Source organism: Bacillus sp. BHET2, assembly GCF_005938125.1.
Taxonomy (GTDB): domain Bacteria; phylum Bacillota; class Bacilli; order Bacillales; family Bacillaceae_B; genus Rossellomorea.
In genome coordinates this window covers 1-57,671 of sequence record NZ_VCQN01000005.1, presented here as the reverse complement: position 1 = coordinate 57,671, position 57,671 = coordinate 1, and the positions used below count along the sequence as shown (strand labels likewise).

The 57,671-nt window shown below is 40.4% G+C and carries 51 protein-coding genes, 4 tRNA genes and 2 pseudogenes (1 of these 57 running past the window's edge); 13 read left to right on the top strand and 44 right to left on the bottom strand.

Annotated elements, in window-relative coordinates; genetic code table 11:
- Both FGG79_RS17350 and FGG79_RS17345 read left to right on the top strand, forming a co-directional pair.
- Positions 1-655, top strand: partial view of a DUF2075 domain-containing protein gene (locus FGG79_RS17350; protein WP_138780664.1) — the 3' portion only. The gene continues 995 nt to the left of window position 1, outside the view; only the last 655 of its 1,650 coding nucleotides appear in the window; the start codon falls outside the window, past its left edge; its stop codon occupies positions 653-655.
- Positions 648-953, top strand: coding sequence for a nucleotide pyrophosphohydrolase (locus tag FGG79_RS17345; RefSeq protein WP_138780662.1), 306 nt, complete (start codon positions 648-650; stop codon positions 951-953). The genes FGG79_RS17350 and FGG79_RS17345 overlap by 8 nt, the downstream gene beginning before the upstream one ends.
- 116 nt (positions 954-1,069) lie before the next feature.
- Here the strand turns inward: FGG79_RS17345 and FGG79_RS22195 are convergent.
- From FGG79_RS22195 to FGG79_RS17245, 20 genes and pseudogenes are all read right to left on the bottom strand, one after another.
- Positions 1,070-1,225: pseudogene (locus FGG79_RS22195) on the bottom strand (DUF4385 family protein); the annotation flags it as partial.
- A 125-nt stretch (positions 1,226-1,350) separates the two neighbouring features.
- Positions 1,351-3,414 (bottom strand): AAA family ATPase, encoded by a 2,064-nt coding sequence (locus FGG79_RS17335; RefSeq protein ID WP_171050989.1) that lies wholly within the window; start codon positions 3,412-3,414, stop codon positions 1,351-1,353.
- Positions 3,415-3,504: 90 nt separating this feature from the next.
- Positions 3,505-3,984 (bottom strand): 23S rRNA (pseudouridine(1915)-N(3))-methyltransferase RlmH, encoded by a 480-nt coding sequence (rlmH, locus tag FGG79_RS17330; protein ID WP_138780659.1) that lies wholly within the window; start codon positions 3,982-3,984, stop codon positions 3,505-3,507.
- A 94-nt stretch (positions 3,985-4,078) separates the two neighbouring features.
- Positions 4,079-4,237 carry a CxxH/CxxC protein gene (locus tag FGG79_RS17325; RefSeq protein WP_138780657.1) on the bottom strand — a complete coding sequence of 53 codons (159 nt, stop codon included), beginning with the start codon at positions 4,235-4,237 and terminating at the stop codon, positions 4,079-4,081.
- Positions 4,238-4,357: 120 nt separating this feature from the next.
- A complete protein-coding gene (locus FGG79_RS17320; protein ID WP_138780655.1) occupies positions 4,358-5,599 on the bottom strand; it encodes a S1C family serine protease in 1,242 nt (413 codons plus the stop codon).
- Positions 5,600-6,223: 624 nt separating this feature from the next.
- Positions 6,224-7,018 carry an MBL fold metallo-hydrolase gene (locus tag FGG79_RS17315; RefSeq protein WP_138780653.1) on the bottom strand — a complete coding sequence of 265 codons (795 nt, stop codon included), beginning with the start codon at positions 7,016-7,018 and terminating at the stop codon, positions 6,224-6,226.
- A gap of 5 nt (positions 7,019-7,023) precedes the next feature.
- Entirely contained in the window at positions 7,024-7,827 is an 804-nt protein-coding gene (locus FGG79_RS17310; protein ID WP_138780651.1) for a two-component system regulatory protein YycI, read from the bottom strand.
- Positions 7,828-9,162, bottom strand: coding sequence for a YycH family regulatory protein (locus tag FGG79_RS17305; RefSeq protein WP_138780649.1), 1,335 nt, complete (start codon positions 9,160-9,162; stop codon positions 7,828-7,830). It lies immediately after the preceding gene.
- Positions 9,159-10,985, bottom strand: a complete 1,827-nt coding sequence (gene walK, locus FGG79_RS17300) for a cell wall metabolism sensor histidine kinase WalK (RefSeq protein ID WP_138780647.1) — start codon at positions 10,983-10,985, stop codon at positions 9,159-9,161. Before walK ends, FGG79_RS17305 begins: the two co-directional genes overlap by 4 nt.
- Positions 10,986-10,991: 6 nt before the next feature.
- Positions 10,992-11,699: a response regulator YycF gene (yycF, locus tag FGG79_RS17295; protein WP_138780645.1), complete on the bottom strand. Its 708-nt coding sequence runs from the start codon at positions 11,697-11,699 to the stop codon at positions 10,992-10,994.
- A 215-nt stretch (positions 11,700-11,914) separates the two neighbouring features.
- Complete coding sequence (locus FGG79_RS17290) at positions 11,915-13,402, bottom strand: M23 family metallopeptidase (protein WP_138780643.1); 1,488 nt, start codon at positions 13,400-13,402, stop codon at positions 11,915-11,917.
- 355 nt (positions 13,403-13,757) lie between these two features.
- Positions 13,758-13,830: transfer RNA gene (locus tag FGG79_RS17285), tRNA-Phe, on the bottom strand.
- Positions 13,831-13,989: 159 nt separating this feature from the next.
- Positions 13,990-14,066, bottom strand: a tRNA-Asp gene (locus FGG79_RS17280).
- A 124-nt stretch (positions 14,067-14,190) separates the two neighbouring features.
- Positions 14,191-14,262: transfer RNA gene (locus tag FGG79_RS17275), tRNA-Glu, on the bottom strand.
- Between the two features lie 9 nt (positions 14,263-14,271).
- Positions 14,272-14,347: transfer RNA gene (locus tag FGG79_RS17270), tRNA-Lys, on the bottom strand.
- Between the two features lie 164 nt (positions 14,348-14,511).
- A complete protein-coding gene (locus tag FGG79_RS17265; RefSeq protein WP_138780641.1) occupies positions 14,512-15,489 on the bottom strand; it encodes a nuclease-related domain-containing protein in 978 nt (325 codons plus the stop codon).
- A gap of 311 nt (positions 15,490-15,800) precedes the next feature.
- Positions 15,801-16,214 carry a DUF350 domain-containing protein gene (locus FGG79_RS17260; protein ID WP_138780639.1) on the bottom strand — a complete coding sequence of 138 codons (414 nt, stop codon included), beginning with the start codon at positions 16,212-16,214 and terminating at the stop codon, positions 15,801-15,803.
- A gap of 15 nt (positions 16,215-16,229) precedes the next feature.
- Positions 16,230-17,471, bottom strand: a complete 1,242-nt coding sequence (locus tag FGG79_RS17255) for a glutathionylspermidine synthase family protein (protein WP_138780638.1) — start codon at positions 17,469-17,471, stop codon at positions 16,230-16,232.
- A 1-nt stretch (position 17,472) separates the two neighbouring features.
- The gene (locus FGG79_RS17250) at positions 17,473-17,781 is read right to left on the bottom strand and encodes a hypothetical protein (RefSeq protein WP_138780635.1); all 309 of its coding nucleotides are present in this window, start codon (positions 17,779-17,781) and stop codon (positions 17,473-17,475) included.
- Positions 17,778-18,242 carry a hypothetical protein gene (locus FGG79_RS17245; RefSeq protein ID WP_138780633.1) on the bottom strand — a complete coding sequence of 155 codons (465 nt, stop codon included), beginning with the start codon at positions 18,240-18,242 and terminating at the stop codon, positions 17,778-17,780. Before FGG79_RS17245 ends, FGG79_RS17250 begins: the two co-directional genes overlap by 4 nt.
- 122 nt (positions 18,243-18,364) lie before the next feature.
- Between FGG79_RS17245 and FGG79_RS17240 the strand changes: the two genes are divergently transcribed.
- Positions 18,365-19,387 (top strand): potassium channel family protein, encoded by a 1,023-nt coding sequence (locus FGG79_RS17240; RefSeq protein ID WP_138780631.1) that lies wholly within the window; start codon positions 18,365-18,367, stop codon positions 19,385-19,387.
- 47 nt (positions 19,388-19,434) lie between these two features.
- Here the strand turns inward: FGG79_RS17240 and FGG79_RS17235 are convergent, their stop codons facing one another.
- Positions 19,435-20,727, bottom strand: coding sequence for an adenylosuccinate synthase (locus tag FGG79_RS17235; protein WP_138780629.1), 1,293 nt, complete (start codon positions 20,725-20,727; stop codon positions 19,435-19,437).
- Between the two features lie 341 nt (positions 20,728-21,068).
- Between FGG79_RS17235 and FGG79_RS17230 the strand changes: the two genes are divergently transcribed.
- The gene (locus FGG79_RS17230) at positions 21,069-22,793 is read left to right on the top strand and encodes an ABC transporter ATP-binding protein (RefSeq protein ID WP_138780628.1); all 1,725 of its coding nucleotides are present in this window, start codon (positions 21,069-21,071) and stop codon (positions 22,791-22,793) included.
- A gap of 42 nt (positions 22,794-22,835) precedes the next feature.
- Here FGG79_RS17230 and dnaB read toward each other — a convergent pair whose 3' ends face one another.
- The 12 genes and pseudogenes from dnaB to FGG79_RS17175 form a co-directional block, all read right to left on the bottom strand.
- Positions 22,836-24,188 (bottom strand): replicative DNA helicase, encoded by a 1,353-nt coding sequence (gene dnaB / locus FGG79_RS17225; RefSeq protein WP_138780626.1) that lies wholly within the window; start codon positions 24,186-24,188, stop codon positions 22,836-22,838.
- A gap of 209 nt (positions 24,189-24,397) precedes the next feature.
- Entirely contained in the window at positions 24,398-24,844 is a 447-nt protein-coding gene (gene rplI / locus FGG79_RS17220; RefSeq protein ID WP_138780624.1) for a 50S ribosomal protein L9, read from the bottom strand.
- Positions 24,841-26,814 carry a DHH family phosphoesterase gene (locus FGG79_RS17215; protein WP_138780622.1) on the bottom strand — a complete coding sequence of 658 codons (1,974 nt, stop codon included), beginning with the start codon at positions 26,812-26,814 and terminating at the stop codon, positions 24,841-24,843. The genes rplI and FGG79_RS17215 overlap by 4 nt, the downstream gene beginning before the upstream one ends.
- 26 nt (positions 26,815-26,840) lie before the next feature.
- On the bottom strand, positions 26,841-27,764 hold the full coding sequence (locus tag FGG79_RS17210) for a YybS family protein (RefSeq protein WP_138780620.1): 924 nt from the start codon (positions 27,762-27,764) through the stop codon (positions 26,841-26,843).
- Positions 27,765-28,523: 759 nt separating this feature from the next.
- Complete coding sequence (locus tag FGG79_RS22460; protein ID WP_481747293.1) at positions 28,524-29,357, bottom strand: methyl-accepting chemotaxis protein; 834 nt, start codon at positions 29,355-29,357, stop codon at positions 28,524-28,526.
- A 111-nt stretch (positions 29,358-29,468) separates the two neighbouring features.
- Positions 29,469-30,443, bottom strand: a pseudogene (locus FGG79_RS22455) (HAMP domain-containing protein); the annotation flags it as partial.
- A 314-nt stretch (positions 30,444-30,757) separates the two neighbouring features.
- Complete coding sequence (gene rpsR / locus FGG79_RS17200) at positions 30,758-30,994, bottom strand: 30S ribosomal protein S18 (protein WP_138780616.1); 237 nt, start codon at positions 30,992-30,994, stop codon at positions 30,758-30,760.
- 42 nt (positions 30,995-31,036) lie between these two features.
- On the bottom strand, positions 31,037-31,552 hold the full coding sequence (ssb, locus tag FGG79_RS17195; RefSeq protein ID WP_138780614.1) for a single-stranded DNA-binding protein: 516 nt from the start codon (positions 31,550-31,552) through the stop codon (positions 31,037-31,039).
- Between the two features lie 79 nt (positions 31,553-31,631).
- Positions 31,632-31,919, bottom strand: a complete 288-nt coding sequence (gene rpsF, locus FGG79_RS17190) for a 30S ribosomal protein S6 (protein ID WP_113969404.1) — start codon at positions 31,917-31,919, stop codon at positions 31,632-31,634.
- A 163-nt stretch (positions 31,920-32,082) separates the two neighbouring features.
- Positions 32,083-33,183 (bottom strand): redox-regulated ATPase YchF, encoded by a 1,101-nt coding sequence (gene ychF, locus FGG79_RS17185; protein WP_138780613.1) that lies wholly within the window; start codon positions 33,181-33,183, stop codon positions 32,083-32,085.
- Between the two features lie 273 nt (positions 33,184-33,456).
- Positions 33,457-33,654: a DUF951 domain-containing protein gene (locus FGG79_RS17180; protein WP_138780611.1), complete on the bottom strand. Its 198-nt coding sequence runs from the start codon at positions 33,652-33,654 to the stop codon at positions 33,457-33,459.
- A 12-nt stretch (positions 33,655-33,666) separates the two neighbouring features.
- Positions 33,667-34,596, bottom strand: a complete 930-nt coding sequence (locus tag FGG79_RS17175) for a mechanosensitive ion channel family protein (protein WP_138780609.1) — start codon at positions 34,594-34,596, stop codon at positions 33,667-33,669.
- Positions 34,597-34,825: 229 nt separating this feature from the next.
- Here FGG79_RS17175 and yyaC point away from each other — a divergent pair, with 229 nt between their 5' ends.
- Positions 34,826-35,446: a spore protease YyaC gene (yyaC, locus tag FGG79_RS17170; protein ID WP_138780607.1), complete on the top strand. Its 621-nt coding sequence runs from the start codon at positions 34,826-34,828 to the stop codon at positions 35,444-35,446.
- Positions 35,447-35,493: 47 nt separating this feature from the next.
- Here yyaC and FGG79_RS17165 read toward each other — a convergent pair whose 3' ends face one another.
- The 11 genes from FGG79_RS17165 to rpmH form a co-directional block, all read right to left on the bottom strand.
- On the bottom strand, positions 35,494-36,207 hold the full coding sequence (locus tag FGG79_RS17165; RefSeq protein ID WP_138780605.1) for a DUF554 domain-containing protein: 714 nt from the start codon (positions 36,205-36,207) through the stop codon (positions 35,494-35,496).
- A gap of 147 nt (positions 36,208-36,354) precedes the next feature.
- On the bottom strand, positions 36,355-37,194 hold the full coding sequence (locus FGG79_RS17160; RefSeq protein ID WP_138780603.1) for a ParB/RepB/Spo0J family partition protein: 840 nt from the start codon (positions 37,192-37,194) through the stop codon (positions 36,355-36,357).
- Complete coding sequence (locus tag FGG79_RS17155; protein ID WP_138780601.1) at positions 37,187-37,948, bottom strand: ParA family protein; 762 nt, start codon at positions 37,946-37,948, stop codon at positions 37,187-37,189. The genes FGG79_RS17160 and FGG79_RS17155 overlap by 8 nt, the downstream gene beginning before the upstream one ends.
- Positions 37,949-38,170: 222 nt before the next feature.
- The gene (gene noc, locus FGG79_RS17150; protein WP_138780599.1) at positions 38,171-39,040 is read right to left on the bottom strand and encodes a nucleoid occlusion protein; all 870 of its coding nucleotides are present in this window, start codon (positions 39,038-39,040) and stop codon (positions 38,171-38,173) included.
- Positions 39,041-39,156: 116 nt separating this feature from the next.
- The gene (gene rsmG / locus FGG79_RS17145; protein WP_138780597.1) at positions 39,157-39,873 is read right to left on the bottom strand and encodes a 16S rRNA (guanine(527)-N(7))-methyltransferase RsmG; all 717 of its coding nucleotides are present in this window, start codon (positions 39,871-39,873) and stop codon (positions 39,157-39,159) included.
- Between the two features lie 21 nt (positions 39,874-39,894).
- Positions 39,895-41,787 (bottom strand): tRNA uridine-5-carboxymethylaminomethyl(34) synthesis enzyme MnmG, encoded by a 1,893-nt coding sequence (mnmG, locus tag FGG79_RS17140; protein ID WP_138780595.1) that lies wholly within the window; start codon positions 41,785-41,787, stop codon positions 39,895-39,897.
- 57 nt (positions 41,788-41,844) lie between these two features.
- Complete coding sequence (gene mnmE, locus FGG79_RS17135) at positions 41,845-43,230, bottom strand: tRNA uridine-5-carboxymethylaminomethyl(34) synthesis GTPase MnmE (protein ID WP_138780593.1); 1,386 nt, start codon at positions 43,228-43,230, stop codon at positions 41,845-41,847.
- Between the two features lie 443 nt (positions 43,231-43,673).
- Positions 43,674-44,291, bottom strand: coding sequence for an RNA-binding cell elongation regulator Jag/EloR (gene jag, locus FGG79_RS17130; protein ID WP_138780591.1), 618 nt, complete (start codon positions 44,289-44,291; stop codon positions 43,674-43,676).
- Positions 44,288-45,076, bottom strand: a complete 789-nt coding sequence (gene spoIIIJ, locus FGG79_RS17125) for a YidC family membrane integrase SpoIIIJ (protein ID WP_138780589.1) — start codon at positions 45,074-45,076, stop codon at positions 44,288-44,290. The genes jag and spoIIIJ overlap by 4 nt, the downstream gene beginning before the upstream one ends.
- Before the next feature lie 227 nt (positions 45,077-45,303).
- A complete protein-coding gene (gene rnpA / locus FGG79_RS17120; protein ID WP_138780587.1) occupies positions 45,304-45,678 on the bottom strand; it encodes a ribonuclease P protein component in 375 nt (124 codons plus the stop codon).
- A gap of 158 nt (positions 45,679-45,836) precedes the next feature.
- Positions 45,837-45,971, bottom strand: coding sequence for a 50S ribosomal protein L34 (rpmH, locus tag FGG79_RS17115; protein ID WP_034764748.1), 135 nt, complete (start codon positions 45,969-45,971; stop codon positions 45,837-45,839).
- Positions 45,972-46,888: 917 nt separating this feature from the next.
- Between rpmH and dnaA the strand changes: the two genes are divergently transcribed.
- The 8 genes from dnaA (at position 46,889) to FGG79_RS17075 (ending at position 57,290) form a co-directional block, all read left to right on the top strand.
- Entirely contained in the window at positions 46,889-48,235 is a 1,347-nt protein-coding gene (gene dnaA, locus FGG79_RS17110; protein WP_138780585.1) for a chromosomal replication initiator protein DnaA, read from the top strand.
- A 205-nt stretch (positions 48,236-48,440) separates the two neighbouring features.
- Entirely contained in the window at positions 48,441-49,577 is a 1,137-nt protein-coding gene (dnaN, locus tag FGG79_RS17105; RefSeq protein WP_138780583.1) for a DNA polymerase III subunit beta, read from the top strand.
- Between the two features lie 252 nt (positions 49,578-49,829).
- A complete protein-coding gene (yaaA, locus tag FGG79_RS17100) occupies positions 49,830-50,048 on the top strand; it encodes a S4 domain-containing protein YaaA (protein ID WP_138781068.1) in 219 nt (72 codons plus the stop codon).
- A 17-nt stretch (positions 50,049-50,065) separates the two neighbouring features.
- Positions 50,066-51,184: a DNA replication/repair protein RecF gene (recF, locus tag FGG79_RS17095; protein WP_138780581.1), complete on the top strand. Its 1,119-nt coding sequence runs from the start codon at positions 50,066-50,068 to the stop codon at positions 51,182-51,184.
- A 9-nt stretch (positions 51,185-51,193) separates the two neighbouring features.
- A complete protein-coding gene (gene remB, locus FGG79_RS17090) occupies positions 51,194-51,448 on the top strand; it encodes an extracellular matrix regulator RemB (protein ID WP_138780579.1) in 255 nt (84 codons plus the stop codon).
- 50 nt (positions 51,449-51,498) lie between these two features.
- Positions 51,499-53,424, top strand: coding sequence for a DNA topoisomerase (ATP-hydrolyzing) subunit B (gyrB, locus tag FGG79_RS17085; RefSeq protein ID WP_138781066.1), 1,926 nt, complete (start codon positions 51,499-51,501; stop codon positions 53,422-53,424).
- Positions 53,425-53,532: 108 nt separating this feature from the next.
- A complete protein-coding gene (gyrA, locus tag FGG79_RS17080; RefSeq protein ID WP_138780577.1) occupies positions 53,533-56,067 on the top strand; it encodes a DNA gyrase subunit A in 2,535 nt (844 codons plus the stop codon).
- 134 nt (positions 56,068-56,201) lie between these two features.
- A complete protein-coding gene (locus FGG79_RS17075) occupies positions 56,202-57,290 on the top strand; it encodes an HD-GYP domain-containing protein (RefSeq protein ID WP_138780575.1) in 1,089 nt (362 codons plus the stop codon).
- Positions 57,291-57,671 lie beyond the last annotated feature (381 nt).

Here is a 57,671-nt window from a genome sequence, read left to right as displayed (position 1 = left end):
TCAGTATAGCGCTAAAACGGTAAGGTTGACCGACCAAATGAGAATGAACGCAAATCTAGAAACAATCAAATGGATCGATCACTTTGTCGCAAAAAGAGTTCTTCCTTTTCCCGCAGAAAAGGACCCTTCATTTCAGCTTAAAATATTCGAGGATGCAGTAACCTTTAAAGCAGCAATTGAAAATAAAAACGATGAAGTCGGACTATCTCGCATCGTCTCGACATTTGATTATTTACATAAAAAAGACAAACAGACTTACATTGTCGATGAAGAAGGAATCAATATGCCCTGGAATTCAACACATTCCAACCTCACGTGGGCAGAAAATCCAGGTTCCATCAAAGAAGTTGGATCGATCTATACTGTTCAAGGATTTGACCTAAACTACGTTGGCGTCGTTCTCGGCCCGTGCGTTAGTTATGATGAAGAAAAGGAAGAACTGGTCATTGATCCTTCTAAATACAAAGACACAGGTGCTTTTATTTCACGAACCGACTTATCACCTGAAAAGAACCAACAAGTAAAAAAAGATATCATATTAAACTCCATCAACGTTCTAATGAAAAGGGGCATCCATGGCCTATATATCTATGCCACCGATCTTAAACTAAGAGCAAAGCTAATCGAAATGGAAAGGGGAAAAAATAATGAGTGAAATTCAAGGCTTAATCAATGCAATAAACAAATTCAGGGATGATCGCAACTGGGGGAAGCATCATAATCCAAAGGACCTGGCCATCTCCATCTCCATCGAAGCAGCTGAACTCCTAGAAGACTTTCAATGGGTCAGTAGCGAAGAAGCCGTCAAAGCAAATCATGAAAACATCAAGGAAGAAATCGCCGATGTGTTGATCTATTCATTTATGTTCTGTTCGGAGCTTGGGTTGGATGTGAAAGAGATTGTTGAGGAGAAGATGGTGAAGAATGGGCGGAAGTATCCGGTTGGCCAGTAGTTACTATGATTCTTCTTAATGTACTTTCATGAACCTATATCTACTATGATTTCAACTTTAATCAATATTGCAACCTGCATGAATTAAGCAGGTTGCAAACGTTGAGGCATGCGTATTTAGCCATATTCTCTCTGATGCTCTTTTTTCCGCTTAAGATAATCATTATCATCGCGAGCAAGCTTCCACTTTTCCATAAAGATGGCCGCTGATTCTACCATGAGCGGATTTTTCTGTCTTTCGTTTGTGTTGTCATTCTCATCATATTTCTTCCAGCCTTTGTAGTTCGTCTAGCGGCTGGTCCCTTTATAGCTAGATTACTTAGAGAACCTAATTTAATAACTATTAACACTGACTATAAGGTTTGTTCTTACATTTTATGAATAAACGCTTATAAGATTCATCGTGTTAAAGCTAAATCAGGTATTTTTATCTCTTTTAATACATTATGCAATCTTTTAATTGAAGCCATTTTGCCTTTAGTTGATTGATAATCGATTAACACATTTTCTTTAAAAAATTCATTCAGCAAGCTAAAAATAGGTGGTACCTCTTTTAACTCACCTATTGAAATTTTTCCGTTAAAACACTTAATATATTGTTTCGACATTTTTCCTTTATGAGACTCAAGTAATTTTATTAATTCCTCTTTATTCTCACTCGCATCTGGGGTTTCTGCGAATAATATACTTTTATCCCCCCTTAATTTACTGAATTTTCTATTTTCAAGTAAACGATAACCATTAAATTCAATATTCTCATCCTCTAGAATTTCTTCAATTACTTCTATCCATGTTTCAACGTGTAGAACATCTTCAATTCTAGTTATTGAATGTTCTACTTCTGTTCTATTATCAGTAAAATTTATTAAGTTCAATTCGTCTTTTGAGTTGTTAATTTGAAGCCTTCTTAGTTGTATTTTACCGGAAGGATCTTTAATTAAGCTTGTGTTATCTCTGGCGTTATTATCTGTATCCGTCAAGCATAAAACTTTCTTTTTATTCTCACCATTATTTTCATATTTTTGACCCATCACAAGAAGATTATATACATCTCTTACATTATCAATACCACCAACTGAAATTATTCTAACTTTACTTGAGTCAATTAAAGTTTCTAAATATCTTTTATCTGTCCCACCCTCACAAATTATCAAGTGTTTATTTTGTTCAACTCTTAAATAATTCCTTAAACTAATAACCAACTCGTATATACTTTTCATTTGTATTTCTTCAGGAAAGTGTTTTGCCTTATCTAGGTAATCAAAAAAATCAAAGCTATCAAACTTACTATTAGCAGAGATATGAACGAGTGTGCCTGCCTCAATTACTGGTAAAATCCCATACCAATGTGTGGTAAGAATAACTTGGTTCCCTAAGTCATTTGCTATTTTTTCTAACCTTTCAAATTGTTCATAGCAATGTTTAATATCTTGAGATACTTCTGGTTCATCAATTGCTAATATTATATTTCTTCCATAAATCTTCTCTTCTATTCCTCTATTAATTAAAAAAAAATAGATCACATCGATCATTGCCCTTCTTTGTTCACCTGAACTTAAATGTTCCACTTCTTTTTGAGCAATTTTTAAAGGTCTTTTAGTGAAATAAGCATTTAAAATATTATCTACTATATCTGATGGCCTAATATTTTGCTTTTGATTAGGCCTTGCTTTAAATTCGTAGGAATCATCTACTTTTCTAATAATACCGTTTATATCAGCGACAAACTCCTTTAACTCATCATTGATATGATCAAGAAAGGATTTCGTTTTCTTTTCTATTTTAAGTCTCTTATTTAAAAATTCCTCAATTTTATTTACTACATTTCTATTCATTATCTTTTGCATTTGAATACTCTCAATTTTAAGTGTTTCATGAGCAACCTGATCAGTTGGAATATATATGTAATTGTAGAACTCTTCCAAAATTGAGTTGATTCTGTCAACATTTACTTCCTTAAATGCAGCTGCAAAAGGATTTGTAACTGTTTTAAACTCACTATTTTTTCCAATAGTTAACAAGTAGTGTGAATCTTTATAAGCAATTAACCTATTCTTGTACCTAATAAAATCCTCTGTATGTTCTTTTCTAGCTCCACCTTTAAAATATTCGTCTGATTTCTCCCATAAAAAACTATTTATTTCTTTCAAGTCACTAATAATTTCTCTTGCTTTTCTTTTAAAGTCTGGATTTGTTTCTAACCAGCGATTAATAGATTTTTTTTCAACTAAAAATACAGGAGTAATAAACTTATCATCTTTACTTTTACCTGCTTTCTCACCCTTGTTTTCATTCCAAGGGGATTGTCTAAAATAAAAATTTAACGCCTCTAAAATTGCACTTTTCCCTACACCATTTTGCCCAATTATTGTTGTGAAATTGTTCTTATCATGGTCACAAATAGGGACGTATGTCGCTTGTGAATATGATTTAAATCCATTAATAAATACACCTATGATCACTTGCTCACCACCCTCGATTAGTAAAATAATTCCATGTCAATACTATACTAATTTATATTAACAACTACAATGTAGAATGAATTATCTATTTTACTTATGATACGGTTCCCCCCGATTAATCCGAAACGCCCGATAAATCTGCTCCACCAAAATCAATCTCATCAACTGATGGGGAAATGTCATTTTCGAAAACGAAAGCGTCTCATCCGACCGTTTGATCACATCATCACTCAAACCGAGTGATCCACCTATCACAAACGCCACTTTACTCTTTCCGTATGTTGCAAGCTTGTCCAGGTTATCAGCGAGCTCCTCAGAAGAACGCATTTTTCCTTGAATGGCCAGTGCAATGACATGTTGATCAGGGGATAGCTTCGCAAGGATTCGTTCCCCTTCTTTGTTCTTCACTTGTTCCATTTCAGAATCGCTCAGTACTTCAGGTGCTTTTTCATCAGCAAGCTCAATAATATCCAGTTTTGCATAGGCACCGAGACGCTTTACATATTCACCGATTCCCTGCTTTAAATATTTTTCTTTTAATTTACCAACCGTTACAATGGTAATGTTCACTATCCACACTCACTTTACAAACTATTTACAAACATGTTATCCACAGAAATTATCCACATATCCACAAACCACTTCCGCATATGGTATGGGAATATTAGTTCGCCACTATATATATTGCATTATTCCCACAATATTCACAGGTTGTGGATAACTTCTTATCTTCAGAAAGCTCTGTTAGTTGAGGCGCTACCTCATGCTCATCTACGACAATATCCATAGCTAATTCCACATGCTCTAAGCAGCAAAAAATCATGTCGTTTCCTCCTAACCATTCTTCAAAATGTTGTTTATATACTTATCCACAATTATCATATCATGTAAAGAAAAAGCAAGAAAGGGCACATGGCCTTCCTGCTTTTCGTTTATCCACATTCTATATTCGAGATTCATCTGTTAACTTCATGGTAACTTCCTTCTTTTTACCATTTCGATAGATCGTGACTTTCATTTGATCGTTTACTTCTTTGGTATTATAAAGATGCTTTCTTAAATCGATGACATTCTCAATCTTCTCTCCATCGAGCTCTGTGATAACATCAAGCTCTTGCAAGCCAGCTTGTGCTGCAGGAGAATTTGGAACGGTTTGTCTGATCATGACACCATAATTGATTTCTTTCGGAAGCTTTAAGGTTTCCTGTTGGTGATAGGCAGAAATCTGATTCACATCTTCTAACGTCACACCCATTGCAGGACGTTTGACTTCACCATATTGCTCAAGGTCCTCAATAATCGGTTGAGCATAGTTAATCGGGATGGCAAGTCCAATCCCTTCTACAGCTTCCTGAGCGATTTTCATGGAATTGATACCAATCAGCTGTCCAGAAATATTGATGAGAGCTCCACCGCTATTACCCGGGTTTATAGCTGCATCAGTTTGCAGTACTTCCGCATTCCAATCTTCCATACCATCCTGATTAATATCAACAGGAATCGTCCGCTCTACTCCAGAAACGACCCCTTGTGTAACCGAACCGGAAAATTGCATCCCAAGTGGGTTACCGATGGCAATGACCGGTTCTCCCGCCTTTAGCTTATCCGAATTCCCGAACTCGGCAAGATCATCACTCTTGACTTTACTGCCGTCGATCTCGATTACAGCCAAGTCTGTCCAAACGTCAGTACCTTTTAGCTTAGCAGGCACCTTCGTACCATCTGCAAGGGTGACTTCCAGTTGATCAGCATTTTCGACCACGTGATTATTCGTCACGATATAGACTGTTTTACCTTCTTTTTTATACATGACACCTGACCCTGTTCCTGCTTGTTGGTCCTGAGTTTGTCCTCCGCCTTGTCCCCAGAAGCTTTGGGACTGGATATTTGTAATCCCGACAACAGAATCACCTGTTTTCTCAACAGCTTTCGTCACATCCGTCGTCACATCCACAGAAACATTCTGAGTGGTTCCATTGTGATATGCCTGATCCGTTTCTTTCAGGTTTTCATCCGGTTGATTGGAGTAAGGTAATATATCAAAGTTCGTCAGCTGAGGAACGGCGACGATGACAAGAATAGCCCCAAGAACTACTCCTAATAGCCCTGCCAGAAACATTCCTCCCCGATTTCCCTTCTGCCTGCTTCTGCCTTCAGAATTATGATCATCATCATAATATCCCATATAACTTCATCCTTTCTACAAGCTATTCCTTTTGTTATTTTATCTTTACAAGCCTGATTATAATCAGCCTAAATTAAAAAACGATGAAAAAAAGGTAAGAAATTCATAATGTGACACCAAATGCGCAGGCGGCTTGACCAGAGGCGACAAGCATAAGGCGAACATACCGGAAAGGCGTTCTTTGCCTTTTTGGTATGTTTGACTTATGACCTCGAGCCTCTAGCCGCCGGAGCTAGACGACACCAAATGCGCAGGCGGCTCGCCCAGAGGCGACAAGCATAAGGCAAACATACCGGAAAGGCGCTTTTTGCCTTTTTGGTATGTTTGCCTTATGACCTCGAGCCTCTAGCCGCCGGAGCTAGACGACACCAAATGCGCAGGCGGCTCGCCCAGAGGCGACAAGCATAAGGCGAGAACACCGGAAAGGCGTCCTTTGCCTTTTTGGGGTTCTTGACTTATGACCTCGAGCCTCTAGCCGCCGGAGCTAGACGACACCAAATGCGCAGGCGGCGACCAACAAAAGACAAGCACAAGCCAACCTATGGATATGTAAAAAGATATACAAAAAGGTGAAGACAACAGCCTCCACCTTTTCCATACCATCAAAAACAAAATCATAAACAATTAAATCGCAACTAAAGATGTCGGCACTTTAGGATCGGTATCAAATAAATCGATTTGTTCTCCTACTAGAATTCCTTTTGATTCGAGCGTTTGCGTCACACTCATTCTTGCCAGGTCTTTCATATTGTTATCAAGGCTTAGATGGGCAAGATAAATCCCTTTAGTGTTATCTCCCATCACTTCACTCATGGCAACGGCAGCATCCTCGTTGGATACATGACCATAATCACTCAGGATACGACGTTTGATATTCCAAGGATAGCGACACATCCGGAGCATCCCGACATCATGATTACTTTCAAATACATACGCATTCGCATTGGAGATGATCCCTTTCATCCGATCGCTTACATACCCTGTATCTGTTACTAGAACGAGCTTTTTCTCTCCTTGGTGGAAGACATAAAACATCGGCTCTGCCGCATCATGAGACACACCAAACGATTCGATGCTCAACCCTCCGAAGTGCTTGGCCGTTTCCATATCAAACGAAAATTTCTGCTCCGTATCAATTTTCCCTACTAAACCGTCCATGGCATTCCACGTTTTATCGTTGGCATAGATTGGCAACTTGTATTTCCTCGCAAGAACGCCAATCCCCTTTATATGATCGCTATGCTCATGGGTGACGAGGATTCCCGACAAATCCTCTATCTTCCGGTCAATTTGACTGAACAATCCTTCCATCTGTTTTCCGCTCAATCCGGCATCTACCAGGAAGGAATGTTCTTCCGACTCTACAAATATTGCATTTCCTGTACTGCCACTCGCAAGTACACTAAAATGCATCGTCATATCTCTCACTCCAATGTTTCTTTTTCTGGTTTGGTGACTTCAACAATATTTCCTTCTACCGCATTGATAAACAAATCTTCTTCTTTATCCCCTGATTTCACGACAAAATGCCACGTGGGTGCCAGGACCTGAGACTCTTCAGCTAAGAAAGTCCAATAACCCAGTTTCGGCTTTTTCACTTCGCTACCAGGGCTGATTTTCTGGCTCGTATAGAGGGCTTGCATTGCTTCGAATGACGGAATGATCGGTTTATTTTCCCCGAACTCATTCAGATCTTCAAGCATGGATTGCTTGTAGGAAACAATTTCATTTTCATTATTCATATTAAGGATGATTTTCCCGTTCGTGTTATTAAATAGCTGTCTACCGCGATAGGTCTGATAATAAATAATCGATTGTTCGTCCTGATTATATTGCCAGTAGCTATACTTGTCCCCACCTATAAGCTCTGTTTTCATGAAATCGTTCAGATCGTCTTCTGAAAAATCCTTCTCTAAGGCATAGGGTTCATTTAACGTAGCATGAATGGTATTTTCATTTATAATGTTCGCTTCCTGATTCTTTAAAGCCTTCAAATCATCATCGGTGAATTTCCTCGATTTAGCTACAATATACTTTTCTTCCATTCGATCCTTGGACAACGTCTTAGGATAATCGATCTTATCAGCCTTTAATTTATCCTCAAATGTAGCCTGACTGAGCGTCTCCGGATTACTTTCAGAAACTTTATTGATCAAAAGGGACATCAAAAAGATATCTAATATGAGAAAAACAATAATAAAGATGCTCTTTGTTTTACTCCAATCCATCTACATCCCCTCCTTGCCTTCAACCGATAGACGCAGCCAATTGCCATCATATTTGTAATACCAAGAGGGTACAAAGATAAGCTTTCTGCTTTCATTAGGGTCTCTTGTCATTTTATACCCTATGGTGATATCTTCTATATTTTCGAGGAGACCTTCTTGATCCAATGCATAAACAACGGAAGAACCTGATGGCAATCGAACCTCTGTTAAATCATCGTCAAATGAGAAATCCAGCGAAAAATAAGGGCGACTATATTTGTTAACGCCATTCTCACCCCATGTTTGTGAGATTTCAGCCATCCCATTATCATTAAAAACAGGATGATTCTGAAGGAAAAGACGATAAACAATTTTATTTTCGTATGGACTGATGGAAAAGAATTGATAATCATCCGTCCAACCACCGTGATCATTGACGAACTCCATACTTTTTTGCAGGAGAGTAGATGGTGTGGAACCATCCTGTTTTTCCTCCGATGGGTTCACAAACGAAAATGTATTATGCTCCTTATTCACAGTCAACAATGAAGAGACATCCATATAGGTTAACATATCATTGCTCGCATTCATGTTTACACTATTAGGATCAATAAAGAGGGCTTGTTTGTACTCTTCCAGAGAGTTTAGATCGGTGTAGTACTGATAACTGAAATACTCCTGTGAAGTCTTTGGAAGAAGAATCGTTCTATTATTACTGATAGGCTGTTCTACATATTGATCATAGAGATTGTTATAGAGGGCCCTTTGGACAAAGTCTCCTGCAAATGAGTCTAAAGTGATTCTGTTGACCCTGCTTTCAAAGACAACCTTCTCATCTTTATCATCAACATATGCAATAAAGTAAATCGTACCTGTATCTGAATTGTCTTTAGTTAAATCAATGACGATTCGATTAAAGGAAGCTGCTGAAACACTTTTCTCTTCCAGATTCAATACTTGATTGTACACTGAGAACGGAACTAAATCAGGAAACACAAGTTCCACTTTGTTTTCCCCGTGTATAAGATTGTTGATAGCCTGCTGACTATATTTATTTGAAACATTCTTTATATCAAACAGAGACCATTTTCCCAGGTTCTCGACTACTTTATTGATTTCAGTTTGATTCGTGGTTCCAACTGTTTTGTCTCTTCCGTGATAAAATAGCTTAAATGGTTTGACGAGGTGATTATTCAGCTCATTATCCAATAACTTGTCTCCAACTGACACATCGTAGGCACCATCGCTATTAATCGTGTCATACCCAGGTGAATAGGTCCAAAGATTAAAGGTAAGGAACACGCTTATACAAACGAGAAGGGTTAAGACTATCGATTTTATTTTTTCATAACTCATGACCACTCATCCTCTTGTGTGGAGTCATATGGGAGGGTAAATACGATTGTCGTTCCTTTACCTTCTTTACTTTTCGCCCACACATCGCCACCATGTGCTGATATCATTTCTTTCGCAATGGCTAGTCCTAATCCAGTACCACCCATTTGCCTCGTTCGGGCTTTGTCCACCCGGTAGAAACGCTCAAAAATCTTCTCCAGATTATCTTTCGGAATCCCTAACCCTTGATCAGATACGCTTATCTCAATGAATCCTTCTTTTTCTTTCACTGTAAAGGTAATGGTGCCACCCTCTGGTGAATACTTCAGTGCATTGGAAATAATATTATCCAACACCTGAGTGATCTTATCCTGATCAATCTCTACAAACATGGCTTTCTTAGGCAAGAAACGGTTAAACGTCACATTTATATCCTTTGTCATTTCAAAACGATCAATGATTTTATCGAAAAATAAGATGAAGTCCACCCAATCTTTATTAAAACGATAGTCTTTGCTGTCCATTTTTGATAATTGCAGGAGATCGTTAACCAACCGGATCATTCTCTCGGTCTCGTTTTGGGTAACGTCAAGGAATTGAGGCGCAATTTCCCTATCCTGCCATGCACCCTCTGCCAGAGCCTCCAGATAGCTTCTCATCGTCGTCAGAGGCGTACGAAGTTCATGTGAAACGTTCGCGACAAATTCCCGTCTCTCTAAATCGATCTTCTCTTGCTCAGTAATATCATGTAAAACTGCTATAAGACCATTTACAAAACCAGTCTCTTTTTGAATAATAGAGAAATTTGCACGTAATATATAAGGTTTATCCTTTGTACTATAATCCAATATGATTGAGTCCTGTTCATTGGATAAGTCATCAAATGTATATTCTTCATCGAGTCCAAGCAGCGATACGATAGGTTGGGAAACGACTGTTTCACGTGAAACATCCAGCATGTCCGCAGCAGGATCATTGATGAGGATGACACGACCTTTTCGATCTGTGGCAATGACACCATCAGTCATATAGGACAAAACGGAAGAAAGCTTCCTCCGCTCACCCTCTGTTGTTGCCTGGGCCTCTTGAAGACGCTTCGTCAAATTATTAAAGGTAATGGCCAGTTGACCAATTTCATCATACCCATATACCTTTACTTTCCTCGAGAAATTACCTTTCGCCATCGCTAAGGCCTGTTTTCTCATATCAGATATGGGTCTTGTGACGGTTTGGGCTAATAAAACTCCCAGAATGGCGGTTATGGCTAGCGCAATCATGGTCCCGTTCGTAAAGATTTTATTGATTTCATTCATCTGATCATACACCGTTTCAATTTCCCCGGCGATGTAGATGGTCCCAATGACTTCGTTGTTCGACTCAATCGGTTTGGTGTATACCCATATTCGATCCTTGGTTTTCTCATCAAGGTAGATATCATCGTCACCAAATCCAAGGGCCAGAGCTTTCTTAACTTCTTTCTCTGAACTGATTTGACCGACCAAGCCTTGATTATTGGGATCAGAGGTTCCGTCGATCCTACTTCTGTTATTAATGACCCTAATTTCCGCAATATCCGATGTCTTACTGCTATCATCCAATATCCGATAAATGTCTTCCTGAAGAGTGGGGTCATCTTCACTCCGATTTTTCAGCATCGCTTCCTTTACGGTGTACTCCAATAAATTCACTCTGTTAGTAATAGAGGTTTTAAAGTTCTCCACTAACTTCTGCTCAAGCTCCCTCACGAAATAAACCCCGATGATTTGCATCGCAAGGAGGATGAGCAGCACATAAATCAAAACGAATTTCAAATGAATCGAACGGGTTAAGCCAACTTTCTTCATTGCATATTACTCCTGTTCAGGATTTCGTAGGTAATAACCGACTCCTCTACGTGTTACGATCCATGTAGGGTGACTAGGGTTATCTTCAATTTTCTCGCGAAGGCGCCTTACGGTAACATCGACTGTGCGCACATCACCGTAGTAATCATAACCCCAAACAGTTTGGAGTAAGTGCTCACGGGTCATTACTTGTCCAATATGTTTTGCTAAATAATGAAGCAGTTCGAATTCACGGTGTGTCAGTTCGATGGTTTCTCCTCGTTTTGACACAACGTACGCATCAGGGTGAATCGTTAAGGACCCAACCGTAATTTCATTGTTTTCATCTTCGGCATTTTGCTGTGCACCGTGCTGGTGTCTTCGTAAATTCGCTTTCACACGTGCAATCAATTCCCGTGTACTGAAGGGTTTTGTCACATAATCATCGGCTCCAAGCTCTAACCCCAGAACCTTATCAATTTCAGAGTCTTTCGCTGTCAACATAATGATCGGCATTTCATACTTCTTACGAATCTCACGGCAAACTTCCATTCCGTCCCGATTCGGAAGCATGATATCAAGTAGCACAAGATCAGGCTTGATCTCCTCCGCCATCTTAACGGCTTCATCTCCATCATACGCGCAGTGAACTTCATAGCCCTCTTTCTTTAAATTAAACTGTAGTATATCTGCAATCGGCTTTTCATCGTCAACGACTAATATTTTCTTTTCCATATCCTTTGATCTCCTTTAGAAAAAAGTAATGTATCATCATAATTTGTGATTCGTATAAGGTTCTTCCCTTAAATTTATCACTTTCCCTATATTAATTCATCTTTTACTCTATCATACCCTTTATTTCATTGCTTGTTGGCTACAATCTAAATATAACAAAGGGGACTGACAAATAAAATGCTTGTGTCAGTCCCATGTTGATTACCTATATTGAATTACAGTACATCCAATGGATTAATGAGAGATCCATTTTTGTATACTTCGATATGCAGGTGTACTCCAGTAGCTTCACCCGTTTCACCCATAATTCCGAGCTTTTGTCCTCTTTCCACCGTTTGACCGGCAGAGACAGAAATCGAGTTTAAATGAGCATAAATGGTTTTATATCCATTACCATGATCGATCACTACTTTATTTCCATAACCGCCATCGTCCCAACCGGCTGAAACGACTCTTCCGTTATCAACAGATTTAATTGTGCGATCACTAGGACGGGCGATGTCGATTCCTTTATGCATTTTCCCCCAACGAGGTCCTTGTTTAGAGGAAATATAACCGCCATTCGTCGGCCATCCAAAATCACCTGATCCCCTTGCCGGAGTCGCCTTTGTTCCTTTGATGACGATGTATTTTACTGGATCCTTTATCTTCTTTTCTTGTTTTACATCTTTATCGATTTGAGAACCATTTACTTCTGTCGTTTCAAACGTAACGGATTTCTCACCATCTTGACCTTCTTGCTTCACTTTCGTATCGCCTTTATTCATGGAAGAGTCTTCTTCTACTTCTTTTTCATAAGCGATTTTTTCGATCTTGTTCGCTTCTTTCTTTACAAGAACATGAACAAGTGGCTCGTAAACATTTACATTTAATTCTGAACCTACTTTTAAGGCAGCGTCTTCTTTCAGATTGGCATTTAATTCAAGTAATTTACCGGTCGTCAACTGATGATCTTCTGCAATCGCACTCAAGACATCACCGTCTTGAACCTTGTACTTTTTCTCTTCTAACGTACCCTTCTTAAGCAGACCCGCCGCTTCATTCGACGTCATCATCTCTTCCGGCTTCACTTGAGCTTTTTTCATCTCCACTTCTTCTTTAAACGAAACTTCTAATAAACGGGTTTCATTTTCCTTTAATGCGGGTAAAGGAGTGGATGAAGAATCATTTGATCTCGCTTCTAATTCGCTTAGCTCTTCTTTGGAAACATAGTTAAGCTTGAAGGACTTTAACGCTTCTTCAGCAGCCTTCTCGTCTTGCACATACGCAACCGGTTTGTCGTTAACCACCAAAGCATACGCATCGGCTTCAACAGACACTGATTTATTTAAACGTTCAATCACGTTTTGATTATTTGTTTTCGTAGCTGTAAACACATTTTCAGGTATGTACGTTACTTCATTATTAAAATCAACCTGATAATCCGAGTAATCCTTTTGCGCTTTCTCAAGCTTCTCATCTAAAACAGCCTCTACTTCATCCTGATTTGTAACGGCCCCAACATACTCACTACCCATGTACACATGATAGATTGTTTGTAACTCTTCTTCGGATCCTGTATTTGCTGCCGCAGATGAAAACGTTAAAGTGGTAAGAGCAAGGGTTGTAATTCCTACTCTCTTCACAAATTGATTCGATCTATGACGAATATTAAGTTTTTTATATTTTTCTAAAATGGGTGATAACTTCTCTCCAACACTCATCGAGTTGCCTCCTATAAAATAAAGCAAAAATCCCAATTAAAGGTAGTTCATTAAGCCTAATTTAGTAAAATTCTATAAAATTCGTACTTTACTAATTTACCATAATTCGACGAAAACCGGGACATAGAAGCAGGATTGTAATATAACTGTATAATTTGTCGGAAAATCATCACCAATCAAATGTATAATAATCATCGAAAGAACAGGGCTCGCATAGGTCTAAAGGTGGACTTGCGAGTGAAATATTGTTGGTAGAAATTAGAGGGTCAAGTGGCTGGAATATTACACGCATGTTACAGAAGCATAGAAAAAAAGTACTACGAGAGTCAAAGTCGTCGCAGTACTTTTTGTAAGATGGCTCAGGACGGAATCGAACCGCCGACACATGGATTTTCAGTCCATTTCTCTACCAACTGAGCTACTGAGCCGTATAGTTTTCGGCTTCCGCTAAGCTTCGAATCTCTTCGTCAACTCTTTCGTTCACATCCTCACGTATGTAAAATACGCTCCGGTGTTCACTCCATCGTTTCCTCGACCTTCTCGCTTATCGAAACCCTTTTCCATTTCATGTAAATCACATAAATAAATGGCGGTCCGGACGGGACTCGAACCCGCGACCTCCTGCGTGACAGGCAGGCATTCTAACCAACTGAACTACCGGACCAGAGTTTTTTTGCGCTAGCAAAAATAACTTTCATTAACTTGCGCTAGCAAAATCTAAAACTAATAATCTACTTCCATGAAGCGACATCTCGTAAACTACCAAAATCTCTTCAAGAAAATAAAAATGACCCATACGGGATTCGAACCCGTGTTACCGCCGTGAAAGGGCGGTGTCTTAACCGCTTGACCAATGGGCCGTAAAAAAATGGTGAGCCATGAAGGATTCGAACCTTCGACCCTCTGATTAAAAGTCAGATGCTCTACCAACTGAGCTAATGGCTCTCTAAGTATATATAAACACGAATCAAAAGCTTGATCAAAGCCTCTTTCGTGACAACGAAATTAATATTATCACAGTATGAATGTCGAGGGCAATAGTTTTTTTGGTTTTTTTGTCGAAAGTTATTTCTTGGGGAATAATTAGTGGAGATTCTCACGATATTGGATTAAAGGGGAAGCCCATCAAATGAAAGAGAATAAATTCGTCCTTTGTTATCACCAATTGGCTTTGCATAAGGATAGCTACTTTTCATCAACCTCGTTGCAAGGGAAGGGGAAGTAATTAACAGGAAATCTCTTAGTTGATTGCTTGTTATTTTATTTCCGAATATTAAATAGTAATCTTTAAGCGCCTCTAAATGAGCATTCTTCGACTTTCTACTGCACTTTGGACAACGCCAATAGCCGTATTCCCTCACTGATGGCAAGTAAGTACACTCTTTACATATAACTCCAGGCAAAATATCTTTTTCATTTATTTTATAGGAATGCAGTATAGAAATATTAAGAGGGGTATTTCTTTTATTCATTATCCTAATGATTTTTTTGAGTTCTTTATCTGAAGTCACCCTGTTTGGATAATAATTATGGAGTTGAGCGATTTTATTGGGGAGTGAAGCAGCGTGGATAACCTTTTTGTTTAATGCTTCGTTGTTCGCACTAATAATTGTTTGAGGGTTACTTATTACGACCAATCCATGAACGGGGATAGTAGAAAAATGATTTTTCTTCAGCCATTCTCTAAATTGGTTTTCTTGTCTATTAAGCTGAAGGATTGGATCAGGATAAGCATACTCTACACCGTTTTTGGTCTGAACAAATTGATTGAAAATAGTATCAAAGTTTACAGCACCTGCCACATTTTTCACTTCTACTATTAAAATGAAAGACTTAGTCAATATAAGGGTATCTAATTGAAAGTAACGGCCGTTCACTTCGAGCCTAACATCGTAGTAGATATAATAGTCTTTTTGGGGAAGGTAACCCAATTGATAGTCAATTGCCTTTTCACCATTATAACCTGCTTTCATCTTTGCGAGGTTTTCTTTGATTAAGGAAATTTGGGAATAATCTTGTGGTAAACGACCCACTATTGCAACTAATTTCAATAGGGTAAGCGGGATTTGCCGTTCATTCACGTTCATTTCAACACTCCAATCATAAATTTATACCTATTTACTTCTTCTTTTATTGAAAAAATCCTGCTTTATCGATGAAATTCACCCCTTTTTTCGTAGAGGGAAAATATATTATCGACTTTGCTTTATATATTATCGACTTCTCTGCATTTATTATCGACTTTCATGATATATTATCGACTTCTATACTTTTATTATCGACCTTCACTTACCAAGCAAAAACAAGTGCAATCCGGACGCCACGCATCCGCACACACTCCAAAAAAAGACCCGCCACCAGAGCCCAAACCCACTCCAGCAACGAATCTCAACCACTATCAATAAGTCAAACTAGCGGCCACAATCAATCCCACTACAATCGCAGCGGAAAATAGGCTGAATCCAACGGCGATGTTACCTTCTTCCACTTTCTTTGCTAAGTTCGTTCGAGGCGTCAACACGTATTCGATGATCCAATAGGCGATGACTTGAGTCGCAATTCCGATCAGTCCCCACAGGAAGGCGTCCAGTAAATTAAGGCTGTTTGCCCAGACGGTGTAGATGACGATAGCGAGTCCGATGGCTTTTCCCCAAAGTTTCAGGGCTACGGCCATGTTTCCTTCTTTGATTAAGGCAGCTTCTGAGAATTTCGTTGTAAAGGCGAATACGGTGATTCCAAGGATCATGAGTCCAAGGCCAGTGCCGACGTGGGCTAGAAAGCTTAGTAGGGCTTCACTTGTTATGATTTGCATTTGTTTCTCTCCTTTTTATTTCTCCTGCAATCCTACAGGTAGAAAAAATGATTCGTTATCCGTGATGGCGTTACCGGCTCTGATGCCGATTGCACCGGGGTGGCCGTTGATGATAAAGCTTCCTAGCATCAGGCTTGCATCCTTCTGACCATCATCGGTTATAATCGATGAAGCAGGAAGGGGAGTGAACTGTTGATAGACGGGAAGGGTCTGTTTATAGGTTTCTTTTTTATCCTCTAAAAGGATTTTTCCTGTCGCTTCAAAGATCTTGACCGTATCTCCTTCACGTCCGAATGCAGGCTTCTGCACGTAGGTTATCCCTCTCTCCTCGAAGTGTTCAGGATCTAAGTAGGTTGGCAGGAAGTACCGGCTGATCCATTCGTGTTCTTCATCGGTATAGAATGTGCTTCCCTCTTCATGAAGCCCCCATATGAGTGCTTGAACCCCTTTGGATTGCAGTAAAAAGGCGGAGGGAGGGTTTAAGACTGCTACTTTTTTATCCACGACCATTTGCATCAGTTCCCGGCCGACGTACTCTTCAGTTAGTGGATCCATGTCATCCACCAGGTGCTCGACGGGGTAGGTTTGCCGGTATAATATATCGATTCGTTCCCCATTGGGCGTGTAGAGTCCATTATGTCTGATTTGCAGTTTATCCAGACTTACATACTCTGAAGGAACCCCGGCGAGCTTTTGAATATACTTTGTAGTCTGGTAATCTTCTTCATGATCAGCATGAGACGTAAAGACAATCTTTGCTTCACCTTCCCTTTGAAGAGACTTCCAGGAGGATAAGAGACCCCGTTTTAATTCCTTTGCCAATAGACCTTCAAATCCCTCGTTAGGATCCGGACATTCGAAATACTGACAAACCTTTTCATTCACGTGATAAAGCTCTTTGATAAAGGTGGGAGTATCGCTATTAAACTCTAGTAGCTTGATTTCGCCTTCCCGAACAACAAAGTCGAATCGTCCGATCATACACTCTTGAGGGATGGATTTAAACCTAATATAGGCAAGGGATTCCTTAGGAAACCCAAGCTCGATAAGAGTGTCATCCCCCAACTCGCGAAGGAGCTCAGCCGTCTTGTGATAGATGGTATATACACGTCGGGATGCTTCCCGAATGGAAGCGATCGTGTCCCGGGATTCCATTTTTATATCCAGTAATGCGTATTCCATGTCATATAAGTCATGCCAAAAATCGGGGATACTCTGGTAGAAATGCTTCCTGTTTTCACGGTGAGAGGTTGTCATGTTATCCTCCGAATCCACCTTTAGAGCCGCTTCCGATCCCTGATTTATAGCTCTTGGAGTAGGATTTATAGCTTGAGAAATTCTTCAACTTCGATTTGTTTTTAAACATTCTTCCGGCAAAATAATAGTAGCCGAAATTGGATGATCGATCGTCATCGCAGTAATAGGTGCCGCTTTCGTCATCCCAATCCCAGTCATCGCAGTCTACGTCGGTCGGTTCCGGGGGAAGGTCCTGATTCCCGCAGCCGGTGACAGATATCGCCATGACGGATGCGGCCACTCCCGCCATCATTTTTTTCGTTTTGTTCATCTTCTTTCCTCCTCTAGCTTATATCCCGTTGCCTTCACATATACGATATATACATAGCGATCTTCATCGATTTCAGCAGAATCCCGCTCCCATTCCTCTCCGTCTATATAATAATAAATAGAACCGATGACGCTTAGAATATCAAGGTGATGATCATGGTGCTCTATTTTTAAAACAGGATTATTGTTTCTAAGGTTTAATTCACGAATTTCAAGGATCAGCCCTTCTGGCGGAAACAATGGATCCTTTACCGGTTCTTCCTCGTACACTTCTACATAAAGAATGAATTGATTCCCTTCTATGGCTGAAGAAAGCTGACGGTATGTAACACCTTCTTTCACGAAAAACTCACATTCTCTTCTCGCAAGAATCTGTTCCAATTCAATGTTGGGATAGTGGTAAATCGCTTCAAAGGTGTCGTTTCCTTTTCTCAGTCGATATTCTAAAATCGGTTCCTTCATATTAAGAATCCAGCCTCCTACTATGATTTCTCTTAACTATACGGACCAATAAGGAAAAGGTTTCATTTCCTAGAAGTTCATTGGTATGATTGAACTATCATTTTGATACAAGGAGGGTATGTATGATTATTTTCAACAGGCTTTGGAAACAAATTACGAAGATGGACTTCGGTTTCATTCTTCTATTATCTCTGATTATTATCCTGTTTGGAACCATTGGCAGCCATTTATTGGAACCAGAGACGTTCCCTTCCCTTTTTGATGGGTTCTGGTGGACAATGACGACCTTGACCACCGTTGGGTATGGAGATTATTTTCCCGTATCGGTTGGGGGGAGATTGCTTGGGATCTTCCTATTTATCTTCGGAATCGGCATTATCGGGGTGTTGATTAGTAAAACCGTTGATTCGATTACCACGTTTCAAAAGTTCAAGAGGGAGGGAAAGCTAGTGTATACATATGAAGATCATTATATTTACATCAACTGGTCAAAGAAAACGGCAAGAGCCATTGAAGAAATTCTCGCTCATAAGCCTGATGCTGAAATTGTCCTCATCGATATGCTGCCCATCACACCGATGGAACATGAGCAGGTCCATTTCATCCAAGGGGATCCTTCCGATGAAAGTGTTTTACTGAAAGCCAATATCTTCGAGGCGAAACGGGTAGCCATCTTCTCTGATTCAAAAATTGATGATCCTTCTCTTGTTGATGGAAAAACCCTGTTGATTGCCTCTGCTGTCGAGGGGTTATCCAATACGCATCAGAGGGAAGTGCATACCATCGTGGAAGTGTCAGAAGACCGTCATATCCCTAAATTCCAGCATATTTCCGTTGAGGACTTTATTTTATCCAATGATTCTGTTTCACTTCTCATGGCCAAAGCGACCCTTCATCCTGGAACGACGAACTTATTCCGACAGTTACTCAGTAAACGGTACGGAAACAATATTCACGAATTTAAGGTGAAGGAAAATTGGAAGACGATCAAGCAAGCATCTGAAGAGCTTCTTGAACAGGGCGCCATACTACTTGCTGTGAACGATAACATGGATTTTACCGATGCAATGAACCGGATGCTTCATCAAGATGATATTCTCTATGTCGTTTGCCATGATCGGGTGTTCGAACAGTTAACTCAATAAAAAAATGCTTAGCCTCGATTAGAAGGCTAAGCATTTTTTTTCATTTATTAATTCGGGCTCCATACGCTGCGAACAACATTTGTTTGAGAGCGATCTGGACCGACAGAGAAGATGGAAAGAGGGATACCTGTTAATTGTGATACGCGCTCTAAGTAGTGACGAGCGTTTTCAGGTAGATCCGTTAACGTCTTACATCCTGTAATGTCTTCTGTCCAGCCTGGAAGCTCTTCATACACTGGCTCACATTCAGCAAGTATGTTCAGGTTAGCCGGGAATTCTTCCATCACTTCACCTTTGTACTTGTAGGCTACACAGATCTTCAAGTTTTCAATGCCAGTTAATACGTCGATTGAGTTCAATGAAAGATCTGTTAATCCACTTACACGACGAGCGTGGCGTACAACTACACTATCGAACCAACCGACACGACGAGGACGTCCAGTTGTTGTACCGTACTCTCGACCTACTTCGCGGATTTTATCTCCGATTTCGTTTGTCAGTTCAGTTGGGAAAGGTCCGTCCCCTACGCGGGTTGTGTATGCTTTTGATACGCCAACCACGTGGTTGATTTTCGTCGGGCCAACTCCAGATCCGATTGTTACTCCGCCAGCAACTGGGTTAGAAGAAGTAACAAATGGATATGTACCTTGATCGATATCAAGCATAACCCCTTGGGCTCCTTCGAATAAAACGCGGCGACCATTATCGATTGCATCGTTTAAGACAACGGATGTATCGACAACGTAGTGTTTAATTTGTTGACCGTACTCATAGTATTCATCAAGGATATCGTCAATATTGAATCCTTCTGTTTCATAGAATTTTTCAAAAAGGCGGTTTTTCTCTTCCAGGTTACGTGAAAGCTTCTCTTCGAACGATTGACGATCCAGAAGATCTGCGATACGGATTCCGACACGTGCTGCTTTATCCATATAAGCAGGACCGATTCCTTTTTTCGTTGTACCGATTTTGTTGGCACCTTTACGTTCTTCATCAATTTCATCCAGCTTTAAATGATAAGGAAGAATGACGTGTGCACGGTTGCTGATTTTTAGGTTTTCTGTTGTCACGTCACGATCGTGAAGATACTTCAACTCTTTAACAAGCGCTTTAGGATCGACAACCATACCGTTTCCGATAACGGATGTTTTTTCATTATAGAATATACCTGATGGAATTAAGTGTAATTTATATGTTTCACCGTCAAACTTAATCGTATGACCCGCGTTGTTCCCACCTTGGTAACGCGCGATAACCTCTGCATGTTCAGAAAGGAAATCAGTGATCTTTCCTTTTCCTTCGTCTCCCCATTGGGTTCCTACTACTACTACTGAAGACATATCAAGCACCTCCGACGGGAATTAGTATTCCCTCTTTTATCAAACAAACTCATTCTATCAACACTAAAAAGGAAAGTCAATGAAAACACGAACGTTTATATAGGTAATTATATTTATGTTCGTATAAATGCGGACTTTTCCTTAAGGAAAGTATTACTTTATGAATTTTATGACAAATAAATACGACTACTGAGTTTATGTTCAAGCTTAGTTCAATGAATAGATTTGCTCCCCTTCCTCAGATGATCTGTCAGAAAATATAGCGCAATGTAGAAACTTTTGCTAATCTAAAATAAGCATTTTGAATTTTATAGACAATTGAATATCGAGGGGACGATTTGATGATTAAACGATTCTTCAGTTATTACCGGCCTCACCGACGGCTTTTTTACCTTGATTTTGCCTGTGCCGTGTTGGTCGGACTATTAGAATTAGGATTTCCGTTAGCAGTATCGTGGTTTATTGACTCCCTATTGCCTGAAGGGAATTGGAGTACCATTTTGGCCGTTTCAGCGGGACTTCTTGTCCTGTATCTACTAAGTTCCAGTATGCAGTTCGTGGTGAACTATTGGGGGCATAAGCTCGGGATCAATATTGAAACGGATATGAGACGGGAACTGTTTCACCATGTTCAAAGGCAATCCTTCCGCTTCTTTGATAATACGAAAACAGGTCATATCATGAGTCGAGTGACAAATGACCTGATGGACATAGGTGAACTTGCCCACCATGGACCGGAAGATTTGTTTATCGCTGTCATGACCTTTATCGGTGCGTTTTGGATCATGCTTACGATTAATATGGAGCTCGCCTTAGTTGCCATTATCATTGTTCCATTTCTTGTCTGGTTGATTTCGTATTCGAATATTAAAATGAACGCCGCATGGACAAAAATGTATGGAAATATCGCCGATGTCAACAGCCGCGTCGAGGACAGTGTTTCCGGTGCGAGAGTAGTTCAATCGTTCACGAATGAGTCCTACGAAATGGATCGATTCAATGAAAACAACCAATTCTTTCGCAAGACCAAACTAAAAGCCTATAACGTGATGAGCGTGAATTTATCTGGTATCTATATCACCACACGCTTAATGACGTTGATCATTCTCGTATATGGAGCTTGGTTAAGCTTTTCAGGCGCCCTTTCTTATGGAGAGCTTGTTGCCTTTATCCTTTATATCAACGTCCTGTTTAAGCCAATCGACAAAATTTCAGCCCTCCTCGAGCTGTATCCAAAAGGGATGGCTGGCTTCAAACGGTTCACTGAGCTCATGGACATTGAACCTGATATCGAAAATCGGCCACACGCAATAGAAGTTCCCACCTTAAGAGGAGCGATTGCATTTAATGACGTGACCTTTGGTTATGAACCAGACCGGCCTATTCTAACGGATTTATCCTTTACCATTCAATCAGGGCAGACCGTGGCATTCGTAGGACCTTCTGGAGCTGGCAAAACCACAATATGTTCTTTGATTCCACGCTTCTATGATATAGAAGAAGGAGCGATCACCATTGATGGAATCGATATTCGGGAGATGACGAAGGAATCCTTGCGTTCCCACATTGGAATTGTTCAGCAGGATGTGTTCCTGTTTACTGGTACCCTCCGTGAAAATATTGCTTATGGAAAACTCAATGCCTCACAGGAAGAAATCGAGGAAGCGACAAGACGTGCCCACCTGACCGATCTCATCGCATCCCTTCCAGACGGATATGATACCCAAATCGGGGAAAGGGGTCTGAAGCTATCCGGTGGTCAAAAGCAGCGCTTATCCATTGCCCGCATGTTTCTTAAGAACCCACGAATCTTGATTCTGGATGAAGCCACTTCGGCCCTCGATACGGAAACAGAATCCATCATTCAAGAAGCCTTAAATGAACTTGCGAAAGATAGAACCACCCTTGTCATTGCTCACCGTCTTGCGACAATCCGCAAAGCGGACCGTATTCTCGTCGTCACCGAAAACGGAATCGCCGAGGATGGTACGCACGAAGAACTGCTTTCTAAAGAAGACGGAATATTTACAAGGCTTCATGCTCATCAGCACGCGACGATTCTATAACAACAAGAAAATCCAAGCCAAATTGAGCTTGGATTTTCTCTATTAAGCCGGTGCGTCATCAAATCGTCGCTCCAGATTCACGAATTTATTGTATTCCTTCACAAATGCAAGCGACACGTTCCCAACCGGACCGTTACGCTGCTTAGCGATGATGATTTCGATAATGTTCTTGTTCTCTGCTTCTTTGTCATAATAATCTTCACGGTATAAGAAGGCTACGATATCTGCATCCTGCTCGATACTTCCAGATTCACGGATATCGGACATCATTGGACGCTTATCTTGTCTTTGCTCCACTCCACGGGAGAGCTGGGATAAGGCGATGACTGGAACCTCTAGCTCACGGGCCAGTCCTTTTAATGAACGGGAGATTTCAGAAACTTCCTGCTGACGGTTTTCACCGGATCGACCGTTTCCTTGAATAAGCTGCAAGTAATCAATAAGAATCATTCCAAGACCATGTTCCTGGGCGAGGCGTCGGCATTTCGAACGGATTTCACCTACTTTAACACCCGGTGTATCATCTATAAAGATCCCTGCATTGGAGAGACTTCCCATCGCCATCGTAAGCTTTCTCCAGTCTTCATCCGTTAAATCCCCTGTTCTAAGATTCTGCGCATTAATGTTCCCCTCTGCGCAAAGCATACGCATAACAAGCTGTTCCGCTCCCATCTCCAGGGAAAAGATGGCTACATTTTCTTTCGCTTTAATGGCGACATTCTGAGCGATATTAAGAGCGAATGCTGTCTTACCCATGGAAGGTCTGGCGCCGACGATAATGAGATCATTCCGTTGGAAACCGGCTGTTAAATGATCCAAATCAGCGAATCCAGTTGAGATGCCTGTTACGTCACCTTTTCGATTTGTAAGGGTTTCGATATTGTCATAGGTCCTTACAAGAACATCTTTAATATTATGAAAGGCACCCCCGTTTTTCCTTTGGGCCACTTCCATTATGTTTTTTTCGGCTTCTCCCAATAGTGCATCCACTTCATCCTCGCGGGCATACCCATCTGAAGCGATATCCGTCGCTGTACGGATCAATCGGCGCAACAATGATTTTTCTTCCACAATCTTTGCGTAGTATTCAATGTTCGCTGCGGTTGGAACAGAAGCTGCAAGCTCACTTAAGTAAGCGACCCCGCCAACATCTTCAAGTTCTTTCGCTGCAGCCAGTTCTTCAGTCACAGTAATTAAGTCGACCGCTTTACCTCCATCGCCCAAATTCAGCATGACATTGTATATCTTCTGATGAGAATGACGATAAAAATCTTCTGGAATCAATATTTCCGATGTAGTCGTTAACGCACTGGGCTCTAGGAAAATAGCACCTAATACCGCTTGTTCCGCCTCAATGTTCTGAGGTGGAACCCGGTCCTGGAACATTTCATTCATCTATGCTCAAACCTCCAATACAATCCGGTAAGGGTTTCCCAACGGATCGTGACTATCTTGATCTATCTATACTAAAGAATGTAATCCTATCCGAAAAAATGTGATCAGGATAGAATCCTGATCACATTTACTATCAAGCTATATTCATTTTAACATGTTTTTCTCGAAATGAATTTACCAAATTTCGTATATTCACCCTGAAGAGAATCTTACTCTTCTGTAACATGTACCTTTAATGTCGCAGATACATCCGTATGCAGCTTCACAGGAACATTCGTATAACCTAGGGCACGTATCGCATCGTTCATTTCAATTTTACGTTTATCGATTTTTATTTCATGCTCTTTTTTTAGGGAATCGGCGATTTGCTTGCTTGTGATGGATCCGAATAAACGACCGCCTTCACCAGACTTGGCTTTCATTTCAACCGTGATGTCTTCTAACGTCGCTTTTAAGCTTTTCGCTTCTTCTAATTCTTCTTGAGCGACTTGCTGTTCTTTCTTCTGTTGTCCCTCAAGTTGACCCATGTTTGCATTTGTTGCTTCAACCGCTAAGCCCTTTTTCAATAAAAAGTTATGTGCATAGCCGTCTGCTACGTTTTTCACTTCGCCTTTTTTTCCTTTACCTTTAACATCTTTTAAGAAAATAACTTTCATATCTCTTTTCTCCCTTCAAAATAATCATTTAACGCTTCTTTCAGCTGTTCTTCCGCTTCCAAAACAGATACCTGCTTGATTTGAGTAGCAGCGTTTGTTAAATGACCTCCACCGTTTAAATTTTCCATAATGATTTGTACGTTTACATCACCTAAGGAACGTGCACTGATTCCGACCGTGTCCTGATCACGTTTTGAAATGACGAAGGAGGCAATGACCTCATCCATTGTCAATAACGTGTCTGCTGCCTGCGCGATGAGGACAGGATCATAAATGACGTCCTCATCCGCTTTCGCAATCGCTACTCCTTCACGGAAGAATTTAACCGATTCGATTAACCTGGAACGCTTAATATATGTTTCAACATCCTCTTTCAGAAACTTTTGGACTAACACTGTATCAGCCCCTTGTGCTCTTAAATAGGAGGCCGCGTCGAAGGTTCTCGAACCTGTACGTAGCGTAAAGCTCTTCGTATCGACAATGATTCCCGCAAGTAATGAAGTGGCTTCAAGCATAGTGATTTTCTCATGCTTCGGTTGATATTCCAATAGCTCCGTCACAAGCTCGGCTGTGGATGATGCATATGGTTCCATATAGACAAGCAATGGGTTTTTAATAAAGTCTTCGCCTCGACGATGATGGTCGATGACGACAACCTTGTCCATTTTGTTTAAAAGCTTTTCTTCAATGACCATGGAAGGCTTATGAGTATCCACTACGACAAGAAGCGTATCTTCTGTCGCCATCTCAAGTGCTTCTTCAGGCGTGATAAAGCGGGAATCAAGGTCTGAATTCACCTTAATTTCTTTCAATAACCGTTTCACACCATTATCGATTTCATTAAAGTTTAAGACTACGTATCCTTCACGCTGATTCATTTGAGCCACTTTCCGAATACCGATTGCAGCCCCGATGGCATCCATATCGGGATGTTTGTGTCCCATAATGATGACCTTATCACTTTCAATCATGATTTCCTTTAAGGCATGGGAAATCACTCTGGCTCGCACTCGTGTACGCTTTTCCATTGGATTGGTTTTTCCACCATAGAATTTAACCTTACCATTGGTTTGTTTAATAGCCACCTGATCGCCGCCTCGACCTAAGGCAAGATCTAAGCTTGATTGAGCCAGGGTCCCTAATTCAGGAAGGGAAGAAACACCTGTTCCAACACCGATACTCAAGGTGAGGGGAACATTCTGCTTTGAAGTCGTATCCCGGACATCATCCAGAATACCGAACTTTTCCTTCTCTAATACTTGAAGGATTTTCTCATTGATGACAGCAATGAACCTCTCAGAAGATACCCGCTTCAAGAACACTCCGTACTCTTTTGCCCACTTATTCAGAATCGACGTCACGAGGCTATTCAGACTGCTTCTTGTTTGGTCATCCATTCCTTGCGTCAATTCATCATAGTTATCTAGAAAAATGATTCCAATATTCGTGCGTTCATCATGATATTGCTTTTCTATTTCTTTTTGTTCGGTGACATCAAAGAAATAGAGTAGTTTTTCTTTGAGCTTCAATACGACATGATATTTTCTCTCATTAATCGTCACAATTTCCGAATCGACTTCCTGCTTGATTAATGGAACGAGAGATTCTGCCACATCGTAAAGTGATCTTCCAACGACTGTGTCTTCATTGAAACAAGAGGCTAGAAAAGGATTCGTCCATTCTATGTAATATTCATCATTGATCAGCATGATCCCAATGGGCATCTCCATTAACGCTTCTTCTCCTACACGTTTGACACGATAGGATAAGGTGGAGATATATTCCTCTGTTTCTTCGTGTGACCTTCTCTCAAAATAGAAAGCGATAAAGTACACGATTCCAAAGACAATCAACCCTATTAACGAAATGATCCATTGGTAAAAGGAAACCGATACTAACAATAGAGCTGTTAATATAGCAAGACCGTACAATGGGTAGCGGATCATTCGCTTATTAAAATAAGATGGCATGATTTCAGCTCCTGGATCTTAAATTTCTATGACTTGCGTTGTAGGCGTTGTCTTAGATCAAATCCTAAGTCAATTATACCTAAAATTCGCACGAGATAAAGAAGAGGAATCGAAATGATTGTAATTAATACCAAAATTCCTTTGGACCATCCTTTTTGATGAGCAAAGAAATAGAGGAAAGACAAGCCTTGAACCGCCATTAATGTTTGCAATACATACAGGACATTAAGAAGAGCTGTATACATGAATGTCCCTTTTTCCGGTTGCAAGATCATCGACAGCACCAAGGTAATTAAATAGTACCAAAGAATGCTCTTTGGAAGCTTCCATTCTCTAAATGGCCTGAAGACCGGTACCTCTCTTCCCAATCGCTTCAGGATAGGGAAGTTGATTAAGATAAAGGCGAGAGCGAGCGTAACAGCAATCCCTACAAACATCGTTGGCAACAGCGTATGGATGAGATCAATGGAACTTTCTAAACTGTCGACCAGCTTCTTGTCCGGCTCCTGCCCGATCTTCTCAAATAAAGAATAATACGTGGCCTTTGATTCCGCCAAGCTATCTTCTATTATATTAACACCGAAGAACAAAATTGAAAAAACATAACCAATCACAATATTGATGACAAGCGTCAGACTCGATGCCATAAAGAGTCTCATCTTATCTACCTTCGCCTTCACACACCAGCCAATGACCACACCGGTCGTAGCGACCATAAAGGCAACAGGGAGCGCAATCAGCCCTCCAAAAAGAAATGACAACCCCAAAGACCCGATGACTACGTATAAAGAATTCGGTAACGAATACTTAGAACTAAAAAGGATAAAAGGAAGGGGCAATACGAAAAATGCCAGCGATCCAATAAGCGGAACATATAAACTCAACAACATTAAAACAGTAAAAATGGCGAGCATCAGCGCACCTTCCGTTAACACACGGGGATTTTTCAATTAAAACGCTCCTTACGATAAATTCAAAAACTTGCAATAGCACTATCATATCAATTTTAAAGATAGATTTCATCTTAACGACTCACAAACTAAAGCGGAGGCGGCTTGGGTAGAGGCGACAAGCATAAGATGAACCTACCGGAAAGGCGTTCTCTGCCTTTTTGGTAGGTTTAGCTTATGACCTCGAGCCTCTAGCCGCCGGAGCTGGATGACACTAAAAGCGTAGGCGGATTGGTCAGAGGCGACAAGCATAAGATGAACCTACCGGAAAGGCGTTCTCTGCCTTTTTGGTAGGTTTAGCTTATGACCTCGAGCCTCTAGCCGCCGGAGCTGGATGACACCAAAAGCGGAGGCGGATTGGTCAGAGGCGACAAGTATACGGCGAACTTGCTGGAAAAGCCGCTTTTGCGTCATTTTAGGGTTTTATTGCGGAACTTTTTTGTTTCGTTGCGTAACTTTCACCCTCTATTACCGAACTCTCCAAGTCTATTGGGCCACATTTGGACTTAATAGGGCCACTTTCATCTTTTATTGGGCCACATTCGAACTTAATTGGGCCACTATAGGCATTTATTGCGCCAAATTATGAATACCAATAATCATTATTGTTTACAATCCACACGAATCGATTTCAAATAACAAAAAAGGAGGCCCCTTCACCACCACTTCTTTATCTACTTAGTATGCACTCACTGTAAAACGGAGTATACCTCATAGAGAAAGAATGGCCATGTGTCGGGACCACCTTCTAAAAGAGTATTAAGAAATATTGAAACGTTCAATAGATGATTGAAGTTCTTGGCTTAAGTCGGTTAAGCGTTCAGCTGCCTCTGTAACCGATTGGACAGCTCTTACTTGTTCCTCTGTTGAGGCACTCATTTCCTCGCAGGAAGCGGCTGTTTGTTCAGCAGTTGCAGCCATCAGTTGGATGACATTAACCACTTCATCCTTTTCAAGATTGATTTGGCCAACTTCTTTATACATATTCTCAATCTCACGTTGCATGGATTTCATTAAGTGTGAGGTTTGATCGAATACATGATTTGTCTTTTGGATGACATCATTTTGGACCTCGAATGTTTCTTTCGTCTTCACCATTTCGTCAACAGCTTGATGAGAACCTTGTTGAATTTCCACTATTGTACGTTTTACTTCTTCTGTTGCCTTTACGGATTGATCTGCTAGTTTTCGTACCTCCTCCGCAACGACAGCGAAACCTTTACCATGCTCTCCCGCTCTAGCTGCTTCAATGCTTGCATTGAGTGCAAGTAGGTTCGTTTGAGACGAAATTTCCGTAATCGTACCCATAACAGATTCGATCGTCTTCACTTTCGCTTCCAAGCTGAAGATGACTTTTTCCATAGATGAGATGTATTCACTGGAAGAATGGTAGGCATGCTCTAATTCTTTCACCTGATTTAAACCAGATTGGTTCATGGTATCTGCTTTTCCGGCAAGCTCCGACATTTCTTTTGATTTTTCATACACACCATCAATTCTTGTTCCTAACTGCTCGGTTTGATGATGGGCACGGTCAGAATCAGCTGCTGACTGTGAAGCTCCTGACGCAATTTCAGACACGGCCCTTGCCATTTCTTCACTTGAAGCATTCGTTTCCTCAGAAACCGCACTTAATCCTTCGGCAGATTCACGAACATTGTAAATCGAACCCTGTACAACTTTTATCGTTTCTTTCATATTCTTTATCATCTTGTTCAAATCCGAGGCAAGCATCCCTGTTTCATCTTTTGTGGTAATCGATGATTGAATCGATAAGTCACCTGAAGAAACATTGGTTACCGTTTTTTGGAGCTCTTTAATTGGTTTTGTCATCATATTGGCCACAATGACAACCAATACGAGCATGATGACCAGTGTAATAAGAGCTGTGATTAAAAGTAAGTGTTCAATGTCTTTTGATGACTGAATGAGATCCTTCATATTATAGGCAGATCCCACTTTCCAATTCGTCTTCGGCACAGTGTCATATACCAATAACTTTTCATCGCCGTCAAGATCGTATCGGATCGTATCGGATTGTTTCTCAGAAGCCAACATCTTGCTGATGAAAGGAAGGGTTGATAGATCTTCTCCTCGCTTAGTTGGATGGACAATGGCTGTACCATCTACTCCTATTAAGAAAGGATAGCCGCTATACCCGATTTCCACTTCTGAAATCCGTTCCGTAAGCTGCGTCAGATTAATATCGACGCCAAGAACCCCGACTACTTTATTATCTGAAACGATGGCTCTGGAAGCTGTAATGATATATTCTTCCGTTGCCGTATCGATGTATGGCTCACTCCACACTACACCTGATTTTGCTTCCTCTGCACTTTTATACCAATCCCTGCCTGTCGGATCAAAATCGCTTGGCAACGTAACAGAAGGAACAATTTTCAACTTCTTATTCGGAGTTGCTAAGTAGATTGAAGTTGCTTCTTCATAAAGGCTCAAATAATTATCAAAATCTGATTGAATACTCGCATATAATGCCGTATTATCTACCCCGGTATCGCCTTCGGGTTGTAACTGAGCTTTAGCAAAATCCTTTAACGAGTTTGAAACTGAATATTGGCTAATACTCTTCTCATATTGGCCAAGGAAAAGTTGAACCGAATTATTTAATTCTCCTACAATCCCTTGAGTTTGACTAATGACTGTGTTCTCAGTTTTCATTCTCGTCTGCCAGCTCGTTATGGAGATAATGACAGCAAATGAAACCATAAATAATACGGAGATAATGACGATCAACTTCATTCTGATCGATGATAAAATAAAACCGCTCTTTTTCTCTCCCTTGTCTTTCATTCTAACTTTTTTCACCAGAATTCCCCCTTTTACTACAAATACATCTATGTATATACTTATTCATCGACATTTTTCTACATTTCTTTATACTAGATAGAAAATTCCAATGAATTTAATAGGGGATTAAGACATTATAAAAAGCAGCAGAGACAAAGTCTCTGCTGCTTTCATGATTGATACGATTATTCACCAGTAACGTATGGAAGTAATGCCATTGTACGAGATCGTTTGATCGCACGAGTCAACTTACGTTGGTACTTAGCGTTAGTTCCAGTCACACGACGTGGAAGAATCTTTCCACGTTCAGATACGAATTTCTTAAGAAGTTCAACATCTTTGAAATCGATATGTGTAATTCCGTTTGCTGTGAAGTAGCACACCTTACGACGTCTACGTCCACCTCTACGTCCTCCTGCCATTTGTTTTCGCCTCCTATCTTGTTTGGATTCATTATTGTTCGTTTAGAATGGCAGATCATCATCTGAAATGTCGATCGGCTGACCGTCATTTGCGAATGGATCCTCATCTACACGTGTATAGTTATTGTTATTATTGTTATTGCGTTGTTGATTCTGATTCTGACTATAAGGAGTGTTCTGGTCGCGTTGACCTCCACCCGAATAGCCCGGACTTCCTCCACGATCGCCTTGATTCGCACTACGCGGTTCTAAGAACTGAACGCTTTCTGCTACAACTTCCGTCATAAACACTCGACGTCCATCCTGTCCTTCGAAATTACGTGTTTGAATACGACCGTCAACGCCAGCTAAGCTGCCTTTTTTAAGAAAGTTTGCTACATTCTCTGCAGGGCGACGCCATACAACACAATTAATAAAATCTGCTTCCCGTTCTCCTGATTGATTCGTAAAACTACGATTGACAGCCAGTGTAAACGAAGCAACAGCTACTCCACTTGGAGTATATTTTAATTCAGGGTCTTTGGTTAAACGCCCTACTAATACAACTCGGTTCATCATCAGAATCAACCCCTTCCTTCTAGATTACTGTTTCACGTGAAACAGATGATAGAAGTGTATATCTTTAAAACCGTACGGATTATTCTTCTTCTTTAACAACGATATGACGGATAATATCATCGCTGATTTTAGCTAAACGATCGAATTCGTTAACTGCATCAGAAGTAGCGCTCATCTTAACTAGTTGATAGAAACCATCACGAAAATCGTTGATTTCATACGCTAAACGACGTTTACCCCAATCTTTTGACTCGATGATTTCCGCGCCGTTAGTTGTTAAAACGTTATCGAAACGCTCAACTACTGCTTTCTTTGACTCGTCGTCAATGTTTGGGCGGACAATGTACATAAGTTCATACTTTCTCATCTTAATGTCACCTCCTCGTGGTCTGTGCGGTCCTTTCTTTACGAAAGGACAAGGAGCAATGCGTTCATTACTCACGAAATAAAATTATAGCATAAGATATCTATTATTGCAATATGACGTAAAAAAAAGACTAGAATCGAAACTCTAGTCTTTTTCTCAAAACTTATACATTAAAGCGGAAGTGAATGACATCTCCGTCTTTAACTAGATATTCTTTACCTTCTAAACGAACTTTACCTGCTTCACGTGCAGCACCCATTGTTTCGGCAGCTACCAGATCTTCATAGGAAACCGTTTCGGCACGGATAAATCCTCTTTCGAAGTCAGTATGGATGACACCGGCACATTGAGGAGCTTTCATGCCTTCACGGAACGTCCAGGCACGAACCTCTTGAACACCCGCTGTGAAATAAGTGGCAAGTCCTAATAGAGAATACGTTGCACGAATCAGCTGATCCAAACCGGACTCTTCAATTCCAAGTTCTTGAAGGAACATCGCTTTTTCTTCATCATCAAGCTCAGCGATTTCCGATTCGATCTTGGCACAGACAACAATGACTTCAGCATTATCGCCTTTTGCAAATTCCCGTACTTTCTGAACATATTCGTTGTCAGAAGGATCCGCAATTTCATCTTCACTAACGTTAGCCACATATAATACCGGCTTGGAAGTCAGAAGGTGAAGTTGTTTCACAAGCTTCATTTGCTCATCTGCGAACTCAACTGTACGGGCTGGCTGTTCTGCTTCTAATGCTTCCTTGATTTTCACAAGGATATCGTGCTCCATTACTGCTTCTTTGTCTTTTTGCTTAGCCATTTTCTGAACTCTTGCAAGACGCTTATCCACTGTCTCAAGGTCGGCTAAGATCAATTCCAGGTTGATGACTTCAATATCTGCAATCGGATCAACTTTACCAGAAACATGTGTGATATTATCGTCTGCGAAACAACGTACCACCTGACAGATTGCATCCACTTGACGAATGTGAGATAAGAATTTATTTCCTAATCCTTCTCCTTTACTCGCCCCTTTTACAATTCCTGCAATGTCTGTGAATTCAAATGCCGTTGGAACTGTCTTCTTCGGTTCTACAAGCTCTGTTAATTTATCTAACCGGTGGTCAGGAACCTCTACGATTCCTACGTTCGGATCGATTGTACAGAAAGGATAGTTAGCAGATTCTGCACCTGCTTTTGTAATTGCGTTAAATAGAGTGGATTTTCCTACGTTAGGTAATCCAACAATACCAGCTGTTAAAGCCATTTTGGTCACTCCTCATCTATATTCTTATCTATTAAAAAATTCTATAAGATCGAAAAATAAGTAAACGGTCGAACCTTTCACAATTATAGAGATAATAGATAGAAAAGACAAGTGAAGCTTCTGTCTTCCTTCAAGGATAAGAGTATATGCAAGCTCTATAATGAAAAAAAAGAACATCCACTCGAATGAAAACGACTGGATGCTCTTTATTCCGATAAAATGAACATAAGCTGGATTAGGTCGAAAGAATTATGGGTAAAAAAAGAGTACTTATTATTCTTCACCACTGCTAATGACTTTTTTCATTTTTTTCGCAAAGTCTTTTCTTGGGATCATGACACTGTGACCGCACCCTACACACTTAATGCGAATGTCCATTCCCATGCGGATTACTTTCCACCGATTTGTACCACATGGATGAGGCTTTTTCATTTCTACTATGTCGTTAAGAGTGAATGTCTTTGGTTCCAAATCTTTTCCTCCTCATTCGCTATCAAGTCTTCTTTGCTTTTCCTCACGGTGGTGGATTTCGTCTTCATCCTTACGTGAATACATCACCATACGAGGGAATGGAATCTCAATACCATGTTCATCCAAGCATAGTTTAACCTCTTTACGTAGCATCCGTGCGATATACCAATGTCTCATCGGAACCGTTTCAGCTATGATCCGGACAACCACATCTGAAGCTCCAAGCGTTTGAACTCCCAACAGCTCAGGTGGATTCACGAGATCCTCGTATTTCTGTGGCAGTGCAAGGAGCAGCTCCTGCATCACTTTCTCTGCTTCTTCTATATTCTCTTCGTATGCAATGCTGACATCAACGACAGCAATACTATTGTGTACTGAGTAATTGGTTACCTCGGTAATATTACCATTCGGGAAGATATGCAGTTCTCCGGTCCAACTTTTAATCTTTGTAGTGCGTAGACCAATTTCTTCAACCGTTCCTTCAGCTGAACCGATTCGAACATAGTCACCTACTGAAAATTGATCCTCAAAAATAATGAAGAAACCGGTGATAATATCCCGAACCAGATTCTGAGCCCCAAACCCGACGGCAAGACCAACAATTCCTGCACCTGCGATGAGTCCCTTCACATCAATATCAAGAGTCGACAAAATCGTCATTAAACTGATGAAATAGATCACATATGTCAAGACATTCTCTAATAGTTTGGATAATGTGGTTTCCCTGCGCTCCGTAAACTTTAAAGGTGAACGGGATCGAACTTTGAATACATTACGAATCGCGGACCTTCCCAGCCTTAAAGCAATATAGGTAATGACCATAATCGCCACAATTTTTATCGCCCCTGAACCAAGGGAAATCCACATTTCATTATCTATTAATTTCTCTGTAGCTTTATCAATAGTTTCATCTACCTTAGCTTTGGTATCTTTTGCACTCATTTACCGAACCTCCACTTATCATTCAACAAGAAGTATTCCTTATTTTATCAACTTTCCCTCTACTTGTGTAGATATAACCTCATATTAGAATAAGTTTTAGAAAATTTTTATTTTATGAAAAAACCAGCCATATTATGTATGAAAAAAAGAAAGCGTCCGTATACTGAATAATAAGAAAAGCGGAGACAGCTCGGTCAGTCCCGATCATCCTTCAAAAGGAGTGGAAGCAATGAATCTAAAAAAAGGACTATTCGAACGGAGACCTGAACCCTATAGAATCCTTTACCAGGAAGAGCGAGCGGCACAGGATCTTTCCTTTCAATTGTCGTCGATGCTTCCGACTTACTATCGTACAAGACCCATTGTGTTTGTATGTATTGGTACAGACCGCTCCACAGGAGATTCATTAGGTCCTTTGGTTGGGAGCTTACTAGAGGAACGAGACATTAAACCCTTTCACGTATACGGGACGTTGGATGAACCGATTCACGCTGTCAATCTTGAGGAAAAGCTCAGTCAAATAGCGTCTAAACATATTAATCCATTTATCATCGGTGTGGATGCCTGTCTCGGACGATTGAAAAGCGTTGGGGCCATACAGTTATGCCATGGTCCGCTAAAGCCAGGTGCCGGAGTAAATAAAGAGTTACCTGAGGTTGGTGAGATTCATCTGACAGGAATCGTAAATGTCAGTGGGTTTATGGAATTCTTTGTTTTGCAAAATACTCGTTTAAACCTTGTAATGAAAATGGCTAAGACGATTGCTGAAGCCATAATACTTGCCGGCGATTCGGTCGAACATCGAAATGCCGTTAGTATCGAAAAATGGCGAGAAGAATTACAGCAATAAAGAAGGGAGATGACGCTAGTGTCATCTCCCTTCTTTATTGCCATTTTTCATATGTAAATCTTGTATGCGTGTATGATTCCGACAACCATTCCCACCACGATGATGCCTGGGAGTAAATTAGCGACTCTTATTTTCGTTACACCTAGGAGGTTGAGTCCAATCGCAAAAATCATGATCCCGCCGGTTGAAGTCATCTCCACTATGTAGGCGTCCATCAGCTCCTTTGGAACCCATTGATGAATCTGGGTAGCAAATAATGCAATGAATCCCTGGTAAAGGACAACAGGTATGGCTGAGAAAATAACGCCGATGCCTAAGGTTGTCGTTAGAATCAGAGAGGTGAATCCATCAATGATAGATTTGGTCAATAAAACATCATGATCTCCCCTGATACCACTATCCAACGCACCAATAACGGCCATCGCTCCAATCACAAAAATAAGAGTAGCCGTTACAAACCCTTGGGAAATGGACGTTTCTTTTTTACTGCCTAGCTTCTTTTCAAGCCAAGCCCCCAATGAGTTCAACTTGTCCTCAAGATTCATCCACTCTCCCCAAGCAGCGCCAAGGGCCAAGCTAATGATAACAATGAGGAAGTTTTCACTTTTGAACCCCATCTGTAGACCAAGAACAATAACCGCTAAACCAATCGCCTTCATGACGGTTCCCTTCATATCTTCAGGGATACGGTGAAGAAGCTTGCCTATGAGTGTTCCAATAATAATACATACTCCATTAACTAGCGTTCCGAAAAGTACCATGACGTTCCCCTTATCTTTCTTTTGATATTGTCTATTATTTGTTCACGATCTTCATAATAAAAAAAGGAAGAGGACTGACTCTGAAAGGGCATAGACTTCTCATCCCTTTAAAATCAGTCCTTTTGAAAACGAGTCTTCTTTCTCGACTTACTGAAGCAACTCTAAAATGCGGTCTAAGTCTTCCTTCGAGAAAAATTCCAGCTCGATTTTCCCTTTTTTCTTTGATTGCTTAATGGTGACCGTTGTCCCAAAGCGGTCGCGCAGAAGGGATTCCTGTTCCTGAATAAAGACATCTTTCCGCTGTGTCTTTTTTGTTTCACGTGGAACATTTTCATTCAGTTCTTGAATGATTTTTTCAAGTTGGCGGACGTTTAACGACTCTTTCAGAATACGATTTACGACTTGTGACAGATTCTTTTTGTTTTTCAATCCAAGGAGTGCACGTCCATGTCCCATCGATAGCTTACCTTCCGAAATCAGCTCCTGAACGGGTGCAGGAAGGGAAAGTAAACGAATATGGTTGGCGATATGAGGTCTGCTCTTTCCTAATCTCTTCGCTAACTCCTCTTGAGTAAGCTTTAGCTTATCCATCAGCATTTGATAAGCAGCACCTTCTTCAATCGGTGTAAGATCTTCCCGTTGAAGGTTTTCTAAAACAGCAAGTTCCATCATTTGTTGCTCATTCAATTCCCGAACCACGACGGGAACCGCTTCTAATTTGGCCGCTTTTGCTGCACGAAAACGTCGTTCCCCTACAACAATCTCATACCCTTTTATCGATTTACGAACAATGATTGGTTGAAGGATTCCATGTTCTAGAATCGATTCTTTTAACTCTTCAATCGCTTGTGGCTCGAAAATTTTACGTGGCTGATATGGATTCGGTCGTATCTCTTTCAAGCTAACTTCTTGAACCGACTCTTCATTTTGAGGTGTTTGGATATTGGTAAAGAGAGCATTAAGGCCCTTTCCTAACCCCTTAGCCATTCGCCACCACTTCCTTTGCTAGTTCTAAATAAACTTCCGCTCCCCTGGATTTAGCATCATAGATTATAATCGGTTCACCATGACTGGGCGCTTCACTTAAACGAACGTTACGTGGAATAATCGTGCGATACACTTTATCTTGAAAATATTTTTTAACCTCTTCAATGACTTGGATTCCGAGATTGGTTCTGGCATCAAGCATCGTCAACAACACACCATCGATCATCAGATCATGATTCAGATGTTTCTGCACTAAACGGACTGTGCTAAGTAGTTGACTTAATCCTTCAAGAGCATAATATTCGCACTGGACAGGAATCACGACAGCATCCGAAGCTGTTAACGCATTGATGGTCAGTAGTCCTAATGAAGGCGGACAATCAATAATAATATAATCAAATTCATCTTTTACCTTTTCCAACGCTTTCTTCAGACGCACTTCCCGGGATATGGTCGGGACCAATTCAATTTCTGCACCGGCCAATGATATGGTCGCAGGTATAACCGACAGGTTCTCTACTTTCGATTGTTTAATCGTTTCTCTTACATCTACATCATCCACTAATACATCGTATATGCACTGTTGGACATCACCTTTTTCCACACCTACACCACTCGTTGCGTTTCCTTGAGGATCGATATCTACAAGTAAAACTTTTTCCCCTATATAAGCTAAACAAGCCCCCAAATTCACGGATGTCGTGGTCTTTCCCACTCCGCCTTTTTGGTTTGTTACGGCTACTATTCTGCCCAAGGTTGTCACCTACCTTTTGACTTCCTATAATTGACTATATTTTTTTACAGTATTCTTCTATTCTATCAAAATTCCAGAAAATTTGTCTGTCAATTTTTCAAAAAAGAGAGGTATCTCCATAAATAGGAAATTACCCATGATTCATCCCTCAAGGAACGGTACGATCATAGCAAAAAAAGTGAGAAACCATTCCAATCTGTTTCTCACTTTTAGTCTACGAATCTATTTTTTTTTAGGGATACGAATGGTGAATTGATAGAATTCCTCGTGCTCTTCTTCTTCAGAGTCCAGATTGATTCCACTATCTGAGACCATGGACAAGGATTGTCGAATGGTATTCACTGCAATTCTCATATCCTTGCTGAAAGCTTTACGTTTAGGCTTTGGCTTCTGAGTTGTTCCTTCTTGCATTTTCACAACCCGGTCTTCGGTTTGTTTGACATTTAAGCTCTTTTCAATGATTTCTTGAAGAAGCTGAATCTGTTTCTCCGAATTCTTCAGTGGAATCAAAGCCCTGGCGTGACGTTCTGTTATCAGTTTATCTAATAAGGCTGATTGAATTTCTTCTGGAAGCTTTAGGAGACGAAGCTTGTTCGCCACAGTCGATTGTCCTTTTCCTAAGCGTTGAGCAAGGGCTTCTTGAGTTAGATCATGTAATTCTAACAGTTTTCCATATGCGATTGCTTCTTCTATAGGAGAGAGTTCTTCTCTTTGTAAGTTCTCAATTAATGCGACAGAAGCTGTCTCTGTATCATTGAGATTCTTTACAATTGCCGGAACGGTTTCCCAGCCAAGCTTTTGAACAGCTCTGTAACGGCGTTCTCCTGCAATGATTTCAAACTGATCATCATCGTATTGTCTAACCACGATTGGTTGAATAATACCATGAGTATGAATCGTTCTCGATAACTCTTCTATCTTTTCATCATTAAACACAGTTCTTGGTTGAAATCGATTAGGAATGATTTGTGAAACCGGAATCTTTCTCACTTCATCTCGATCTTCTTCCACTACATTTACATTTGACTCTTCAGATTCAACATCTTGCTCCTTTTCACCTAGGCCAAAAAAACGAGAGAAAGGATGCTTCATCTTCCTACACCACCTTTAAGAAACTCCCTTTATTAATATTCTCTAAAATATGACAAGTTCCTGCCTGCTGATCGAACCGTTGATGGAAGCCTAAAAAGGCAGGAGGGCTCTTCATACTATTCTAATGGTAATTTATTGGGTGTCCCAGGTTTTCTGGGATACTTGTTAGGCGTTTCTTTCACTTTATTGATTTTCACGATATTCCGTTCGCTTTCTTCTTCAGGAAGAATGAAAGAATACATCTTATCTGTTTGTCCACCCAGCATTCCGATGGCCTTTTTCGCGTTTGTCAGCTCTTCATTTACATTCGACGCCTTCATAGCTACAAAGTATCCACCCTTTTTAACCAGGGGCAGGCATAATTCACATAATACAGACATTCTTGCAACAGCTCTTGCTGTAACCATATCATATTTTTCACGATGTGCCTTATTTTTTCCAAACGTCTCGGCACGATCATGATAGAAATTCGTGTGTTGGAGGCCTAACTCATCGGATAAATGATTTAGGAACGTAATGCGTTTGTTTAAAGAATCTACGATTGAGATATGTAAGTGCGGGAAGCATATTTTAAGAGGGATACTCGGAAAACCTGCTCCTGCCCCGACATCACATAGGGATTGAACTTGCGTAAAATCAACATAGAAGGCTGCACTGATCGAATCATAAAAATGCTTTAAATATACATCTTCCTTGTCAGTAATGGCCGTCAGGTTCATTTTTTCATTCCATTCAACCAGCAATTCATAATAGCGTTCAAACTGATCTAATTGCCCGGAAGAAAGGGAAATCCCCTTCTCCTCAAGCATGGATTGGAACTCGTTTATATTCATGAAATTATCCTTCCTTTACCTCTAATGATCACTTGATACTTTTGCAATTTTCCCTTGCTCGATATAGACAAGTAAAATAGAGATGTCTGCAGGATTCACTCCTGCAATTCGAGAAGCCTGTGCAATAGAAAGAGGTTGGACCTCGATTAATTTCTGTCTTGCTTCAGATGCTATACCGCTGATCGCGCTATAATCAATGTTTTCAGGAATTCGCTTATTTTCCATCTTCTTCATTTTATCGACCTGCTGAAGAGACTTTTCAATATAGCCTTCATATTTCACTTGGATTTCAACCTGCTCCTCTACGTCGGGATCAAGTTCTGTCTCACTCGGGACAAGTGATTTAATATGACTATAATTCATCTCGGGACGCTTCAGAAGATCTGCAGCTAAAATACCGTCTTTCAACTCACTTCCACCCGCCTCGCGGATGACGGCTTGTGTTTCTTCCGTAGGCTTAATACGGGTTCCTTCAAGACGCTTCTTCTCGGTGAAAATTGCTTCTTTCTTGGCCGTAAACCGCTCGAATCTCTCATCGGAAATGAGTCCGATCTTATGACCTGTATCCGTTAATCTAAGGTCTGCATTGTCATGACGCAACAACAGGCGGTATTCAGCACGAGAAGTCAGAAGACGATATGGTTCGTTCGTCCCTTTCGTCACAAGGTCATCAATCAGAACACCGATATATGCATCAGATCGGCTTAAGATAACCTCATCTTTATCTAACGAACGGCACGCAGCGTTAATCCCTGCCATTAACCCTTGTCCTGCTGCTTCTTCATAACCAGATGTTCCGTTGATTTGTCCAGCTGTATACAAGTTTTTAATTTTTTTCGTTTCAAGGGTAGGCCATAATTGCGTCGGAACGATGGAATCATACTCAATGGCATAACCGGCGCGCATCATCTGTACTTCTTCAAGTCCCGGGATGGTTTGAAGGATTTTTTGCTGCACATCTTCAGGCAGACTCGTTGATAACCCTTGCACATACACTTCTTGAGTATTTCTGCCTTCCGGCTCCAAGAAGATTTGATGTCGAGGTTTGTCGTGGAAGCGGACGACCTTATCCTCGATAGAAGGACAATAACGAGGTCCCGTTCCTTTGATCATGCCAGAATACATCGGTGACCGATGAAGATTGTCATCAATTAATTGATGAGTCAGTTCATTCGTATACGTCAGCCAGCATGGAAGTTGATCCGTGATATATTGGGTCGTTTCATAACTGAATGCACGCGGAACATCATCACCCGGTTGAATTTCTGTTTTCGAATAATCAATGGTCGAACTATTTACACGAGGTGGCGTCCCTGTTTTAAATCGTACCGTATCAAAGCCCAGTTCATGTAAATGATCAGATAATCTGATGGATGGCTGTTGGTTATTGGGACCGCTTGAATATTTCAGGTCTCCTAAAATGATTTCACCACGAAGGAAAGTACCCGTTGTAATAACCACTGTTTTCGCACGATACGCAGCTCCTGTCATCGTGACGACACCTTTACATTCATCATCCTCGACGATCAGTTCCTCTACCATTCCTTGAAGCAAGGTCATGTTTGGTTCATTTTCAATCGTGCGCTTCATTTCATGCTGATAAAGGAATTTATCCGCCTGCGCGCGCAATGCACGTACAGCAGGGCCTTTCCCTGTATTCAACATTCTCATTTGAATATGCGTTTTATCTATATTACGACCCATTTCTCCACCAAGGGCGTCAATCTCTCTTACAACGATCCCTTTTGCCGGTCCACCGACAGATGGATTACATGGCATAAAGGCTACCATATCTAAATTAATGGTGACCATTAACGTTTTAGCTCCCATTCGTGCCGAAGCAAGTCCCGCTTCCACACCTGCATGGCCAGCACCAATGACAATGACATCATATTGCCCTGCGTCATATTGCATGGTTTGAATTTTCCTCCTTGTAGACCCTAAAGATTAGGTTCCAACTTATAATAGTATTTATTTTCCTAAGCAGAATTGAGAAAACAGTTGATCAATCAGACTTTCATGAACACTATCACCGATGATCTCACCTAATAGCTCCCAAGTTCTGGTCAAATCGATCTGTGCGATATCAATCGGTGTTCCCATTTCTACGCTATCGATCGCTTCATTGATCGCAAGTGATGCTTGATTGAGTAAAGCGATATGACGACTATTGGATACATACGTCATATCACCAGACTCAATGGACCCCGCGAAGAATAAAGATGAAATCGATTCTTCTAGTTCGTCGATCCCTTGGTCCTCCAATAGAGCGGTTGTTACAAGCTGATGATGTTTTGCAAGCTTTCTTACCTTATCTATATCAATCTTCTGAGGCAAGTCCGTTTTGTTCACGATGACAATGACATCCATCCCTTTCACCGCTTCGAACAATTGCTCATCCTCATGCGTTAATTCATCCGCATTATTGAGTACGAGTAAAATTAAATCCGCTTCTTTCAGTACTTGTCTCGAGCGTTCGACACCGATCCGTTCTACGATATCTTCCGTTTCACGAATCCCCGCCGTATCAACCAGACGTAACGGTACGCCTCTTACGTTGACATATTCCTCAATCACATCACGAGTCGTACCGGGAATATCAGTTACGATCGCTTTATTTTCATGAACAAGGCTATTTAAGAGAGAGGATTTCCCTACGTTTGGCCGGCCGATGATAACCGTTGAAAGACCTTCCCGCAAAATTTTCCCCTGCTCTGACGTTCGAACCAAATGGTCAATTTCATCCCGGACACGCTTGGATTTTTCCAGCAGTACGTTATGCGTCATTTCTTCCACATCATCATACTCTGGATAATCGATATTCACTTCTACATGAGCAAGCGTTTCAAGGATTTCCTGTCGAAGCTTGCGAATCAAATTGGAAAGCCGGCCTTCCATTTGATTTAGGGCCACATTCATGGCACGATCCGTTTTCGCCCGAATCAAATCCATCACCGCTTCTGCCTGGGAAAGGTCAATTCGTCCGTTCAGGAAAGCCCGTTTCGTGAATTCACCTGGTTCTGCAAGTCTGGCTCCATTTTTCAATGCAAGCTGCAATACTTTATTCACTGAAACGAGACCACCGTGACAGTTAATCTCAATGATGTCTTCACGGGTAAACGTCTTAGGTCCCCTCATCACAGAAACCATGACCTCTTCCACCACTTGATCGGTGTCTGGATCGATGATATTCCCATAATGAATGGTATGGGATGCAAATTCCTTCATCGAGATTCCCTTCATTCCTTTAAAGACCTTATCACCAATATCAAAGGCTTCATCCCCGCTTAATCGGACGATCGCAATCGCTCCTTCTCCCATTGGAGTGGAAATGGCAGCTATTGTATCAAACTCCATGTTATTCACCTCTCTTACTAGCTGATATCTATTTATATTAAACGTATAGTAGAAAGCAAAGTTTCCCCAAATTATTAGAATATCATAATCCTATTTAATACTAAAGAAAGGAAACCTTCTATTCGTCACCAAATAATGTTATCCACACAGATAACACTTCATCATTACTATTTTAACTTATCCACATGTGAATAACAATAAACCGCGGTGAAAATAAGAATCCACAAGAGGGCATTTGACGAAAGTGGTTTTAATAACGAGAGCACTGAATCGGGGGACTGTTTTGATCTGTATGGACATCTGCCTTTAAACAAATTCATATGCTTATGTTGCCAAATATCAGATAAATATTCTATTATACAAAATCTTACAAATCTTGCGTCATTCATTGCAACCGCCGAACCAAATAAAAAAACGATCCCCCGGAAAGGAATCGTCTTCCATTATTTTGGCGCTATGACAATATAACGATTTGGTTCTCTACCTTCTGAATGCGTATCGACACTTTTCGAATTGACTAACGCCGAATGAATCACTTTTCGTTCATAGGATGGCATCGGTTCCAAGGAAACTGGACGATTCGTACGTGATGCCTTCTCCGCTAAACGATCAGCAAGAGTTGATAACGTTTGCTTGCGTCTTTCACGATAGTTCTCTGCATCTAACAAAATGGTAATGAACTGACCGGACACCCTATTTGCAATCAGTTGGGCCAAATGTTGAAGAGCATTCAACGTTTGGCCCCTTTTTCCAATTAAGAGAGCCATTTTTTCACCGGAAATGTTGAACTCAACATCTCTACCATCTCTTTTCACATCAATGGTCGCTTCCACTCCCATTTCATGAGCAACAGATAAAAGAAAATCTTTCGCTTCATATACCGGGTCAATCGCTTTTTTCACGTGAACGATTGCCGGTTTTCCACCAAACAAACCCAAAAATCTTTTTTTACCTTGATCAATGACGTCAATTTCTGCTTCTTCTTTGGTGATATTCAGTTGAGACAAGGCTGATTCAATGGCTTCATCCACCGTTTGACCAGTCGCTTCTACTTCTCTCACTTTTTCTTTCCTCCCGAATTCCCACCAGCTTTAACTGCTTGCGCTTCTTTGATCTCTGGTCCTTTAACGAAGTATGTCTGAGCAATCATAAATAGATTACCGACTACCCAATAAAGGGATAGAGCTGCAGGGAAGTTAATCGCAAATATGATGATCATGACCGGCATGATATAAAGCATCATCGCCATTTGCGGATTTTGATTCGCTGTACCAGCCATCATTAATTTTTGTTGGATAAACGTTGTTAAACCTGCTACTAAAGGTAAGATATAGAACGGATCCGGTTGCCCGAGATCGAACCATAAGAAGTTATGAGCTTTAATTTCCTGCGTTCTGACGATTGCATGGTAGAAACCAATCAAGATCGGCATTTGAACGATTAATGGGAAACAACCCGCTAATGGATTTACCCCGTGACTTTGGAATAAAGCCATCGTTTCTTGTTGAAGCTTTTGCTGTGTTTGAGCATCTTTCGAGCTATATTTTTCACGCATTTTTTTCATTTCAGGTTGTAATGCCTGCATGGCTTTTGAATTTTTCGTTTGCTTAATCATCAATGGCAGAATTGCTGTACGAATAAGCAATGTAACAATCACGATCGACAATCCATAAGATCCACCCATGAATTCTGCAACCATTGTAATTAATTGTGATAAAGGATAGACAATATATTCATTCCATATTCCACTACTATCAGATGTAATCGGCTTATTATAATCTGTACAACCTGATAGAATAGCCATTAGCCCAATGATTCCCATCAGGGCTATCATTCTCTTTTTCACCCTTATTTTCCTCCCAACTAATATGTTTCACGTAAAATGTAAAGTCTCTTTTCATAATCATTGCTGTCCATTCAGTATCCATGCTTGTGAGAACAGGTGGAAAAGCAACAATCAAGCAGAAAAAAGCCAATGTAAACGAGTTTCCCGCACTTAAAAAGTACAATCTCTCGTATTGTATCATCTTTTCCGAGGCTTGTGATGACGAAACCTGTCATTCTCATAAAATGTTATGACTTCTTCCTATCATATTTACCATAAGAAGACCTTTTCAATACTTTTCCTCTTTTTAATACATGGGTGAGGCTCCCTTTCACTTCATGGAAATTCATTTCGGCCGCCGGTTTTCTGGCGATGATAAGATAATCGTACTGATCGTGTACCTCTTCTTGTAATTCTAAGAAAGCCTGCCTTACATAACGCTTGATTTGATTTCGGCAAACAGCGTTTCCGATTTTCTTACTGACAGAGATCCCAATGCGAAATGGTTGGGGTTCTTCCTTCTTTAATAGATACAGGACGAATTGACGGTTTGCAAAGGACGTTCCTTTTTTAAATATTTCCTGGAACTCTTTATTCTTTTTCACTCTTTGATCTTTCTTCATAGACCACACCTGATTTTCATTTTTGTCTTAATGTATCATCGGACATTATTGGCTCATTCATAGGAAATGATACTTCTCTTCCTCTTAAAAACAGTAGAACGAGCCGTCCTCTTCCTTGCTTTAAAGGAAAAAAAAGACCACTGAGTCAGTTCAGTGGTCTAGGCAGATAGTACTTTTCTTCCTTTGCTACGACGACGAGCTAAAACATTACGTCCGTTTTTAGAGCTCATACGTGCACGGAAACCGTGATTCTTTTTTCTTTTACGATTATTTGGTTGAAACGTTCTTTTCATCTATGACACCTCCCTGAAGGATATCTTTATAAAAGGTAAAGACATTCCTCACTATTATAAAGACGGTACCCATAAAAAGTCAACACTCATATTATTTTTCTTTTGACTCTTTCTCTTTCCTATTGATTTTAAAAAAAGATTTTCGCAGTAATTTGTCAGAGTCTGGCCATTTTCTATAAGCATTGTGCTTGATTCGAAGGGCATTAAATAAGGAGTTTTCCAGCAGACTCTCGCAAATCTTCTACCAAACTGTATGAATGATCAAGGAAAAGATTGTTGTTTTCTAAAATAGAAACTGCCGATGCTCTGTCAATGAGTGAATGCGATAGATGGTGAGGGGACAGCAATGATTTTTATTTTATAAAAGTAAGGACCTCCCGTTATAATCAACCACTGCTATCTCTTCTTCATGATGAAAAGTCCCTCGCCAGATAAACAACTTTCTTTCACCAAATCTCCTTCTACAAATCCTCTTCAAGTTTTCTATTCAACCTGCCTGTGGATAGTATTCGACACGGTTTTGGATTATCCACAACACATATTGACAACTTTTTCACAAGTTCATAGCTTGTGGACAAAATCATTCCACAGGCGGCAGAGGTTGTGGATAAAATTTAAAAAGCATTGCACCCCTAAGGATATTTTGATATGATTATTGTGTTTTCACTCTTAATAACTTTATTCACAGATATGGTTATCCACAATTTGTGGATATCATGTGGGTAACTTATTAAGAGGGGTTGTAGAACGTTGTCCACAAGTGGTGGATATTGTCGAAAAACCATTTTCCTTCCTTATTATATATATTTTCCACATTCACTGCTTTGTATTTTTATAAAAACGCGAGAGTTAACGGAAATTATAGAACGTATTCGTTGTACAGAGGTTATACAAACTAAGAAAAGGAGGGATCAGGATTGGAGAATATCGGGGATCTTTGGAGCAAAGCCTTAGAAAATATCGAAAAAAAGATAAGTAAGCCAAGCTTTGATACTTGGTTGAAATCCACTAAGGCCCATTCCATACAAGGGGATACCCTTGTGATTACTGCTCCAAATGAATTTGCAAGAGATTGGTTAGAAGGTCGTTATTCTCAGCTAATCTCAGGGGTTTTGTATGATATCACGGGCGAAGAATTAGTCGTGAAATTTATCATTCCCCAAAATCAAGAGCCAGAAGAGTTTGATATTCAAATACCACCTAAGAAATCGATGAAAGACGACGATCAGCAGGATATCAATCAAAATATGCTGAACGCTAAATATACATTCGACACATTTGTTATCGGTTCGGGAAACAGGTTCGCCCATGCTGCTTCGTTAGCAGTGGCGGAAGCGCCCGCTAAAGCCTATAATCCCTTATTTATTTATGGTGGAGTCGGATTGGGAAAGACTCACTTAATGCATGCTATCGGTCATTATGTTCTGGAGCATAATCCCGCTGCCAAAGTGGTTTATCTTTCATCTGAAAAATTCACAAATGAATTCATTAACTCTATCAGGGACAATAAAGCTGTAGATTTCCGCAATAAATATCGAAGTGTTGATGTTTTATTAATTGATGACATTCAATTTTTAGCTGGGAAAGAACAAACGCAAGAGGAATTTTTCCATACTTTTAATACCTTACACGAAGAAAGCAAGCAGATTGTCATTTCCAGTGATCGGCCACCGAAAGAAATTCCGACACTTGAAGACAGACTTCGCTCTCGTTTTGAATGGGGCCTTATTACCGATATCACGCCTCCAGATTTAGAGACGAGGATTGCGATCCTTCGAAAGAAAGCAAAGGCTGAAGGATTGGATATCCCAAATGAAGCCATGTTATATATAGCGAATCAAATCGATTCAAATATTCGTGAATTAGAAGGCGCCTTGATTCGAGTCGTGGCGTACTCTTCACTTATAAATAAAGATATTAACGCTGATTTAGCAGCAGAAGCATTAAAGGATATCATTCCAAGCTCGAAGCCAAGGGTGATCACCATCCAGGAAATTCAGCGTGTCGTTGGGGAGCACTTTAACGTGAAACTCGAAGACTTTAAAGCGAAAAAACGGACAAAGTCTATTGCATTCCCAAGGCAGATCGCCATGTATCTATCAAGAGAAATGACGGACTCATCCCTTCCGAAGATCGGTGAAGAATTTGGCGGCCGTGATCATACTACAGTTATTCATGCCCATGAAAAGATCAGTACATTACTCGGGGCAGATTCACTTCTTCAGCAACAATTGAAGGAAATCCGTGAGTCTTTGAAGAACTGATTTTACACACAGTCAAACTGGATAATGTGAATAACTGCGCTAAACTAATACACAGTCTGTCCACATGTGGATAGGCTGTGTTTACGTTCGATTAACTCACTTATCCACATATCAACAGGCCCTACTACTTCTATTACTATTTTTTAAATAAATATTAGTATATGATTCAGTCCATAAAATTATGTGCAAATTGGAGGAATAAATCATGAAATTTGTTATTCAAAGGGACCATCTAGTTCAAAGCGTCCAGGATGTCATGAAAGCCGTAACCTCAAGAACGACGATTCCCATTCTCACAGGAATCAAAATCATTGCAACAGAAGAAGGCGTTACCTTGACAGGTAGTGATTCTGATATTTCTATTGAATCCTTCATTCCGAATGAAGAAGAAGGTTCAGAAATTGTGGAGATCATGGATACAGGAGGAATTGTTCTTCAAGCCAAGTTCTTTAGTGAAATCGTTAAGAAATTGCCTAAAGATACCGTCGAAATCGAAGTTCAAAATCATTTCCAAACTGTTATTCGCTCCGGACAAGCTGAATTTAATTTAAATGGTCTGGACCCTGAAGAATATCCTCACCTTCCTCAAATTGAAGAAGGAAACGGGATTAAAGTGTCAACCGATCTTCTTAAGACGATGATCAGACAAACCGTATTCGCAGTGTCCACCTCAGAAACACGCCCCATCTTGACAGGTGTAAACTGTCAGATTGATAATGGGGAGTTAAGCTGTATTGCAACAGACAGTCACAGATTGGCAATGAGAAAAGCACCGATTGAAACGAATCACGATGCCTCATACAATATTGTCATTCCGGGAAAAAGCTTAAACGAATTGAATAAAATCCTTGATGATACTGATGAGCCTGTTGAAATCGTCATTACAGAGAATCAGGTCCTGTTCAAGGCGAAGCATTTATTGTTCTTCTCACGATTGTTAGAAGGGAACTATCCTGATACAAGTCGATTGATTCCTTCAGATACCAAAACAGAACTGACCCTGAACACGAAAGAATTCTTACAGGCAATCGATCGTGCTTCACTGCTTGCAAGGGAAGGACGAAACAACGTCGTCAAACTTTCCACTCTCGAGAAGGGTGTTATTGAAATTTCATCTAACACACCTGAGATCGGAAAAGTTATCGAGCAGGTACAAAGTCAATCGATCGAAGGGGAAGAGTTAAAAATCTCCTTCAGCGCGAAGTATATGATGGATGCGCTAAAAGCGATTGAAGGAACCGAAATCTATGTGAACTTCACCGGAGCAATGAGACCGTTCGTATTGAAGCCGCTTCACGATGACTCGATTCTTCAATTGATCCTGCCAGTTCGAACATATTAATCAATAAAAAAGCCAACGCCTTAGACGATCAGGTGTTGGCTTTTTTGTTGTTTGTGATTGAATCAACAAGCATTCGCTATATACAAACAACAATAGTTATAGTAAATATTCGATCATTGATGTTGGAAAATCCCTACACACAAGGGGATAAATGTTGCGCTACGTTCATGCCCATTTTTCGTTAGTTGTGACTTGACTCCATTTAGAGTAAAATAAGATATTAGAGACTTTATACGGAAAGTAGTGATTGAAGTGGCGAAAGAGATCACCATAGAGACAGAAATTATCACATTAGGACAATTTCTGAAGCTTGCTGAAGTGATTCAATCCGGAGGCATGGCGAAATGGTTCTTAAGTGAATACGAAGTGTACATAAACGGTGAACAAGACCAAAGAAGAGGTAGAAAACTTAGGAATGGTGACACAATCGAGATTCCGGAAGTAGGAGTATTTGTGGTTGCTGGAGAATAATAAAGGGTGTTATTTCCATGTACATTGAACAGTTAGAGTTGAGGAACTATCGAAATTACGAATCGATCGACGTAACGTTCGAAAATAAGGTGAACGTCATTTTGGGTGAGAATGCTCAGGGAAAGACGAATATTATGGAGTCTATCTATGTATTGGCCATGGCTAAGTCTCACCGGACTTCGAATGATAAAGATTTAATCCGTTGGGACGAGGAATATGCTAAAATAAAAGGTAGGATTCAGAAATATAATGGTTCATTACCTTTGGAGCTTATCCTTTCTAAAAAAGGGAAAAAAGCGAAGAGTAATCACCTTGAACAGTCCAAATTGAGCCAATATGTTGGCAATATGAATGTCGTCATGTTTGCGCCTGAGGATCTCCATTTAGTTAAAGGGAGCCCTCAAGTAAGGCGTCGTTTTATTGATATGGAAATCGGTCAGGTATCACCTGTTTATTTACATGATATCAGCATTTATCAAAAAATATTACAGCAACGGAACCATTATTTAAAACAACTGCAGACAAGAAAACAAAAAGACCAGACGATGCTTGATGTCTTGACGGAACAGTTTATCGAGATGGCGGTGAAGATCACCAAGAAACGATTTGAATTTATTCAGCTGTTAGAAAGTTGGGCGAAGCCGATCCACTCAGGGATATCAAGGAACCTTGAAACCTTGGAAATCATATATAAACCGTCTCTGGATGTATCAGATAATCAAGAATGGTCAAAAATGGTAGATATATATGAGCAGAAATTCGATGGTATCCGTGAACGGGAAATTGACCGAGGTGTGACCCTGATTGGACCACATCGGGACGATCTTCAATTTATTGTGAATGGACGAGATGTTCAAACTTTTGGATCGCAGGGGCAGCAACGGACAACAGCCCTTTCTGTGAAGCTTGCTGAAATCGAGCTGATTCATTCTGAAATTAAAGAATATCCCATCTTACTTCTTGATGATGTCTTGTCTGAACTAGATGATTATCGTCAGTCCCACTTACTTAATACCATTCAGGGGAAAGTACAAACCTTTGTTACCACAACCAACGTGGATGGTATTGACCATCAAACCTTAAACGAGGCGACTACGTTCGAAGTGGAAGCCGGATCAATGAAAAGATTGAAATGAGGTGTTACCTTGTACATACATGTTGGAGAAGATGTCATGGTACGTACAGATGAAATCATCGCAATTATTGATCGAGACACCGTTCAATTTTCAGAGGAAATTCAACATTTTTTAAAGACGAAGGATAAAAACCTTTGTAATCTTGCAAAGGGTTCATATAAATCACTTGTAATCACGTCAAATGAGTTGTATCTTTCACCATTGGCATCAAGTACGTTAAAGAAGCGATCAAAGAAATACTCAAACTATGAGAATTTATTATAGAAATAAAAAAAGCCCTGAAGGTTAGAAAGTGTAGGTGAATCAGTATGGCTATGGAACAAAAACAAGCGCAAGAAGGTCAGTCCTATGATGAAAATCAGATTCAGGTTTTAGAAGGATTAGAGGCCGTTCGGAAAAGACCAGGTATGTATATTGGGTCCACAAGCGGAAGAGGCTTGCATCACTTGGTATGGGAAATCGTTGATAACAGTATCGATGAAGCATTAGCCGGTCACTGTAATGAAATTGAAGTCATCATTGAAGAGGATAACAGTATCACTGTCAAAGATAATGGACGTGGTATCCCAGTTGGTATTCATGAAAAAATGGGACGTCCAGCCGTAGAGGTCATCATGACGGTACTTCATGCAGGTGGTAAATTCGGAGGCGGTGGATATAAAGTATCCGGAGGCCTTCACGGAGTAGGGGCATCGGTTGTAAATGCGCTTTCCACAGAACTTGAAGTACATGTACATCGTGATGGCAACATCTATTATCAAAAATTCGAAAAAGGTGTTCCAAGCTTCGACCTTAAGGTGATTGGAGAGACAGATAAAACGGGAACTATCATCCATTTCACTCCAGATACTGAAATCTTTACTGAAACAACGGAATACGAATATGACATACTAGCAAACCGTATCCGTGAACTGGCTTTCTTAAACAGAGGGATCCAGATCAGCATTGAAGATAAGCGCGGAGAAGGAAAACGAAGAGACTACCATTATGAAGGTGGAATTAAGTCCTACGTTGAGCATCTTAATCGTTCGAAAGAAGTTATCCATGAGGAACCAATCTACATTGAAGGCGAAAAAGATGAGATTACGATTGAAATCGCCATCCAATATAACGATGGTTTCGCAAGCAATCTTTATTCCTTCGCTAATAACATCCATACTCATGAAGGTGGAACCCATGAGTCCGGATTTAAAACTGCATTAACCAGAGTCATTAACGACTATGCCCGAAAGAATCACGTGTTTAAAGAAAGCGATGCGAATCTTTCCGGAGAAGATGTCCGTGAAGGATTGACAGCGATCATTTCGATTAAACATCCTGATCCCCAATTCGAGGGTCAAACGAAAACGAAACTCGGGAATTCGGAAGCCAGAACAATTACAGATTCGCTTTTCTCAGAACATCTGGAAACGTTCTTGCTTGAAAATCCGGTTGTCGCTCGAAAAGTAGTGGAAAAAGGATTGATGGCTGCACGTGCCCGACTCGCTGCGAAAAAAGCTAGGGAGCTTACCCGCCGTAAGAGTGCTTTGGAGATCTCAAGCTTACCCGGGAAATTAGCAGACTGTTCTTCTAAAGACCCAAGCATTAGTGAGATCTATGTAGTTGAGGGGGACTCAGCCGGCGGATCTGCTAAACAAGGCCGTGATCGTCACTTCCAAGCCATTCTTCCTCTGCGTGGTAAAATCATCAACGTAGAAAAGGCCCGCCTGGATAAGATTCTCTCAAATAATGAGGTACGTGCCATTATTACAGCTCTAGGGACAGGAATCGGAGAAGACTTCAATCTAGCTAAAGCAAGATATCATAAAATCGTGATCATGACCGATGCCGACGTCGATGGCGCTCATATTCGTACGCTATTATTAACGTTCTTCTATCGCTATATGAGAAATATCATTGAAGCAGGCTATATTTACATCGCTCAACCACCGTTGTATAAGGTACAACAAGGGAAGAAAATCGAGTATGCTTATAATGATAAAGAACTGGATCGTATTCTTGGGGAGATTTCCCCAACCCCTAAACCTGGAATCCAGCGCTACAAAGGTCTTGGTGAAATGAATCCGGAACAGCTTTGGGAAACGACAATGGATCCAGAAACAAGAACATTACTGCAAGTAAGCCTTCAAGATGCAATCGAGGCTGACGAAACCTTTGATATCCTGATGGGTGACAAAGTAGAGCCAAGACGTAACTTCATTGAAGAAAACGCAGCGTATGTTAAGAACTTAGATATTTAATATTAAATAGTACAGGATAGACCATGTGCTATCCTGTCTTTTACATAGCGGACAAGGTAAAGAATGAGAAAGGTATAAATCTTTCTTTAAAAGGAGGTCCCTTTTACTATGGCAGAAACACCAAGATCGAATGTTAAAGAGATTAATATAAGTAGTGAAATGCGCTCATCTTTCCTGGATTATGCGATGAGTGTTATCGTTTCCCGTGCATTACCAGATGCCCGTGATGGCCTGAAACCTGTCCATCGTCGAATTTTATATGCGATGAATGACTTAGGTATGACAGCGGACAAAGCATACAAGAAATCCGCCCGTATCGTCGGCGAAGTAATCGGTAAGTATCACCCTCATGGTGACTCAGCTGTTTATGACACGATGGTTCGTATGGCTCAGAATTTCAACTATCGCTATATGCTTGTTGACGGCCACGGGAACTTCGGTTCTGTGGATGGAGACGCAGCTGCTGCGATGCGTTATACAGAAGCACGTATGTCCAAGATCTCGATGGAGCTCATTCGTGATATTAATAAAGATACGATTGATTATAAAGATAACTATGACGGTACTGAGAGAGAGCCGGAAGTATTACCTGCCCGTTTCCCTAACCTGTTAGTAAATGGTTCTTCAGGGATTGCGGTAGGGATGGCAACAAACATTCCACCACATAATCTTGGAGAGGTCATTGATGGAATTCTTGCGTTAAGTAAAGATCCTGATATTACGATTCAAGAGCTGATGGAATTCATCTACGGACCTGACTTCCCTACTGCAGGTTTAATTGTAGGAAGAAGCGGAATCCGTCGGGCCTATGAAACAGGAAAAGGCTCGATTACTATGCGTGCCCGTGTGGAAATTGAAGAAAGAAGCAACGGAAAAGAAACGATTATCGTTCATCAAATCCCTTATCAAGTAAATAAAGCGAGACTCATCGAGAAAATCGCGGATCTTGTCCGGGACAAGAAGATCGATGGCATTACTGATTTACGAGACGAATCGGACCGTAATGGTATGCGTATCGTCATTGAAGTAAGAAAAGATGCAAATGCAAACGTCTTACTCAATAATTTGTATAAACAAACAGCTCTTCAAACAAGCTTTGGGATCAATCTTCTGGCACTTGTGAATGGCCAACCAAAGGTATTGAACTTAAAAGAATGTTTATACCACTACCTGCAGCATCAACGAGTGGTCATTCGTCGCAGAACAGAATTTGAATTACGTAAAGCAGAAGCAAGAGCTCATATATTAGAAGGTTTGCGAATCGCTTTAGATAACATTGATGCAATCATTACGCTTATTCGTGGATCTCAAACTACAGAACTTGCGAAACAAGGTCTAATGGAGAACTTCTCCCTATCTGACAAACAAGCACAAGCGATCTTAGATATGCGTCTTCAACGTTTAACCGGCCTAGAGCGGGAAAAGATTGAGGACGAGTATCAAGAACTAATGAAACAGATTGCAGAATTGAAAGCGATCCTTGCAGATGACGAAAAAGTTCTTGAAATCATCCGTGAAGAGCTGATTGAAATCAAAGAGCGCTTCAATGATGAAAGAAGATCAGAAATTGTAGCGGGTGGAATTGAGAACATTGAAGATGAGGACTTAATACCGAGAGAAAACATTGTCGTATCCCTTACTCATAATGGATATATCAAGCGTCTCCCTGTCTCTACCTATCGCAGTCAAAAGCGTGGAGGAAGAGGGATTCAGGGAATGGGTACCAATAATGAAGACTTTGTTGAAAACTTACTGACAACATCCACTCATGATACGATTCTATTCTTTACAAACAAAGGAAAAGCCTACCGTGCGAAAGGATATGAAATTCCTGAGTTCAGTCGTACTGCTAAAGGACTTCCAATCATCAATTTGTTAGGTGTAGAGAAAGATGAATGGATCAACGCCATGATTCGCGTAGAAGAATTTGTGGACGATTGGTACTTGTTCTTCACAACAAAGCAAGGAATTTCTAAACGTACACCGGTTTCAGATTTCGCCAATATCCGCACGAACGGCCTGATCGCCATCAATCTTCGAGAGAACGACGAGCTTATTTCTGTTAAACTCACCGATGGAGAAAAAGATATGATCATCGGAACGAAAAATGGAATGCTCATTCGCTTCCAGGAAACAGATGTCCGTTCAATGGGTAGAACTGCTACTGGAGTAAAAGGAATTAACCTTAGCGACGATGACATCGTTGTTGGTATGGAAATCCTTGAAGAGAAGAGCGATGTGCTGGTTGTCACAGTAAATGGATATGGTAAACGTACTCCTGCCAGTGAGTATCGAATTCAAACACGTGGCGGTAAAGGACTGAAAACATGTAATGTAACCGAGCGTAATGGAGAGCTTGTCTCTGTTAAAGCTGTTACAGGTGATGAAGATTTGATGATCATCACAGCACATGGAGTCTTGATCCGTATGGATGTAAATGATATTTCGACAACGGGCCGTAATACTCAAGGAGTGAAACTGATCCGCCTTCAAGAAAGCGAATTTGTTTCAACCGTTGCCAAAGTTGAAAAAGAAGATGACGAAGAAACGGAAGAACCGGTGGAGTCTGCTGATGGAATTGAGCAACCTGCAGGTGAAGACCAATCAACTTCTGAAGATGTAAATGACGATACAGAAGAATAACTAAAGAAGTAAGCTATTTTCAGCAATGAATCATTCATTCTGGAAATAGCTTATTTTTTTGAAAAGATTAACTATTTACAGAAAAATTTGGTAAAATAAACGAAAGGAAAAGGTGAGATGAGAGGTGTTAGTTGTTGAAGGTACATCGTTCAGAAATACAAGTAGGATGCATCGTAGCTGAGGACATCATGGGAATGGCGGCAAGCCCGATTATTCCTAAGAATACGGTGCTAGAAGAGGGTCACTTGGAAATTCTTCAAGCATTTCATATAACCGAGATCATCATAGAGAAGACAAAAGTGGATGGGAGTCCATTCAGATCACCACTCTCTTCTGATAACACTAATGATCAAGAAGAAACAAATCAACATGAGTCAAGTAGCTTCATTGATCTTTACTTAAAGACTATTAGTGAATTCAAAAAAGAATTTATGAACTGGCAATCAGGAACGACTGTTAATGTAGCAAGAGTGAGAGAGTTAATACTTCCTGTTATTCAGACCGTTGAACAGAATCATTCTTATATTTATTCCCTCCACCACTATTCAACAAAAAAGGATTATCTCTATCATCATGCCGTAGCGGTAAGTATCATTAGTGCTCTAATAGGAAAGAGGGTAGGGTTGAGCAGAGGGCAAGTGAATCAGTTGGCTTTAGCCGGTGCTCTGGCAGACTGTGGGATGGCCAAGGTAAGCCCACACATCTTAAACAAAGAGCAGCCCCTCTCCGAAAGTGAATTTAAAGAAGTGAAGCTCCATACAGCAAATGGATATAAAATGGTAAAGGATACCCCGTTATTAAAAGCAGAAACAAAACTAGCAATCTTCCAGCATCATGAACGATTTGATGGCACAGGCTATCCGTCATCTGAAAGAAATGAGCGGATTCATCTCTATTCACAAATTGTAGGAATAGCCGATGTCTTTCATGCCATGACTTCAGAGAGAATATATAGAAGCAAGCAGCCCATCTTTAAAGTTCTGGATATGATCAGCAAAGACTTATTCGGTAAATTTGATATCAAAGTTGTAAATGGCATCCTTCAAATATTGGGAGATTTAAGAACGGGTACTTCCGTAAGACTATCGACTGGTCAGTATGGAGAAGTCATGTATACCAAACCGAATGCACATACCAAACCCATTATCAAAATAAAAAAAACCGAAGAATTAGTAGACTTATCAAAACATAAAGATATGTATATATCTGAAGTGTTCATGTAATGGTTCTTTTCAGTGAATCGTAATACAATAGTAGATTTTGAAAATAAGCCCAAGGTTAGGAAACTAATCTTCGGTTTGTTTTTTTGTATTTACCCCTTGCAAAGCAGTGAAATAGTGTGTATACTATTATTTGTTGTCCGAAAGGCAGTACATAATTATTTCGAAAAAAACTTTTCTAAAATAATAAAAATGCCTTGACGCTAACGGAATGAAATGATATATTATATAAGTCGCTTCGAGAGAAGCACTTACACATTGAACCTTGAAAACTGAACAAAACAAGACAATACGTCAACGTAAATTCTAGATTTATTTTTAAAGAGCTATTCAAACTTTTATCGGAGAGTTTGATCCTGGCTCAGGACGAACGCTGGCGGCGTG

Excerpts from the sequence above, each read along its gene's own strand:
- FGG79_RS17305 (WP_138780649.1), bottom strand. The coding sequence starts at position 9,162 with ATGAGTTATGAAAAAATAAAATCGATAGTCTTAACCCTTCTCGTTTGT.
- FGG79_RS17260 (WP_138780639.1), bottom strand. The coding sequence starts at position 16,214 with ATGCAAATCATAACAAGTGAAGCCCTACTAAGCTTTCTAGCCCACGTC.
- ychF (WP_138780613.1), bottom strand. The coding sequence starts at position 33,183 with ATGGCTTTAACAGCTGGTATTGTTGGATTACCTAACGTAGGAAAATCC.
- gyrB (WP_138781066.1), top strand. The coding sequence starts at position 51,499 with ATGGAACAAAAACAAGCGCAAGAAGGTCAGTCCTATGATGAAAATCAG.
- recF (WP_138780581.1), top strand. The coding sequence starts at position 50,066 with ATGTACATTGAACAGTTAGAGTTGAGGAACTATCGAAATTACGAATCG.
- rpsR (WP_138780616.1), bottom strand. The coding sequence starts at position 30,994 with ATGGCAGGAGGACGTAGAGGTGGACGTAGACGTCGTAAGGTGTGCTAC.
- ssb (WP_138780614.1), bottom strand. The coding sequence starts at position 31,552 with ATGATGAACCGAGTTGTATTAGTAGGGCGTTTAACCAAAGACCCTGAA.
- FGG79_RS17250 (WP_138780635.1), bottom strand. The coding sequence starts at position 17,781 with ATGAACAAAACGAAAAAAATGATGGCGGGAGTGGCCGCATCCGTCATG.
- walK (WP_138780647.1), bottom strand. The coding sequence starts at position 10,985 with ATGAAGAAAGTTGGCTTAACCCGTTCGATTCATTTGAAATTCGTTTTG.
- FGG79_RS22460 (WP_481747293.1), bottom strand. The coding sequence starts at position 29,357 with ATGGCAAGGGCCGTGTCTGAAATTGCGTCAGGAGCTTCACAGTCAGCA.
- rnpA (WP_138780587.1), bottom strand. The coding sequence starts at position 45,678 with ATGAAGAAAGATCAAAGAGTGAAAAAGAATAAAGAGTTCCAGGAAATA.
- FGG79_RS17230 (WP_138780628.1), top strand. The coding sequence starts at position 21,069 with ATGATTAAACGATTCTTCAGTTATTACCGGCCTCACCGACGGCTTTTT.
- FGG79_RS17325 (WP_138780657.1), bottom strand. The coding sequence starts at position 4,237 with ATGATTTTTTGCTGCTTAGAGCATGTGGAATTAGCTATGGATATTGTC.
- dnaN (WP_138780583.1), top strand. The coding sequence starts at position 48,441 with ATGAAATTTGTTATTCAAAGGGACCATCTAGTTCAAAGCGTCCAGGAT.
- FGG79_RS17345 (WP_138780662.1), top strand. The coding sequence starts at position 648 with ATGAGTGAAATTCAAGGCTTAATCAATGCAATAAACAAATTCAGGGAT.
- FGG79_RS17240 (WP_138780631.1), top strand. The coding sequence starts at position 18,365 with ATGATTATTTTCAACAGGCTTTGGAAACAAATTACGAAGATGGACTTC.
- rpsF (WP_113969404.1), bottom strand. The coding sequence starts at position 31,919 with ATGAGAAAGTATGAACTTATGTACATTGTCCGCCCAAACATTGACGAC.
- yycF (WP_138780645.1), bottom strand. The coding sequence starts at position 11,699 with ATGGAAAAGAAAATATTAGTCGTTGACGATGAAAAGCCGATTGCAGAT.
- FGG79_RS17175 (WP_138780609.1), bottom strand. The coding sequence starts at position 34,596 with ATGAGTGCAAAAGATACCAAAGCTAAGGTAGATGAAACTATTGATAAA.
- FGG79_RS17215 (WP_138780622.1), bottom strand. The coding sequence starts at position 26,814 with ATGCCATCTTATTTTAATAAGCGAATGATCCGCTACCCATTGTACGGT.
- gyrA (WP_138780577.1), top strand. The coding sequence starts at position 53,533 with ATGGCAGAAACACCAAGATCGAATGTTAAAGAGATTAATATAAGTAGT.
- mnmG (WP_138780595.1), bottom strand. The coding sequence starts at position 41,787 with ATGCAATATGACGCAGGGCAATATGATGTCATTGTCATTGGTGCTGGC.
- FGG79_RS17265 (WP_138780641.1), bottom strand. The coding sequence starts at position 15,489 with ATGAACGTGAATGAACGGCAAATCCCGCTTACCCTATTGAAATTAGTT.
- FGG79_RS17290 (WP_138780643.1), bottom strand. The coding sequence starts at position 13,402 with ATGAGTGTTGGAGAGAAGTTATCACCCATTTTAGAAAAATATAAAAAA.
- rpmH (WP_034764748.1), bottom strand. The coding sequence starts at position 45,971 with ATGAAAAGAACGTTTCAACCAAATAATCGTAAAAGAAAAAAGAATCAC.
- FGG79_RS17245 (WP_138780633.1), bottom strand. The coding sequence starts at position 18,242 with ATGAAGGAACCGATTTTAGAATATCGACTGAGAAAAGGAAACGACACC.
- FGG79_RS17310 (WP_138780651.1), bottom strand. The coding sequence starts at position 7,827 with ATGGATTGGAGTAAAACAAAGAGCATCTTTATTATTGTTTTTCTCATA.
- dnaB (WP_138780626.1), bottom strand. The coding sequence starts at position 24,188 with ATGAATGAAATGTTCCAGGACCGGGTTCCACCTCAGAACATTGAGGCG.
- FGG79_RS17235 (WP_138780629.1), bottom strand. The coding sequence starts at position 20,727 with ATGTCTTCAGTAGTAGTAGTAGGAACCCAATGGGGAGACGAAGGAAAA.
- noc (WP_138780599.1), bottom strand. The coding sequence starts at position 39,040 with ATGAAGCATCCTTTCTCTCGTTTTTTTGGCCTAGGTGAAAAGGAGCAA.
- FGG79_RS17255 (WP_138780638.1), bottom strand. The coding sequence starts at position 17,471 with ATGACAACCTCTCACCGTGAAAACAGGAAGCATTTCTACCAGAGTATC.
- yyaC (WP_138780607.1), top strand. The coding sequence starts at position 34,826 with ATGAATCTAAAAAAAGGACTATTCGAACGGAGACCTGAACCCTATAGA.
- rplI (WP_138780624.1), bottom strand. The coding sequence starts at position 24,844 with ATGAAAGTTATTTTCTTAAAAGATGTTAAAGGTAAAGGAAAAAAAGGC.
- FGG79_RS17320 (WP_138780655.1), bottom strand. The coding sequence starts at position 5,599 with ATGGGATATTATGATGATGATCATAATTCTGAAGGCAGAAGCAGGCAG.
- FGG79_RS17315 (WP_138780653.1), bottom strand. The coding sequence starts at position 7,018 with ATGACGATGCATTTTAGTGTACTTGCGAGTGGCAGTACAGGAAATGCA.
- FGG79_RS17160 (WP_138780603.1), bottom strand. The coding sequence starts at position 37,194 with ATGGCTAAGGGGTTAGGAAAGGGCCTTAATGCTCTCTTTACCAATATC.
- FGG79_RS17165 (WP_138780605.1), bottom strand. The coding sequence starts at position 36,207 with ATGGTACTTTTCGGAACGCTAGTTAATGGAGTATGTATTATTATTGGA.
- rsmG (WP_138780597.1), bottom strand. The coding sequence starts at position 39,873 with ATGAATATAAACGAGTTCCAATCCATGCTTGAGGAGAAGGGGATTTCC.
- mnmE (WP_138780593.1), bottom strand. The coding sequence starts at position 43,230 with ATGGAGTTTGATACAATAGCTGCCATTTCCACTCCAATGGGAGAAGGA.